This is a genomic window from Streptomyces sp. NPDC002835 (genome assembly GCF_053591995.1).
The window spans coordinates 57,672-113,728 of sequence record NZ_JBSFUW010000022.1 but is presented as its reverse complement, the minus strand read 5'-3'; the positions used below and the strand labels follow the sequence as shown (position 1 = coordinate 113,728).

Annotated in this window: 53 protein-coding genes and 1 pseudogene (2 of these 54 cut by a window edge); 27 read left to right on the top strand and 27 right to left on the bottom strand. The window is 72.2% G+C overall.

Features of this window, described 5'->3' with window-relative positions:
• The 4 genes from ACWD01_RS23225 to ACWD01_RS23210 all read left to right on the top strand — a co-directional run.
• Positions 1-941, top strand: the 3' portion of a protein-coding gene (locus ACWD01_RS23225; RefSeq protein WP_451164696.1) for an ABC transporter substrate-binding protein. 364 nt of this gene lie to the left of the window's left edge; 941 of the gene's 1,305 nt are visible here — the last part of the coding sequence; the start codon falls outside the window, past its left edge; it ends in the stop codon at positions 939-941.
• A gap of 281 nt (positions 942-1,222) precedes the next feature.
• Positions 1,223-2,194 (top strand): carbohydrate ABC transporter permease, encoded by a 972-nt coding sequence (locus ACWD01_RS23220; RefSeq protein ID WP_451164695.1) that lies wholly within the window; start codon positions 1,223-1,225, stop codon positions 2,192-2,194.
• Entirely contained in the window at positions 2,191-3,099 is a 909-nt protein-coding gene (locus tag ACWD01_RS23215; protein ID WP_451164694.1) for a carbohydrate ABC transporter permease, read from the top strand. The genes ACWD01_RS23220 and ACWD01_RS23215 overlap by 4 nt, the downstream gene beginning before the upstream one ends.
• 130 nt (positions 3,100-3,229) lie before the next feature.
• Positions 3,230-4,627 carry a GH1 family beta-glucosidase gene (locus tag ACWD01_RS23210; protein WP_451164693.1) on the top strand — a complete coding sequence of 466 codons (1,398 nt, stop codon included), beginning with the start codon at positions 3,230-3,232 and terminating at the stop codon, positions 4,625-4,627.
• Here ACWD01_RS23210 and ACWD01_RS23205 read toward each other — a convergent pair.
• On the bottom strand, positions 4,602-5,477 hold the full coding sequence (locus tag ACWD01_RS23205; protein ID WP_451164692.1) for an oxygenase MpaB family protein: 876 nt from the start codon (positions 5,475-5,477) through the stop codon (positions 4,602-4,604). The genes ACWD01_RS23210 and ACWD01_RS23205 overlap by 26 nt on opposite strands.
• A gap of 166 nt (positions 5,478-5,643) precedes the next feature.
• On the opposite strand from ACWD01_RS23205, the gene ACWD01_RS23200 reads away from it, so the two are divergent.
• The 3 genes from ACWD01_RS23200 (at position 5,644) to ACWD01_RS23190 (ending at position 8,448) form a co-directional block, all read left to right on the top strand.
• Positions 5,644-6,102: an N-acetyltransferase family protein gene (locus ACWD01_RS23200; protein ID WP_451164691.1), complete on the top strand. Its 459-nt coding sequence runs from the start codon at positions 5,644-5,646 to the stop codon at positions 6,100-6,102.
• A gap of 121 nt (positions 6,103-6,223) precedes the next feature.
• The gene (sph, locus tag ACWD01_RS23195; RefSeq protein WP_451164690.1) at positions 6,224-7,225 is read left to right on the top strand and encodes a sphingomyelin phosphodiesterase; all 1,002 of its coding nucleotides are present in this window, start codon (positions 6,224-6,226) and stop codon (positions 7,223-7,225) included.
• A 131-nt stretch (positions 7,226-7,356) separates the two neighbouring features.
• Positions 7,357-8,448 (top strand): S1 family peptidase, encoded by a 1,092-nt coding sequence (locus tag ACWD01_RS23190; protein ID WP_451164689.1) that lies wholly within the window; start codon positions 7,357-7,359, stop codon positions 8,446-8,448.
• Between the two features lie 70 nt (positions 8,449-8,518).
• Here ACWD01_RS23190 and ACWD01_RS23185 read toward each other — a convergent pair whose 3' ends face one another.
• Complete coding sequence (locus tag ACWD01_RS23185; RefSeq protein WP_451164688.1) at positions 8,519-8,998, bottom strand: macro domain-containing protein; 480 nt, start codon at positions 8,996-8,998, stop codon at positions 8,519-8,521.
• A 113-nt stretch (positions 8,999-9,111) separates the two neighbouring features.
• Between ACWD01_RS23185 and ACWD01_RS23180 the strand changes: the two genes are divergently transcribed.
• The gene (locus tag ACWD01_RS23180) at positions 9,112-9,873 is read left to right on the top strand and encodes a MerR family transcriptional regulator (RefSeq protein WP_451164687.1); all 762 of its coding nucleotides are present in this window, start codon (positions 9,112-9,114) and stop codon (positions 9,871-9,873) included.
• A gap of 84 nt (positions 9,874-9,957) precedes the next feature.
• Positions 9,958-10,224: a DUF2087 domain-containing protein gene (locus ACWD01_RS23175; protein ID WP_451164686.1), complete on the top strand. Its 267-nt coding sequence runs from the start codon at positions 9,958-9,960 to the stop codon at positions 10,222-10,224.
• Between the two features lie 42 nt (positions 10,225-10,266).
• Here ACWD01_RS23175 and ACWD01_RS23170 read toward each other — a convergent pair whose 3' ends face one another.
• Genes ACWD01_RS23170 through ACWD01_RS23155 form a run of 4 tightly spaced genes read right to left on the bottom strand, consistent with a single transcriptional unit; the run spans position 10,267 to position 15,988 of the window.
• Positions 10,267-12,441 (bottom strand): 3-hydroxyacyl-CoA dehydrogenase NAD-binding domain-containing protein, encoded by a 2,175-nt coding sequence (locus tag ACWD01_RS23170; protein ID WP_451164685.1) that lies wholly within the window; start codon positions 12,439-12,441, stop codon positions 10,267-10,269.
• Positions 12,442-12,479: 38 nt separating this feature from the next.
• A complete protein-coding gene (locus tag ACWD01_RS23165; RefSeq protein WP_451164684.1) occupies positions 12,480-13,694 on the bottom strand; it encodes an acetyl-CoA C-acetyltransferase in 1,215 nt (404 codons plus the stop codon).
• Positions 13,695-13,715: 21 nt separating this feature from the next.
• The gene (locus ACWD01_RS23160) at positions 13,716-14,858 is read right to left on the bottom strand and encodes an acyl-CoA dehydrogenase family protein (RefSeq protein WP_451164683.1); all 1,143 of its coding nucleotides are present in this window, start codon (positions 14,856-14,858) and stop codon (positions 13,716-13,718) included.
• On the bottom strand, positions 14,855-15,988 hold the full coding sequence (locus tag ACWD01_RS23155) for a CaiB/BaiF CoA transferase family protein (RefSeq protein WP_451164682.1): 1,134 nt from the start codon (positions 15,986-15,988) through the stop codon (positions 14,855-14,857). The genes ACWD01_RS23160 and ACWD01_RS23155 overlap by 4 nt, the downstream gene beginning before the upstream one ends.
• Before the next feature lie 261 nt (positions 15,989-16,249).
• Between ACWD01_RS23155 and ACWD01_RS23150 the strand changes: the two genes are divergently transcribed.
• Positions 16,250-17,449, top strand: coding sequence for a saccharopine dehydrogenase family protein (locus tag ACWD01_RS23150; RefSeq protein ID WP_451164681.1), 1,200 nt, complete (start codon positions 16,250-16,252; stop codon positions 17,447-17,449).
• A gap of 250 nt (positions 17,450-17,699) precedes the next feature.
• Positions 17,700-18,185: a phospholipase gene (locus ACWD01_RS23145; RefSeq protein WP_451164680.1), complete on the top strand. Its 486-nt coding sequence runs from the start codon at positions 17,700-17,702 to the stop codon at positions 18,183-18,185.
• Between the two features lie 67 nt (positions 18,186-18,252).
• On the opposite strand, the gene ACWD01_RS23140 is transcribed toward ACWD01_RS23145, so the two are convergent.
• Positions 18,253-18,948: an endonuclease V gene (locus ACWD01_RS23140; protein ID WP_451164679.1), complete on the bottom strand. Its 696-nt coding sequence runs from the start codon at positions 18,946-18,948 to the stop codon at positions 18,253-18,255.
• Positions 18,949-19,029: 81 nt separating this feature from the next.
• Here ACWD01_RS23140 and ACWD01_RS23135 point away from each other — a divergent pair, with 81 nt between their 5' ends.
• A complete protein-coding gene (locus ACWD01_RS23135) occupies positions 19,030-19,326 on the top strand; it encodes a YciI family protein (protein WP_451164678.1) in 297 nt (98 codons plus the stop codon).
• Positions 19,327-19,366: 40 nt separating this feature from the next.
• Here the strand turns inward: ACWD01_RS23135 and ACWD01_RS23130 are convergent, their stop codons facing one another.
• A complete protein-coding gene (locus ACWD01_RS23130) occupies positions 19,367-20,452 on the bottom strand; it encodes a WD40/YVTN/BNR-like repeat-containing protein (RefSeq protein WP_451164677.1) in 1,086 nt (361 codons plus the stop codon).
• Positions 20,453-20,646: 194 nt separating this feature from the next.
• On the opposite strand from ACWD01_RS23130, the gene ACWD01_RS23125 reads away from it, so the two are divergent.
• The gene (locus tag ACWD01_RS23125) at positions 20,647-21,063 is read left to right on the top strand and encodes an SsgA family sporulation/cell division regulator (RefSeq protein WP_451164676.1); all 417 of its coding nucleotides are present in this window, start codon (positions 20,647-20,649) and stop codon (positions 21,061-21,063) included.
• 105 nt (positions 21,064-21,168) lie between these two features.
• Here ACWD01_RS23125 and ACWD01_RS23120 read toward each other — a convergent pair.
• Positions 21,169-21,723: pseudogene (locus ACWD01_RS23120) on the bottom strand (hypothetical protein); the annotation flags it as partial.
• Here ACWD01_RS23120 and ACWD01_RS23115 point away from each other — a divergent pair.
• The 3 genes from ACWD01_RS23115 (at position 21,608) to ACWD01_RS23105 (ending at position 25,439) form a co-directional block, all read left to right on the top strand.
• On the top strand, positions 21,608-23,251 hold the full coding sequence (locus ACWD01_RS23115; protein WP_451164675.1) for an ABC-F family ATP-binding cassette domain-containing protein: 1,644 nt from the start codon (positions 21,608-21,610) through the stop codon (positions 23,249-23,251). The pseudogene ACWD01_RS23120 and the gene ACWD01_RS23115 overlap by 116 nt on opposite strands.
• A 212-nt stretch (positions 23,252-23,463) precedes the next feature.
• Positions 23,464-24,441, top strand: a complete 978-nt coding sequence (locus ACWD01_RS23110) for an acyl-ACP desaturase (protein WP_451164674.1) — start codon at positions 23,464-23,466, stop codon at positions 24,439-24,441.
• Positions 24,442-24,527: 86 nt separating this feature from the next.
• Entirely contained in the window at positions 24,528-25,439 is a 912-nt protein-coding gene (locus ACWD01_RS23105; RefSeq protein ID WP_451164706.1) for a chitosanase, read from the top strand.
• 60 nt (positions 25,440-25,499) lie between these two features.
• Here ACWD01_RS23105 and ACWD01_RS23100 read toward each other — a convergent pair whose 3' ends face one another.
• The gene (locus tag ACWD01_RS23100) at positions 25,500-25,760 is read right to left on the bottom strand and encodes a WhiB family transcriptional regulator (protein ID WP_451164673.1); all 261 of its coding nucleotides are present in this window, start codon (positions 25,758-25,760) and stop codon (positions 25,500-25,502) included.
• 305 nt (positions 25,761-26,065) lie between these two features.
• Here ACWD01_RS23100 and ACWD01_RS23095 point away from each other — a divergent pair, with 305 nt between their 5' ends.
• Positions 26,066-26,956, top strand: coding sequence for a hypothetical protein (locus tag ACWD01_RS23095; RefSeq protein ID WP_451164672.1), 891 nt, complete (start codon positions 26,066-26,068; stop codon positions 26,954-26,956).
• 65 nt (positions 26,957-27,021) lie between these two features.
• Here the strand turns inward: ACWD01_RS23095 and ACWD01_RS23090 are convergent, their stop codons facing one another.
• The 3 genes from ACWD01_RS23090 to ACWD01_RS23080 form a co-directional block, all read right to left on the bottom strand.
• A complete protein-coding gene (locus tag ACWD01_RS23090; protein ID WP_451164671.1) occupies positions 27,022-27,207 on the bottom strand; it encodes a DUF397 domain-containing protein in 186 nt (61 codons plus the stop codon).
• Positions 27,204-28,058 (bottom strand): helix-turn-helix domain-containing protein, encoded by an 855-nt coding sequence (locus ACWD01_RS23085; protein WP_451164670.1) that lies wholly within the window; start codon positions 28,056-28,058, stop codon positions 27,204-27,206. The genes ACWD01_RS23090 and ACWD01_RS23085 overlap by 4 nt, the downstream gene beginning before the upstream one ends.
• A 141-nt stretch (positions 28,059-28,199) precedes the next feature.
• Complete coding sequence (locus tag ACWD01_RS23080; protein ID WP_451164669.1) at positions 28,200-29,198, bottom strand: multicopper oxidase domain-containing protein; 999 nt, start codon at positions 29,196-29,198, stop codon at positions 28,200-28,202.
• Positions 29,199-29,398: 200 nt separating this feature from the next.
• Between ACWD01_RS23080 and ACWD01_RS23075 the strand changes: the two genes are divergently transcribed.
• The 9 genes from ACWD01_RS23075 (at position 29,399) to ACWD01_RS23035 (ending at position 41,987) form a co-directional block, all read left to right on the top strand.
• Positions 29,399-31,891, top strand: coding sequence for a ThuA domain-containing protein (locus ACWD01_RS23075; RefSeq protein WP_451164668.1), 2,493 nt, complete (start codon positions 29,399-29,401; stop codon positions 31,889-31,891).
• A 23-nt stretch (positions 31,892-31,914) separates the two neighbouring features.
• Positions 31,915-34,098: an OmpL47-type beta-barrel domain-containing protein gene (locus tag ACWD01_RS23070; protein ID WP_451164705.1), complete on the top strand. Its 2,184-nt coding sequence runs from the start codon at positions 31,915-31,917 to the stop codon at positions 34,096-34,098.
• Between the two features lie 171 nt (positions 34,099-34,269).
• Positions 34,270-34,923: a hypothetical protein gene (locus ACWD01_RS23065; RefSeq protein ID WP_451164667.1), complete on the top strand. Its 654-nt coding sequence runs from the start codon at positions 34,270-34,272 to the stop codon at positions 34,921-34,923.
• 110 nt (positions 34,924-35,033) lie between these two features.
• Positions 35,034-36,056 carry a 3-oxoacyl-ACP synthase III family protein gene (locus ACWD01_RS23060; protein ID WP_451164666.1) on the top strand — a complete coding sequence of 341 codons (1,023 nt, stop codon included), beginning with the start codon at positions 35,034-35,036 and terminating at the stop codon, positions 36,054-36,056.
• Entirely contained in the window at positions 36,053-36,799 is a 747-nt protein-coding gene (locus ACWD01_RS23055) for a glycosyltransferase family A protein (protein ID WP_451164665.1), read from the top strand. Before ACWD01_RS23060 ends, ACWD01_RS23055 begins: the two co-directional genes overlap by 4 nt.
• A gap of 56 nt (positions 36,800-36,855) precedes the next feature.
• Entirely contained in the window at positions 36,856-38,340 is a 1,485-nt protein-coding gene (locus ACWD01_RS23050) for a class I adenylate-forming enzyme family protein (RefSeq protein WP_451164664.1), read from the top strand.
• The gene (locus ACWD01_RS23045) at positions 38,337-39,512 is read left to right on the top strand and encodes a cytochrome P450 (RefSeq protein WP_451164663.1); all 1,176 of its coding nucleotides are present in this window, start codon (positions 38,337-38,339) and stop codon (positions 39,510-39,512) included. Before ACWD01_RS23050 ends, ACWD01_RS23045 begins: the two co-directional genes overlap by 4 nt.
• Positions 39,509-40,468, top strand: a complete 960-nt coding sequence (locus ACWD01_RS23040; RefSeq protein WP_451164662.1) for an NAD-dependent epimerase/dehydratase family protein — start codon at positions 39,509-39,511, stop codon at positions 40,466-40,468. Before ACWD01_RS23045 ends, ACWD01_RS23040 begins: the two co-directional genes overlap by 4 nt.
• A 421-nt stretch (positions 40,469-40,889) precedes the next feature.
• Entirely contained in the window at positions 40,890-41,987 is a 1,098-nt protein-coding gene (locus ACWD01_RS23035) for a MerR family transcriptional regulator (protein WP_451164704.1), read from the top strand.
• Positions 41,988-42,059: 72 nt separating this feature from the next.
• Here the strand turns inward: ACWD01_RS23035 and ligD are convergent, their stop codons facing one another.
• Positions 42,060-43,073: a non-homologous end-joining DNA ligase gene (ligD, locus tag ACWD01_RS23030; protein WP_451164661.1), complete on the bottom strand. Its 1,014-nt coding sequence runs from the start codon at positions 43,071-43,073 to the stop codon at positions 42,060-42,062.
• A 54-nt stretch (positions 43,074-43,127) separates the two neighbouring features.
• Here ligD and ACWD01_RS23025 point away from each other — a divergent pair, with 54 nt between their 5' ends.
• On the top strand, positions 43,128-44,198 hold the full coding sequence (locus ACWD01_RS23025) for an ATP-dependent DNA ligase (RefSeq protein ID WP_451164660.1): 1,071 nt from the start codon (positions 43,128-43,130) through the stop codon (positions 44,196-44,198).
• Here the strand turns inward: ACWD01_RS23025 and ACWD01_RS23020 are convergent.
• The 13 genes from ACWD01_RS23020 to ACWD01_RS22960 all read right to left on the bottom strand — a co-directional run.
• Complete coding sequence (locus ACWD01_RS23020) at positions 44,187-45,428, bottom strand: lytic transglycosylase domain-containing protein (protein ID WP_451164659.1); 1,242 nt, start codon at positions 45,426-45,428, stop codon at positions 44,187-44,189. The genes ACWD01_RS23025 and ACWD01_RS23020 overlap by 12 nt on opposite strands.
• On the bottom strand, positions 45,425-46,270 hold the full coding sequence (locus ACWD01_RS23015; protein WP_451164658.1) for a hypothetical protein: 846 nt from the start codon (positions 46,268-46,270) through the stop codon (positions 45,425-45,427). The genes ACWD01_RS23020 and ACWD01_RS23015 overlap by 4 nt, the downstream gene beginning before the upstream one ends.
• Positions 46,271-46,290: 20 nt before the next feature.
• Positions 46,291-46,824: a hypothetical protein gene (locus ACWD01_RS23010; RefSeq protein WP_451164657.1), complete on the bottom strand. Its 534-nt coding sequence runs from the start codon at positions 46,822-46,824 to the stop codon at positions 46,291-46,293.
• 23 nt (positions 46,825-46,847) lie between these two features.
• The gene (locus tag ACWD01_RS23005) at positions 46,848-47,426 is read right to left on the bottom strand and encodes a hypothetical protein (protein WP_451164656.1); all 579 of its coding nucleotides are present in this window, start codon (positions 47,424-47,426) and stop codon (positions 46,848-46,850) included.
• Position 47,427: 1 nt separating this feature from the next.
• The gene (locus tag ACWD01_RS23000; RefSeq protein ID WP_451164655.1) at positions 47,428-47,925 is read right to left on the bottom strand and encodes a hypothetical protein; all 498 of its coding nucleotides are present in this window, start codon (positions 47,923-47,925) and stop codon (positions 47,428-47,430) included.
• A complete protein-coding gene (locus ACWD01_RS22995; protein WP_451164654.1) occupies positions 47,922-49,193 on the bottom strand; it encodes an MCE family protein in 1,272 nt (423 codons plus the stop codon). Before ACWD01_RS22995 ends, ACWD01_RS23000 begins: the two co-directional genes overlap by 4 nt.
• On the bottom strand, positions 49,193-50,248 hold the full coding sequence (locus ACWD01_RS22990) for an MCE family protein (RefSeq protein ID WP_451164703.1): 1,056 nt from the start codon (positions 50,246-50,248) through the stop codon (positions 49,193-49,195). Before ACWD01_RS22990 ends, ACWD01_RS22995 begins: the two co-directional genes overlap by 1 nt.
• A 62-nt stretch (positions 50,249-50,310) precedes the next feature.
• Positions 50,311-51,420: an MCE family protein gene (locus ACWD01_RS22985; RefSeq protein ID WP_451164653.1), complete on the bottom strand. Its 1,110-nt coding sequence runs from the start codon at positions 51,418-51,420 to the stop codon at positions 50,311-50,313.
• Entirely contained in the window at positions 51,417-52,460 is a 1,044-nt protein-coding gene (locus ACWD01_RS22980; protein WP_451164652.1) for an MCE family protein, read from the bottom strand. Before ACWD01_RS22980 ends, ACWD01_RS22985 begins: the two co-directional genes overlap by 4 nt.
• Positions 52,457-53,488, bottom strand: a complete 1,032-nt coding sequence (locus ACWD01_RS22975; RefSeq protein ID WP_451164651.1) for an MCE family protein — start codon at positions 53,486-53,488, stop codon at positions 52,457-52,459. The genes ACWD01_RS22980 and ACWD01_RS22975 overlap by 4 nt, the downstream gene beginning before the upstream one ends.
• Positions 53,485-54,723, bottom strand: a complete 1,239-nt coding sequence (locus ACWD01_RS22970; RefSeq protein ID WP_451164650.1) for an MCE family protein — start codon at positions 54,721-54,723, stop codon at positions 53,485-53,487. The genes ACWD01_RS22975 and ACWD01_RS22970 overlap by 4 nt, the downstream gene beginning before the upstream one ends.
• The gene (locus ACWD01_RS22965; protein ID WP_451164649.1) at positions 54,720-55,523 is read right to left on the bottom strand and encodes an MlaE family ABC transporter permease; all 804 of its coding nucleotides are present in this window, start codon (positions 55,521-55,523) and stop codon (positions 54,720-54,722) included. The genes ACWD01_RS22970 and ACWD01_RS22965 overlap by 4 nt, the downstream gene beginning before the upstream one ends.
• 3 nt (positions 55,524-55,526) lie before the next feature.
• Positions 55,527-56,057 carry the 3' portion of an MlaE family ABC transporter permease gene (locus ACWD01_RS22960; RefSeq protein ID WP_451164648.1) on the bottom strand. It continues 303 nt past the right edge of the window, so 531 of the gene's 834 nt are visible here — the last part of the coding sequence; its start codon lies off the right edge, out of view — the gene reads right to left on this strand; the stop codon is at positions 55,527-55,529.

Below are 56,057 nucleotides of genomic sequence, written 5' to 3'. Positions count from 1 at the left end.
ACCTGACCAAGTACGGCGCGGACAAGCTGAAGAGCCAGTTCGCCGAGGCCAAGTGGGCCGCGGCCACCACCGAGGACGGCAAGGTCCTGGGCCTCGGCACCGACGTCGGCCCCGAGGCCATGTGCTACCGCACCGACCTGTTCAAGCAGGCCGGCCTGCCGACCGACCGCGAGGAACTCGCGAAGAAGTGGTCCACGTGGGAGGGCTACCTCGACCTCGGCAAGCAGTACAAGGCCAAGGCCCCCGCCAAGAGCGCCTGGCTGGACAGCGTCGGCAGCCTCTTCTCCATCATGATCGGCCAGGAGGAGGAGCGTTACTACGACGCGTCCGGCAAGCTGATCTGGGACACCAACCCGGCGCTGAAGACGGCCTGGGACACCTCCGTCAGGGCCGCGGAGAGCGACCTGAGCGCCAAGCTCGACCAGTGGTCGCCGCAGTGGAACCAGGCGTTCGCCGCCGGCTCCTTCGCCACCATCCCGTGCCCCGCCTGGATGCTCGGCTACATCAAGGGCCAGGCCGGTGACAGCGGCGAGGGCAAGTGGGACATCGCCAAGCTGCCCGGCGGCGCCGGCAACTGGGGCGGCTCCTACCTCTCCGTGCCGCGCGCGGCGAAGCACAAGAAGGAGGCGTACGAGCTGATCCAGTGGCTCACCGCGCCCGAGCAGCAGGCCAAGCTCTTCCAGAAGCAGGGCAACTTCCCCTCCTCCACCGGCGCCATCGAGAAGGTCGCGAACGCCACGGACCCGTACTTCTCCGGCGCGCCGATCGGCCAGATCTTCGGTGACGCGGCCAAGGAGGCCCCGGTCCAGGTCCTCGGCGTGCACGACCAGAACGTCAACCAGCAGATCACCAACGCGCTGAACGAGGTCGAGCGCAAGGGCATCTCGTCCGAGAAGGCGTGGGGGAACGCCAAGAAGGGCGTCCAGAACACGATCGGCTGACGCCCACCGCCTCTCGTCCGGACCGGGCCGGTCCGCCAGACCGGCCCGGTCCGGACGAGAAACCCCTTCGGGCCGGTCCGCCGTCACCCGACCCCCGCACCGGACCGGCCCGAAGGCCGCGCTCCCGGATCAGGCGCCCGCACGATCCGGAGGGCGCGGCCGCAGCCCCGTACCGATCCGCCCCCGCAGCCCAGCCCCGTACCGACTCGCCCCGCAGCCCGCCCCGCACCCACTCGCCCCGCAGCCCAGCCCCGTACCGACTCGCCCCGAAGGGCCGCCCCGTGACCCTCACCGCTACCGCGAAGCCGGAGCCGAAACCGGAGCAGGATCCGGTCTCGCCGCCCCGGCCGCCTGCCGTGCGACGTGCCTGGCGCAAGCTCTCGCCGTACGCCTACATCGCCCCGTTCTTCACCCTGTTCGCCGCCTTCGGGCTCTTCCCGCTGATCTACACGGCGTTCGTCTCCCTCTACCGCGTGGAGCTGCAGACCCCGGGCGACATGGAGTGGCGCGGACTGGGCAACTACACCGCGCTGCTGAGCGACGAGTTCTTCTGGACGGCGCTGCGCAACACGTTCACCATCGGAGTGCTCTCCACGGTGCCGCAGCTCGTGATGGCGCTCGGCCTCGCGCACCTGCTCAACTACCGCCTGCGCGGCCGCACTTTCCTGCGCACCGCGATGCTGCTGCCGTACGCGACGTCCGTGGCCGCCGCCACGCTCGTCTTCGCCCAGCTCTTCGGGCGCGACTTCGGGCTGATCAACTACGTCCTGGGCGTGGTCGGCATCGGCCCCGTCGACTGGCAGACCGGCACCGTCGCCTCGCAGATCGCCGTGTCGACCATCGTCATCTGGCGCTGGACCGGCTACAACGCGCTGATCTACCTGGCGGGCATGCAGTCCATCCCCTCCGAGCTGTACGAGGCGGCGGAGGTGGACGGCGCCTCGCGATGGCGGCAGTTCTTCCACGTCACGCTGCCGGGGCTGCGCCCCACGATCCTGTTCACCGTGGTCGTCTCCACGATCGGCGCGACCCAGCTCTTCGGTGAGCCGCTGCTGTTCGAGGGCTCCATCTCCGGCGGCATCTCGCACCAGTACCAGACGCTCGGTCTGTACATGTACGAGCAGGGCTGGGGCTTCTTCCACCTGGGGCGCGCCGCCGCCATCGCCTGGGTGATGTTCGTGCTGATCGTGGTGCTCGTCGGGGTCAACGCCCTGATCGCGCGCCGCCGTTCCCGCAAGGAGGCCGGCCGATGACCGCGCTCGCCGACCCGCCGACGAAGCAGCCGGCCGACCGGAACCGGAAGGAGGCGCGGCCCCGCCGCCGCAAGTCCGGCGCGGGCCGTGTGACGAAGGGCGGCAAGCTCGCCTACGCGTTCCTGATCGCCGCCTTCCTCGTCTCCGCGTTCCCGTTCTACTGGACGATCGTCGCCGCCAGCCGCTCCAACGCGGACCTGGCGAAGGTGCCGCCGACGCTGCTGCCGGGGCCCAACCTGCTCCGCAACTTCGAGGCGGTGCTGGAGGAGGCCGACATCGGCAAGGCCCTCCTCAACTCCCTCATCGTCTCCGGCTCGATCACCGTCGGCACCGTCCTGTGCTGCACGCTCGCCGGTTTCGCCTTCGCCAAACTGCGCTTCCGCGGCCGGGGCGCGCTGCTCGCGATCACGGTCGGCACGATGATGATCCCGCCGCAGCTCGGTGTCATCCCGCTGTTCATGCTGATCGCCGAACTGCAGTGGGTGAACCAGCTCCAGGCGGTGATCCTGCCCGGTCTGGTCTCCGCCTTCGGTGTGTTCTTCATGCGCCAGTACCTGGTGCAGTCGCTGCCGGACGAGCTGATCGAGGCCGCCCGCGTCGACGGCGCCTCCACCGCCCGTATCTTCTGGTCGATCGTGGTGCCCGTCGCCCGGCCCGGCATGGCCGTGCTCGGCATGCTGACGTTCATGGCCGCCTGGAACGACTTCTTCTGGCCGATCGTCGCGCTCTCCTCGCAGAACCCGACCGTCCAAGTGGCGCTGCGCCAGCTCGGCGGCGGCTATGTGCACGACCAGTCCGTGATCATGGCGGGCACCCTGCTGGGCACGCTGCCGGTGCTGCTGGTCTTCGGCCTGCTCGGCCGGCAGATCGTCGGCGGCATCATGCAGGGCGCGGTCAAGGGCTAGGGCCTCTCGTCCGGATCCCGCCGGGCTGTCCGGACGAAAGCCCCCGGGCGGTGTCCGGCCCCGATCAGCCGGACACGGCCCCGCCTTCACTCTCCTCGCTCGACGTCTCACTCTTTGGGAGTTCCACCTCATGACCGCGCTCGACGCACGCCCCGACACCACCACGACGCTCCGGTTCCCCACCGGATTCCGCTGGGGCACCGCCACCGCCGCCTATCAGATCGAGGGCGCGGCGGCCGAGGACGGCCGCACCCCTTCCATCTGGGACACCTTCAGCCGGGTCCCGGGCAAGGTCCGCAACGGCGACACCGGTGACATCGCGGCCGACCACTACCACCGGATGCGCGAGGACGTCGCCCTGATGCGCCGGCTCGGCGTCACCGACTACCGGTTCTCCGTCGCCTGGCCGCGGGTCCAGCCGACCGGCCGCGGCCCCGCCGTCCAGAAGGGCCTCGACTTCTACCGCCGGCTCGTCGACGAGCTGCGGGACGCCGGCATCCGGCCGGTGGCCACGCTCTACCACTGGGACCTGCCGCAGGAGCTTGAGGACGCGGGCGGCTGGCCGCAGCGGGAGACCGCCCAGCGGTTCGGCGAGTACGCGGGGATCATGGCGGAGGCGCTCGGCGACCGGGTGGCCACCTGGACGACGCTCAACGAGCCGTGGTGCGCCGCCTTCCTCGGCTACGGCAACGGGGTCCACGCCCCCGGCCGCACCAGCCCGCTCGCCTCGCTGCGCGCCGCCCACCACTTCAACCTGGCCCACGGCTGGGCCGCGCAGACCCTGCGCGCCGGGCTGCCGGCGGGCTCGGAGATCTCACTGACCCTCAACCTCCACGCCGTCCGGGCCCACACGGACGCGCCCGAGGACCTGGACGCGGCCCGCCGTATCGACGCGGTCGGCAACCGCGTCTTCCTCGACCCGGTCTTCCGCGGCCGGCTCCCCGAGGACCTGGTGCGGGACACCGCGGCGGTCACGGACTGGTCGTTCGTGCTGGACGGCGACCTGGCGGCGGCGGCCACGCCGATCGACTCGCTGGGCATCAACTACTACTCCCCCACCGTCGTCGCCGCGGGCTCCTCCGAGTCGCCCTCGCCGTGGGCCGGCGCCGAGGAGCACGTACGGTTCCTGCCCGCGCCCGGTCCGCGTACCGCGATGGACTGGCCGGTCGACGCCGACGGGCTGCACGAGCTGCTGATCCGGCTGCGCGACGACCTGCCGGGTGTGCCGCTGGTGATCACCGAGAACGGCGCGGCGTACGACGACTACGCCGACCCGTCCGGTCAGGTCCACGACCCGGAGCGGGTGGCCTATCTGCACGCCCACCTCTCCGCCGTGCACCGGGCGATCGGCGAAGGCGCGGACGTACGGGGCTACTTCCTGTGGTCCCTGCTGGACAACTTCGAGTGGGCGTACGGCTACAGCAAGCGGTTCGGCATCGTGCACGTCGACTTCGCGACGCAGCGCCGCACCTTCAAGGACAGCGCGCACTGGTACACGGACGTCATCGCGCGCGGCGGCCTGACCTGAGCCGCTCGGCCCGGCGCGCCTCGCGGGCCAGGGGCAGATAGCGCAGCCGCTCGGGAAGTACGGGCACCACCGCCCGTACGACCCGGGCGAAGCGCCGCAGCCGGCGCTCCTGCGCGCCGGTCCAGGGCAGCCCGATGGCCTCGCGCGCGTCCGGCGGCATCAGCCCGATGGTCATGAACCGGCGGAAGCGGGCGAGCGGAGGGGCCAGCACCGGCCACAGCGCGCGCAGCACCAGCCGGACGGGCAGCGGCCCCCGGTCGGGCGGGGGCACCGGCTGGTCGACGGCGACCAGTTCCCGTACGACGACGGTCGCCTCGAGCTCGTCGGCCAGCACCTTGCGGTAGTACGGCCAGAACTCCTCGATCGTCTGCGGCATGTCCCGGTCGTGGATGCCGAGTATCCGGCCGACCTGGAGCCACTCCGCGTACAGCTGCCGCTCCTCGGCGCCGGTCAGTTCGCGCACCAGGTAGCGGGCGGCGTGCCGGTAGACGGGGAAGCCGGTGGCATGGACCCAGGAGTAGTAGGCCGGGCTCAGCGCGTGGTAGCGGCGGCCGTGCGCGTCCGTGCCCTGGATGGTGCGGTGCAGTTCGCGGAGCCTGCGGCCCTCCGCGGCGGCCGCCTCGCCGCCGTAGATCCAGAGCTGGAGCGAGCGCAGCGACCGCTCGCCGCGGCCCCAGGGGTCGGTGCGGAAGACGGAGTGCTCGTCGACGCCGGCGCCGACGGCGGGGTGGGCGACCTGCATGGTGAGCGCCGCGGGCAGCATCAGCAGGGCCCGGACGTCACCGGCGAGCCCCCAGAGGACGCCTCCGGGCGGCGGCGGCAGGGGTTCGTCGTCGACTGCCCTGCTCATCGGTGTTCTCCCTGGGTGCGGCCGGTCGGTCACCTCCAGTATGCGACCTGGGTGTATCGCCCTGTGCGGCCGCGGCCGCCCGGGGGCGCGGGCGGTGGCGAGGGGCGCGAGCGCCGGCCCGGGGGCGCACCCGGCGGCGAGGAGCCGTCCGGATAGCCTGCGCCTCATGACGGACATCGTGATCAGGTCCGCCGTCGCGGACGACGTCCCGGCCATCGTGGCCATGCTCGCCGACGACTCGATGGGGGTGGGCCGGGAGTCCCCCGACGACCTGGAACCCTATCTGGCGGCGTACGAGCGGCTGCGGGACGACCCTCACCAGTACGTGATGGTGGCCGAGCGCGCCGGAACGGTCGTCGGCACGCTCCAACTGACCATCGTGCACGGCCTGTCGCGTCGCGGCAGCACCCGCTCGATCATCGAGGCGGTGCGCGTCCACAAGTCGGAGCGGGGCAAGGGACTCGGGCAGCGGTTCATCGAGTGGGCGATCGAGGAGTCCCGCAACCAGGGCTGCCGGCTGGTGCAGCTGACCTCCGACGCCTCGCGCACCGACGCGCACCGGTTCTACGAGCGGCTGGGCTTCACCGGCTCCCACGTCGGGTTCAAGCTCCCGCTCGCTCCCTGATCTTGGTGTCGCGTACAGAAACCCGGCACCTGACCATTACCAGAAGGTAACTACGGCTGATGTGATGTGCGCGCCGGTCCCCCGGACCGGAGGAAACCCCCCACTCACAACGGGAGATCCAATGCCGCGTCCCCAGCCCCGCCGTGCCGTTGGCGCCACCGTGTCCGCCGCCCTGTCCGCCGTGCTCGCCGCCACCGCCCTGGCGGGCGCGGCGCCGGCGGCGGCCGCGGCGCCGGCCGCCGGAACGCCGGACCTGCGGGTCCTCACCTACAACGCGTTCCTCTTCAGCAAGTCCATGTACCCCAACTGGGGCCAGGACCACCGGGCCGCGGCCATACCCGCGGCGCCGTTCTTCGAGGGCAACGACGTCGTGGTCCTCCAGGAGGCGTTCGACAACTCCTCCTCGGAGGCGCTGCTGCAGAACGCCGCCGGCCAGTACCCGTACCGGACGCCGGTGATGGGCCGGAGCAAGGACGGCTGGGACGCGACCGGCGGCTCGTACTCGTCCACGACACCGGAGGACGGCGGGGTGGCCGTCCTCAGCAAGTGGCCGATCGTCCGCAAGGAGCAGTACGTCTACAAGGACGCGTGCGGCGCGGACTGGTGGTCGAACAAGGGCTTCGTGTACGCGGTCCTCGACGTGAACGGCGTCCTGGTGCACGTCGTGGGCACCCACGCGCAGTCCACGGACCCCGGCTGCGACGCGGGCGAGGCGGCCCGGATGCGCAGCCGTCAGTTCCGCGCCATGGACGCCTTCCTGGACGCAAAGAACATCCCGGCCTCCGAGCAGGTCGTGGTGGCGGGCGACTTCAATGTGGACTCGCGCGCCCCCGAGTACGCCTCGATGCTGGCCGACGGCGGTCTGGTGGGGGCCGACGCGCGCACCGGCCACCCGTACTCGTTCGACACCCGGGACAACTCGATCGCCGCCGAGCGCTACCCGGACGACCCGCGCGAGGACCTGGACCACGTCCTGCACCGGGCGGGTCATGCGAAGCCGTCCGGCTGGACCAATGAGGTGATCAAGGAGCGGAGTGCGCCCTGGTCGGTCTCCAGTTGGGGCACCACCTACACGTACACCAATCTGTCCGACCACTATCCGGTGATTGCCTCCGGCCAGTAGGCGCAAGCCGCCGACGGTGGCCTTAACCCACTGTCAGGGCCATGCCAGATTGAGTCCGCACTCCGGACTGGTCCAGTCCACATTGCCGTCAGGCGATCCCCCACACGGACTCGTACGAAGGAGAAGCCCCCATGAGACGCACGCTCCGCGCGCGCATCTGCCTTCCCGCTCTGCTGGCCCTGACCACCGTCGCACTCGGCTCCCCCACGGCCGGCGCGGCCGACACCGCCGGCGCGGACGCCGGTGGCGGCGGCAACCCGAGCCCGGGCGTCGCCGCGTCGCCCGCCCAGTACTCCCTGCACACCACGCTCGAACGCGAACTCGGTGACCGCAGCGCCGGTTCGTACCTCGACGCCCAGAGCGGCGAACTCGTCGTCACCGTCACCGACGCCGAGGCCGCCGAGGAGGTACGGGCCACCGGCGCCCGCGCCGAGCTCGTGAGCCACAGCATGGCCCAGCTGCGGGCCGCCATGGACACCCTGGAGTCCAAGGCGAGGATCACCGGCACGTCGTGGGGCATCGACCCGTCGGCCAACAAGGTCGCCGTCGAGGCCGACAGCACCGTCTCCGCGGCCTCGATGGCCAAGCTGCGGAGCGTCGCCGCGCGGCTCGGCGACGCCGTCGTCATCAAGCGCGTCCCCGGCGCGTTCAAGAAGGAGGTGACGGGCGGCGACGCAATCTACGGCGGCGGCTACCGCTGCTCGGCCGCCTTCAACGTCTCCGACGGCGCCGCCCGCTACTTCCTGACGGCCGGTCACTGCACCAACGCCGCGAGCAGCTGGTCCGCCACCTCCGGCGGCCCGGCGATCGGCACCCGCACGGGCACCAGCTTCCCCACCAACGACTACGGCATCGTCCGCTACACCGACGGCTCCCAGCCGGCGGGCAACGTCAACCTCTACAACGGCACCCACCAGGACATCACCGCGGCGGCCGACGCGATCGTCGGCCAGTCCCTCCGCAAGAGCGGCTCCACGACCCGGCTCACCAGCGGCACGGTGACCGCGGTGGACGTCACCGTCAACTACGGGGACGGCCCGGTCCACGGCCTGGTCCGCACCACGGCCTGCTCCGCGGGCGGCGACAGCGGCGGCGCCCACTTCGCCGGCTCCACGGCGCTCGGCATCCACTCCGGCAGCGCCAGCTGCGAGGGCGCCAACGGCTCCGCCCTCCACCAGCCGGTCAAGGAGGCCCTCGCCGCCTACGGCGTCGCCGTCTACTGACCCCGGCTCCGCACACCAGGGCGTGCCCACTCCCCCGGGCACGCCCTCGGCGTGTCCGGCGCGGGCCGGGTCAGTCCCCGTGGTCGTAGACCGTGACCGGTATTGAGCGGGCCGTCAGCCGGGCGGTTATCAGCGGTTCGATCCGCGACCAGGTGCCGCCTGCGAGACCGCAGCCGATCCGCGGCATATGGACGGAGGCGCCCAGCTCGACGGCCTTGTCCCCCACCGCCGCCAGGGCCCTGTCGATCGCCTCGTACCGCACCGGCACCCCCTTGCTGCCGGTCCGTATGCCGCGCTGGCCCACCAGGTTGGCCACCCACAGATACGGGCCGACCTGGACGAACTGCGCCGCGCCCAGCCCGAAGTCGTTGCCCGCGCGGCCGCGGTGCCAGCGGCGATAGGCCGCCTCGGGCTCCGGCCAGCGGCGGGACAGGGCGAGGACGAAGCCCTTGCCCCAGCCGCCGAGGTCGTTGCACACATGGACGATCAGCTTGACGCCTTTGGCCTGCGGCGCGGTGGCGTCCCCCCGGACATACCTGATCTCGGACATGGCACCACCGTACGATCCGCCACTGACATCGGACCTCGATCGCCCCATGCCTTTCACAACACTGGTGAGACAGCAATACTGTTGCACTGGAGTGGACCAGCAGAAGGAGGGTCATGGCGACCGAGACCGAGGAGCCGACGCTCACCGTCGACGAACTGGCCGCACGCGCCGGGGTCACCGTGCGCACCATCCGGTTCTACAGCACCCGCGGTCTGCTGCCGCCGCCCGTCATCGGGCCCCGCCGGGTCGGGCACTACGGGAGCGAGCACGTCTCGCGGCTGGCACTGATCGAGGAGTTGCAGCGCCAGGGGATGACGCTCGCCGCGATCGAGCGCTATCTCGGGCAGCTGCCGGCGGACCTGAGCGCGCAGGATCTGGCGATCCACCGGGCGCTGGTGGCCTCGTGGGCCCCGGAGTCGGCGGAGGAGGTCGGCCGGGAGGAGCTGGAGCGGCGGGCGGGCCGGGCGCTGTCGGAGCAGGATGTCGGCCGGCTGGCCGCGATGGGCGTCCTGGACCGGGCCGGCGCGGACGCGTACCGGCTGGACTGCGGGCTGCTGCGGCTCGGCGTGGAGCTGCTGGACGTGCCGATCGCGCACGAGACGATCCTCGCGTCCCGCACGGTGCTGCTGGAGCACGCGCGGGCCGCGGCCGAGGATCTGAGCCGGCTCTTCCGTGACGAGGTCTGGGGCCCCTACCGGGAACGCGAGTCGGACCCCGACCATGTCAAGGCCATGAAGTCGCTCTCCGCCCATATGCAGCCGATGGTGATCCAGGCCCTGGTGACGGCGTTCCAGCGGTCGCTGCGGGAGGAGCTGCGGGCCGCGTTCACGAAGGAGCAGGACGGGAGTCCGCCGGAGAGCGGCCGGGAGGCGTAGGAGTCGTAGCGGACGTGGGGGCGTGGGGGCGTGGGGGATGTAAATGCGTTGCCCGGGCCATGGTGGTGCGCGAGGGTACCGGTCATGTCCGATCAGGCAACCAGCTCCGCGCGCGGCGTCCACGCCCAGGGGCGGCTGACCGCGATCCCCCGCAGGCCGGCCCGTCGCGAGCAGCTGCTCGTGCACCTGGCCGAGACGCTGTTCGACCAGGGCCGCGACTACACCGAGCGGGAGGTCAACGACGCGCTGCGCTCCGTGCACGACGACTGCGCGGCGCTGCGCCGCCATCTGGTGGTGGCCGGGCTGCTGAGCCGGACGAGGGACGGCGGCAGCTACCGGCGTGGCCGGTGACTGCCGCCGTCGTGGCGGTCCTGCGTCAGGCGTCGCGGCGCGTCACGCGTCGGTGAAGACCTCGCCCCGCTCCGCCTTCTCGACCAGCAGCGCGGGCGGCTGGAAGCGCTCGCCGTAGCGCTCGGCCAGTTCGCGGGCGCGAGCCAGGAAGCCGGCCGGGCCGCCCTCGTAGCCGTTGATGTACTGCAGGGCGCCGCCGGTCCAGGCCGGGAAGCCGATGCCCATGATGGAGCCGATGTTGGCGTCGGCGACCGAGGTGAGGACGTCCTCCTCGAGGCAGCGGACGGTGTCCAGGGCCTCGGAGAAGAGCATCCGCTCCTTCATGTCCTCGAACGGGACGTCGGCCCCCTCGCGGGTGAAGTGCTCCCGCAGTCCCGGCCACAGGCCGAGGCGCTTGCCGTCCTCGTCGTAGTCGTAGAAGCCCGCGCCGCCGCTGCGGCCGGGGCGGCCGAACTCGTCGACCATCCGGTCGATCACCGAGTCCGAGGGATGGCCGGCCCAGGTGCCGCCGGCCTCCTCGACCGCGCGCTTCGTCTCGTTGCGGATCTTCCGCGGCAGGGTGAGGGTCAGCTCGTCCATCAGGGACAGCACCTTCGCCGGGTATCCGGCCTGCGCGGCCGCCTGTTCGACGGAGACGGGGTCGACGCCCTCACCGACCATCGCGACGCCCTCGTTGATGAACTGGCCGATGACACGGGAGGTGAAGAAGCCGCGGGAGTCGTTGACGACGATCGGCGTCTTGTTGATCTGCCGGACCAGGTCGAAGGCGCGGGCCAGCGCCTCGTCGCCGGTGCGCTCGCCCTTGATGATCTCCACCAGCGGCATCTTGTCGACCGGGGAGAAGAAGTGCAGTCCGACGAAGTCGTCCGGCCGCGAGACGCCCTCGGCGAGGACGGTGATGGGGAGGGTGGAGGTGTTGGAGCACAGGAGCGCGTCGGGCTCCACGACGTCCTGGATCTCCTGGAACACCTTGTGCTTGAGCGCGGTGTCCTCGAAGACGGCCTCGATCACGGCGTCGCAGCCCGCGAGGTCGGCGGCGTCGGCGGTCGGCGTGATCCGGGCGAGCAGGGCGTCGGCCTTCTCCTGGGTGGTGCGGCCCCGGGACACGGCCTTGGCGCACAGCTTCTCCGAGTAGCCCTTGCCCTTGGCGGCGGACTCGGCGGTGACGTCCTTGAGGACGACGTCCATCCCGGCGCGGGCGCAGGAGTACGCGATGCCGGCGCCCATCATGCCGGCGCCGAGGACGGCGACCTTGCGCACGGGCCGCGGCTCGACGCCCTGGGGGCGGCTGCGGCCGGCGTTGACGGCCTGGAGGTCGAAGAAGAACGCCTGCATCATGTTCTTCGCGATCGCGCCGGTGACCAGCTCGGTGAAGTAGCGCGCCTCGATGACCTGCGCGGTCTCGAAGTCGACCTGGGAGCCCTCGACGGCGGCCGCGAGGATGTTGCGCGGCGCCGGGTAGGGGGCGCCGGCGGTCTGCTTGCGCAGGTTCGCGGGGAACGCGGGCAGGTTGGCGGCGAACTTGGGGTTCGACGGGGTGCCCCCGGGGATCTTGTAGCCCTTGACGTCCCAGGGCTGCCGGGACTCCGGGTTGGCGTCGATGAAGGCGCGGGCCTTCGCGATCATCTCCTCCTCGGTGGCGGCCACTTCGTGGATGAGGCCGTTCTCCAGCGCCCGCGCCGGGCTGTACTGGGTGCCCTGGAGCAGCAGCTTGAGCAGCGCGTCCGCGATGCCCATGAGCCGTACGGAGCGGGTGACGCCGCCGCCGGCCGGGAGGAGGCCGAGGGTGACCTCGGGGAGGCCGATCTTGGAGCCGGGCGCGTCGAGGGCGACGCGGTGGTGGCAGGCGAGGGCGATCTCGTAACCGCCGCCGAGGGCCGCGCCGTTGATGGCGGCGACGACGGGCTTGCCGGTGGTCTCGATCCGGCGCAGGGCGCGCTTGATGCCCATGCCCGCCTCGAAGACGAACTGCGCGTCGTCGGGTCCGGCCTTGATCATGTCCTTGAGGTCGCCGCCCGCGAAGAAGGTCTTCTTGGCGGAGGTGAAGATGATGCCGCGGATGGAGTCCTGCTCGGCCTCCACGCGGTCGGCGACGGCCGCGATCGAGGCCTTGAAGGCCTGGTTCATGGTGTTGGCGGACTGGTTCGGGTCGTCGAGGACGAGGGTGACGACGCCGGTCTCGTCCTGTTCCCAGCGGATGGTGGTGGGCTCGCTCATGGTGGTGGCTACTCCGTAAGGCAGGAAGAGGACGGGGGTCAGAGGCGCTCTACGACGGTGGCGACGCCCATGCCGCCGCCCACGCACAGGGTGGCGAGGCCGTACCGCTTGTCCCGGCGTTCGAGTTCGTCCATGAGGGTGCCGAGGATCATCGCCCCGGTCGCGCCCAGCGGGTGGCCCATGGCGATCGCGCCGCCGTTGACGTTGACCTTGTCCAGCGACAGCCCCATGTCCTGGACGAAGCGCAGGACGACGCCGGCGAAGGCCTCGTTGATCTCGACCAGGTCGATGTCGTCGATGGTCAGCCCGGCCTTGGCCAGTGCCTTGCGGGTGGCGGGCGCGGGGCCGGTGAGCATGATGGTCGGCTCGGAGCCGGAGACGGCGGCGGAGACGATCCGGGCGCGCGGGGTCAGGCCGTTCCGCTCACCGGCCTCCTTGGAGCCGATGGCGACGAGGGCCGCGCCGTCCACGATGCCGGAGGAGTTGCCCGCGTGGTGGACGTGGTCGATCTTCTCGACCCAGTGGTACTTCTGCAGGGCGACGGCGTCGAAGCCGCCGAGGTCGCCGATGCCGGCGAACGAGGGCTTGAGGGCGGCGAGGGAGTCGGCGGTGGTGCCGGGCCGCATGTGCTCGTCGTGGTCGAGGACGACCAGGCCGTTGCGGTCGCGGACGGGGACGACGGAGCGCTCGAAGCGCCCGTCCTTCCACGCCTCTGCCGCCCGCTCCTGGGACAGCGCCGCGTACTCGTCCACGTCGCGCCGGGACCAGCCGCCGAGGGTGGCGATCAGGTCGGCGCCGATGCCCTGGGGGACGAAGTTGGTCTCGTAGTTGGTCATCGGATCCGCGAACCAGGCGCCGCCGTCGGAGGCCATCGGCACGCGGGACATCGACTCGACGCCACCGGCGAGGACGAGTTCCTCCCAGCCCGAACGGATCTTCATGGCGGCCAGGTTGACCGCTTCGAGGCCCGAGGCGCAGAAGCGGTTCTCCTGCACTCCGGCGACGGTGTCGGGCAGACCGGCGGCGATGGCCGCGATCCGGGCGATGTCGGAGCCCTGGTCGCCGACCGGGCCGACGACGCCGAGGACGATGTCGTCGATCTCGGCCGGGTCCAGGCCGGGGAAGCGGGCCTGGATCTCGTGGATCAGTCCGACGACGAGGTCGATCGGCTTGGTGCCGTGCAGGGCTCCGTTCGCCTTGCCGCGTCCGCGGGGGGTGCGGATCGCGTCGTACACGTACGCTTCGGTGGTCACCTTGTCAGCCTTTCGGGAGGTTTAGCCGAGCAGGGAGCGGCCGATGATCTCTTTCATGATCTCGGTCGTGCCGCCGTAGATGGTCTGGACGCGTCCGTCGGTGAAGGCACGGGCGACGCGGTACTCGTTCATGTAGCCGTACCCGCCGTGGAGCTGGAGGCAGCGGTCGGCGGCGCGCTTCTGGAGTTCGGTGGCCCACCACTTGGCCATCGAGGCGTGGACGGCGTCCAGTTCGCCCTTGGCGTGGTCCTCGATGCAGCGGTCGAGGAAGGCGCGGGTGACGGCGCACTCGGTCGCGAGCTCGGCGATCTCGAAGCGGACGTGCTGGAGCTTCGCGAGCGGCCTGCCGAACGCCTCCCGCTCCTTCACGTACTCGGTGGTGATCTCCAGCAGGTGTTCGGCGGCGGCGATGCCGGCCACGGCTATGGCCATCCGCTCCTGCGCCAGATTGGTCATCAGGTGGACGAAGGCGCCGTTCAGTTCGCCGAGCAGGTTCTCCTTGGGGACGCGGACGTCGTGGAAGAACAGCTCGGCGGTGTCCTGGGACTTCTGGCCGATCTTGTCGAGGTTGCGCCCGCGCTCGAAGCCTTCCGCGCCGCGCTCGACGACGAGCAGCGACAGGCCGTGCGCGCCGCCCTCCGGGGTCGTCTTCGCGACGACCACGACCAGGTCGGCGAGGATGCCGTTGGAGATGAAGGTCTTGGAGCCGTTCAGCAGCCAGTGGTCGCCGCGGTCCTCCGCCGTGGTGCGGATGCCCTGGAGGTCGGAGCCCGCGCCCGGCTCGGTCATGGCGATGGCCGTGATGGTCTCGCCGCTGCAGAAGCCGGGCAGCCAGCGCCGCTTCTGCTCGTCGGTGGCGAGCGAGGTCAGGTAGGGCCCGATGATGTCGTTGTGCAGGCCGATGGCGAGGCCCGGCGCGCCGGCCCGGGTGAACTCCTCGTGCAGCACGGCCGCGTACCGGAAGTCGTCGTTCCCGCCGCCCCCGTACTCCTCCGGCACGGCGAGGCCGAGCAGGCCCTGGCGGCCCGCCGCCAGCCAGACCTCGCGGCTGACGATGCCGTCCTTCTCCCACTGCTCGTAGTGGGGCTGCACCTCCTTGGCGAGGAAGGTGCGGACGGTCTCACGGAACGCCTCGTGCTCGGCGGCGAAGATCTGGCGCTTCAACGGTCCTCCTGGGGCTGGATGCCGGGTACGTCCCAGTCGCGGGCGACCTCCGCGGTGTCCGCTCCGGGCAGTGCGGGCCCACGGGTCACGGCCCCGGGGGTGACGGAGAAGCGGGGCGCCGGCGCGGGCTGCGTGATGCCGCTGTGGTCGGTGAAGGTGCCGCGGGCGGCGAGGTGCGGATGGGCGGGGGCCTCGCGCAGCGAGAGCACGGGCGCCACGCAGGCGTCGGAGCCTTCGAAGACGGCCGTCCACTCGGCGCGCGTCCGGGTCCTGAACCGGTCGGCGACCGCCTGGCGCAGCTCGTCCCAGCGGGCGAAGTCCTTGCGGGCGGGGATGTCGTCCTTGATGCCGAGCCGCTCGACGAACTCGTCGTAGAACTGCTGCTCCAGCGCGCCGACGGCCATGGCGTGGCCGTCGGACGTCTCGTAGGTGCCGTAGAAGGGGCAGCCGCCGTCGAGGAGGTTGGCGCCGCGGCGGTCCTGCCAGCCGCCGGCGGCCATCATGCCGTGGATCATCGTGGCGAGGTGGGCGGCGCCGTCGACGATGGCGGCGTCGACGACCTGGCCGGCGCCGCCTTCCGTGCGGGCGTGCTGGAGCGCCGCGAGCACGCCGATGACCAGGTAGAGCGATCCGCCCGCGTAGTCGCCGACGAGGTTGGCGGGGACGACGGGCGGCTCGTCGGCCTTGCCGATCATGGAGAGGGTGCCGGTGAGGGCGATGTACGCGATGTCGTGGCCGGCCCGCTCCGCCAGCGGCCCCTCCTGCCCCCAGCCGGTCATCCGGCCGTAGACCAGGCGCGGGTTGCGGGCGAGGCAGGCGTCGGGGCCCACACCGAGGCGCTCCGCGACGCCGGGCCGGTATCCCTCGATGAGCACGTCCGCGCGCTCGGCCAGGTCGAGGACCTGACCTGGCCCGTCCGCGGACTTGAGATCGATCAGCACCGAGCGCTTGTTGCGGTTGGTGAGGTCGTACGCCGGGTCGATGGCGAGCCCGGCGCCGCCGGGACGGTCGACGCGCACGACATCGGCCCCGAGGTCGCCGAGGAGCATCGCGGCGAACGGCCCGGGCCCGATGCCGGCCAGCTCCACCACGCGCACCCCTGCCAGCGGGCCGTTCCCTGTCGCCGTCATCCAGCACCCCAGCATCTATGTGACACAACTGATGTAACACCAGTGATGATAAGAATGCTTCCCGAGCCGCACAAGGGTTTCGGCAGAGCAAGCGCTTAGCCGCGAGCGACACGCGGTGATTCGCCGTACGGCCCCGGCGGGTCACCGATGGGAAACGGATCTTCTGCCGGGCCGGATGGCGCGCTAGCCTCAGCCACCGACATCGGCGTGGGGCAGGGCCGCCGGCCCTCATCCGCCGACGGCCAGACGGCGGAGGAGCCAGTGGACAGCCAGAACGCGACGGACCGCGCAGAGCGCCCGTACGACATCGTGCTCTTCGGGGCGACCGGATTCGTCGGCGTGCTCACCGCCGAATATCTTGCGCACCACGCGCCCGGGGACCTCCGGTGGGCCCTCGCCGGGCGCAGCCGCGACAAGCTCGAGCGCCTGCGGGAGCAGCTCGCGGTCATCGACCCCGCGTACGCCGCCCTGCCGCTGATCGAGGCCGACGCCTCGGACCACGGATCGCTCCGGGAGCTCGCCGGGTCCGCGCGGGTCGTGGCCACGACGGTCGGCCCGTACGTCTGGTACGGCGAGGGCCTGGTCGCCGCGTGCGCGGAGGCGGGCACGGACTACGTCGACCTGACCGGCGAGCCCGAGTTCGTGGACGAGATGTACGTGCGGCACGACGCACGCGCCCGGGAGACGGGAGCGCGGCTCGTGCACGCGTGCGGGTTCGACTCGGTGCCGCACGACCTGGGCGTGTACTTCACGGTCGGGCAGCTGCCCGAGGGCGTGCCGCTCGCGGTCGACGGCTTCGTCCGCTCCAACGCGATGTTCTCCGGCGGGACGATGGCCTCCGCGCTCACCGCGATGGGCCGCGGGCGGCAGACGCTGCGCGCCGCGCGGGAACGCCGGCTGCACGAGCCGCGCCTGGTCGGCCGCCGCGCCCGGGCGCCGTTCGCCGGGCCCCGCTTCAGCCCCGAGACCGGGGCGTGGGCGCTGCCACTGCCGACGATCGACCCGCAGGTCGTGGCCCGTTCGGCCCGCGCGCTCGAACGCTACGGCCCCGACTTCCGCTACCGGCACTACGCGGCGGTCCGGACCCTGCCGATGGCCCTCGGCGGCCCGGCCGCACTCGGCGTGGGCTTCGCGCTCGCCCAATTCCCGGCCGCCAGGCGGTGGCTGATGGACCGTTACGCGCCGGGCGACGGCCCCAGCGCGAAGCGCCGCGCGGAGAGCTGGTTCTCCGTCCGCTTCGTCGGCGAGGGCGGCGGCCGCCGGGTCTTCACCGAGGTGACGGGCGGCGACCCCGGCTACGACGAGACGGCGAAGATCCTCGCGGAGTCGGCGATGTGCCTCGCCGGCGACACGCTGCCGCGGACCTCCGGACAGGTGACGCCGGCCGTCGCGATGGGCGACGCGCTGCTGACGCGGCTTCAGCGGGCGGGCCTGCGCTTCCGGGTGGCGCACACCCGCTGACGACCGACCGTGCCCCGCCCGTACGTGCGTACGGGCGGGGCACACCCATGCGCGGACGTCCCGCCCTGTGTCCTGTGTGCTCCGTCTTGTCCGGCGAGCGGTGGGTTCACGGCTCGGTGACACCAAGATTTCATCCGTTGCATGTGACGCAAAGACTGTGCAGGACGCGCGTATAGCGGGACTCTGGAGCTGCCCGTGGACAGGCCACGTGGCGCGCACCAACCCCCGTTCCTCACATGGAGGTTTCTGCATGCGTCGCCGTTTCGCCCTGCCGCTCGTCTCCGCCGCACTCGCACTGCCCGCCGCGCTGCTCCCCGCCGGCTCCGCCTCCGCCGCCCCCGCCGACAAGCTCCAGGTGCTCAGCTCCTGGACCCAGACCAGCGCATCCAGCTACAACGCCTGGGCCGCCGCCCGGGCCAACCAGGGCGCGTGGAGCGCCTACGGCTTCAACTGGTCCACGGACTACTGCTCCACGTCGCCGGACAACCCGTTCGGCTTCCCTTTTAGGATGTCATGCGCACGCCATGACTTCGGATACCGCAACTACAAGGCCGTCGGCCGCTTCGACGCCAACAAGTCCAGACTCGACTCGGCGTTCTACGAGGACCTGAAGCGGGTGTGCAACCGCTACTCCGGCTGGACCCGCTCCTCGTGCAACTCCACGGCGTGGACGTACTACCAGGCCGTCAAGGCCTTCGGGTACTCCGCGGCGGTCGACAGCGGCAAGGCCGCCTGAGCGAAAGCCTGCGGAAGGAAGTGAGGCCCCGTCACTGCGACGGGGCCTCACCCCAGGGCCGGACCCCTCACCCGCCCGTCGCCTCCCGAAGCGCCCTGCGGCACAGGGCGTCGGCCCGCCGCGTCGTCTCCGGGACCCGGAACTCGGGGGCGAGCCGCAGCGTGTGCGCGCACGCCGCGTCGAGCGTGACCCTGTGCCCGGCCGAGACGAACACCGGCTTCACACCCCGCTGGGTACGCAGCGCCCGGCCGACCTCTTCCCCGTCGTCGGCGACCAGCGCGGCGAAGTCACCCCGCTCCGGGCCCAGTTCGCCGTAGGTGAAGACGAACGGGTTCTTGGCGACGCCGATCGCCGGCAGCCCGGTCAGCACCCCCAGATGGCTGGCCAGCCCGAAACGCCGGGGATGCGCCCGGCCGTAGCCGTCGCAGACGACCAGGCCGGGGTCCGACGTGAGCGACCCGAGCGCGGCCAGCACCGTCGGGATCTCGCGGAACGCGAGCAGCCCGGGCACGTACGGGAAGGTGATCCGGCCGATCGCCGTGGCCTCTTCGACCACGGCCAGCGTCGCCGCGTCCAGCACGACCGCCGCCGCCGCGACGACGTCGCGCTCGTCGTCGTACGCCACGTCGACACCGGTCACCCGGCCGGCGCCGACGGGCGGGCCCGGCTCGTCCAGGACGACGCGGGCGCGCAGTTCGTCCTGGACGGCCAGGGCCTCTTCTTCGTTCACGGGCCAGCCGGCGGGCGCTTCGACGATCTTCATGATGCCGCCCACCCTATGACCCGCCGGCGGCGGCCGGCCCAGGAGCGGGTGTGCGGCGGGACACCCGGTAGCGTGGCGATCATGTTCGTGATGGAGCTGACCTACACCGCGCCGCTCGAGCGCGTCGAACCGCTGCTGGAAGCCCATGTGGCCTGGCTGGACGGGCTGTACGAGGAGGGCGTCGTCATCGCGTCCGGCCGCAAGAAGCCGCGCGACGGCGGGATCGTGCTGGCCGTCGGGGACGATCGCGCGCGGATCGAGAAGCTCGCGGCGACCGACCCCTTCGTCGTCGGCGGGGTGTGCGCGTACCGGATCACGGAGTTCGTCGCGACCAAGACCGCCCCGGAGCTGGCTCCGTACCGGCAGCAGCCCTCCTGAGGCCCTGACGGCCCGGCTGCCGGGCTGCCGGGCTGCCGGGTCAGAACTCCAGGCGTGCGACCCGGCCCTTCTCCCCCGACGCCCAGCAGCCGAAGTCCGCGGTGCAGTCGACGGTGTCGAACGAGCCCGTGTCGACCGTGCGCCAGGTGCGGCCGCCGTCGGTCGTCAGGTCCGTCCCGGTGGGCCCGACGGCGAGCGCGGCGGACCGGCTGTGCGGCAGCCAGGCCACACCCGAGCGGTACGCGCCCGGCGGGTTCTTCGCCTGGCCCCAGGTGCGGCCGCCGTCCCGTGTGACGGCGGCGGCCTGCGGCGAGGGCTGGTCGCGGCGGTAGTCGCCGCCGACCGCGAGTCCGTGCCGCCGGTCGCGGAACGCCAGCGCGAAGACGCCGCGGGCCGGGTCGCCGGCCGGGATCGTGGACTCGGTGACGGTCCAGTTCAGCCCCCGGTCGGCGGAGTGCAGGACCCGGGCCGTCGCGCCACCGCCGGTGGCCAGCCACACGTCCTTGGGCCCGGCGCTGACGAGGCACTGGCCGCTCGCCGCGAAGCCCGCCTCACCGGGCAGCGCGGGCGGCATCCCGGCGTCGGGCAGCACCCGCCACGAACGGCCGCCGTCGTCGGTCGACAGGATGCGGTACTTGCCGTCCACCGGATCGCTCATGGCCAGCCCGTGACGGCTGTCGAAGAACGTCACGCAGTCGTAGAACGCGCGCGGATCGGTGTTGCGGAACGACTCCGTCCAGGTCGCCCCGCCGTCCTCGGTGCGCAGCACCCGGGACGCCTCCCCCTCGCCGATGGCCAGGACCACGGCCCGCCGGGCGTCGAACGCCTCGATGTCACGGAACTCCAGCCCCTCGGCGCCGGGCGGCGAGACGTCGAGCCAGTCACGGCCGCCGTCGTCCGTGCGCAGCACGGTCCCCTTGGAGCCCGCGACCCACGCGGTGCTCCGGCTGACCGGCGCCAGCCCGCGCAGCCGCACGTCCGTCCCGGTGTCCTTCAGGCTCCAGTGGGTGCCCGCCGGCCGGTCCGCGGCCGGCGCCGCGTGCGCCGGCCCGGCCAGCACGGCCGCCACGGCAGCCGCGCACAGCCCCACGGACACCGCTCTTCTCGTCTTCCCCTTGGACGTCATGGCGCTGGAAGCTAGCCCAGCGGCCGACGGACCGTCCAGGGTGCGTGGAGGGTCCGATACGGGCCACCGGCGCGGGCGGTGACACATGTCACGCTTCACGGAGGTGCACGGAACCACTCGTTCCGACGTCTTCTTTGGTGTCAGCAGAATCCGCGCCACAGGTCCCGGCGAGCCGCAATCGAAGGAGCGGGCCCTTGTCCACCGTCATCGAGCAGGCCGTTCAGGCCCGACTCGTCGCCTCCGCACCCCAGATGGAGTCCGTACCGGCGACCCTGCACTACGACCCGCTGGACCCGTTCGCCGTGCGGATCGACTTTCCCGGCCCGGCGACCCTGGAGGGCACGGACGTGTCCTGGGCGTTCTCGCGGGAGCTGCTGGCGGAGGGCGTCCACGAGCCGGCCGGTCTCGGTGACGTCCGGGTGCGGCCGTACGGCTACGACCGGACGGTGCTGGAGTTCCACGCGCCGGAGGGCATGGCCATGGTGCACATCCGCACCGATGAGCTGCGGCGTTTCCTCGACCGGGTGCAGGAGTTGGTCCCTACCGGCTGCGAGCACCTGTACCTGGGCCTGGAGGAGGACCTGACGGAGCTGCTGCGCGACGCCTCCTGACCGCGGTTCCCGTGGCGCCGCCCGGGGCGGGCGCACCCGGGCGGGCGCACCGGGGCCATGACGTCGAGCGGGGGCGCCGACGCCCTGCGCGCACGGGTCGGTCACGCCGGGTACGAAGACGCCATCGGCGCCGGCCGCGACACAGGCGGCGGCCCGCTTCAGCATCTCCTCCAGCCGGTCGCGCACGGCAACGGTTCCGGCCGGATACGCGTCGATGCCCGCGTTGACGAAGAGTGCGACGCCGGCGCTCGGGGTGGTGACCCCGGGGCGGACGGGGGCGTCGGCGGAAATTAATCCGTTGACGGCGATCCGGCCCGCTCCTAGCGTGTTCCACGGTTCTGTCGTCGTCGATCGGAGTAGGACGTTGCTCGTCTGAGGTCTTGAGACACCGTGCGGCACGGCTTCCTGCCCTTGCGCCGCGTGTGCGACCTCGGCGACTCGTGCCGTCCACCCCGCGACCGGGACCTCTCCTCCCGGCGTCCGTCGCCCCGCCCCGGTGTCTCCACCCGTTGCCCGTTCCGCACCAAGCAACCGGGAGGCCCTTGTGTCTACTTCCCCCACCTTCGTCACCTGCTCCGCCCTCGATTTCGCCTGGCCCGACGGCACCGTCGTGTTCGAGGACTTCCATCTCGCGATCGGGCCCGGCCGCACCGGTCTCATCGGTCTCAACGGGTCGGGGAAATCGACCCTGTTGAAGCTGATCGCCGGCGCCGCCACGCCCTCTGGCGGAACGGTCCGCACCATGGGCGAGGTCGGCCATCTGCCGCAGAACGTCGTCCTGGACACCGGCCTGCGCGTGGACGAGGTGCTCGGCATCGCGGGCACCCGGGCGGCGCTGCACGCCATCGAGGCGGGCGACCCGGCGGAGGAGCACTTCGCCGCGGTCGGCGACGACTGGGACGTCGAGGAGCGCGCGCACGCCACGCTGGACCAGCTCGGCCTCGGGCACATCGGCCTCGATCGCACCATCGGCGAGGTCTCCGGCGGCGAGGGCGTCCTGCTGCGGCTGGCCGCGCTGCTGCTGGCCCGGCCGGACGTGCTGCTGCTAGACGAGCCGACGAACAACCTCGACCTGTTCGCCCGCCGGCGCCTCTACGACGCGGTGGAGCGCTGGTCCGGGGTGCTGGTCGTGGTCAGCCACGACCGCCGGCTCCTGGAGCGGGTCGACCAGATCGCCGACCTGCGGGACGGCGAGGTCAGCTGGTACGGCGGCAACTACTCGGCCTACGAGCAGGCCCTTGCCGTCGAACAGGAGGCCGCGGAGCGAATGGTGCGCGCCGCGGAGGCCGACGTACAGCGGCAGAAGCGCGAGCTCTCCGAGGCGCACGTCAAGTTGGCCCGCCGCAAGCGGTACGGCCAGAAGATGTACGACACCAAGCGCGAGCCGAAGATCGTGATGAACGCGCGCAAGCGCTCGGCCCAGGAGTCGGCCGGCAAGCACCGCATCATGCACACGGAGAAGCTCGCGGAGGCGAAGGAGCGCCTCGACGAGGCGGTGGAGGCCGTACGCGACGACGACGAGATCCGGATCGAGCTGCCCAGCACCCTGGTGCACCCCGGGCGCGGGGTGCTGCGTCTGCGGGAGCTGCGGCTGCGGTACGGGGCCGAGGTGCGGGGCGAGTTGGAGGTGCGCGGCCCGGAGCGGATCGCGCTCGTGGGACGCAACGGCGCGGGCAAGACGACGCTGCTGCGCACGATCGCGGGCGAGCTGGAGCCGGTGGCGGGCGAGGCGGTGGCCGAGGTGCCGCTGCGATTCCTGCCGCAGCGCCTGGACCTGCTGGACGACGAACTGAGCGTGGTGGAGAACGTGGCCCGCTTCGCGCCCGACGCCACGAACAACCGGATCAGGGCACGGCTCGCGCGCTTCCTGTTCCGTGGCGCGCTCGCCGACCAGCCGGCCGGGACGCTGTCGGGCGGCGAGCGGTTCCGCGCGGCGCTAGCGGCGCTGCTGCTCGCCGAGCCGGCTCCGCAGCTCCTCATGCTGGACGAGCCGACGAACAATCTCGACATGGCGAGCGTGCGCAGTCTGACGGCGGCGCTGGAGTCGTACGAGGGGGCACTGATCGTCGCCAGCCACGACCCGGTGTTCCTGGACTCGATCGGCATCACCCGCCGGCTGCTGCTCGACGGCGGGCTGCGGGACGTGTCGGCGGAGGAGCTGCGGGAGGGGGCTTTCCGGGTGGAATGAGGACGGAAGCGGCGGCGGGGGCGACCGGGCCCCGCCGCCGCCGGCGTCCGGTCCGTGAGATGGCTCTCCCCGTACCCGCCCGAGCAGCCCCCATAGCGGTGCGTAACGGGACATCGCAGATCCGGGCTTGGCCGGGGCCTTATGGCGTGTTTAACCTACGGTTTCGTAACCTACGAGTACGTAGGTAACTCTCCCGTCCCCCAGGAGCCCCCGTGACGATCACCTCTCCCCACCTCGGCAGTTCGGAAGCGTGGACAGACGCCCGGCTGCTGTTCGCGCTGGAAGAGGTGGTGGAGAAGGAACTCAACCGCCATCTGAAGGTCGCCAAGGACTGGATGCCGCACGAGTACGTTCCCTTCTCCGACGGCCGCAACTTCCCCGGAATCTTCGACGACGGCGAGGCCTGGGAGCCCAGCCAGTCCAAGGTCACCGACATCGGCAAGATCGCGCTGGTGGTGAACCTGCTCACGGAGGACAACCTCCCGAGCTACCACCACGAGATCGCCTCCCTCTTCGGCCGCGACGGCGCCTGGGGCACCTGGGTGCACCGCTGGACCGCGGAGGAGGGCCGGCACGGCATCGTGATGCGCGACTACCTGCTCACCTCGCGCGCCGTCGACCCGGACAAGCTGGAGCAGTTCCGGATGGCCCACATGGCGGAGGGCTTCGAGTCGGACAACCGCCACTCGATGCTGCACTCCGTCGCGTACGTCGCCTTCCAGGAGCTCGCGACGCGCGTGTCGCACCGCAACACCGGCCACCAGTCGGGTGACCCCGTCTGCGACCGGATGCTGGCGCGCATCGCGACCGACGAGAACCTCCACATGGTCTTCTACCGCAATCTGCTGGGCGCGGCCTTCGAGCTCGCCCCCGACCTGACGATGCAGGCCGTGCGCGACGTCGTCGTCAACTTCCGGATGCCGGGACACGGGATGCCGGGCTTCGAGCGGGCCGCCGCGCAGATGGCGATCGGCGAGATCTACAACATGCGCATCCACCACGACGACGTGCTGCAGCCGGTGCTGCGCTACCTGAAGGTCATGGAGATCGACGGTCTCGGGCCCGAGGGCCAGCAGGCGCAGGACGAGCTCGGCCTCTACATGGGCGGGCTGGACGCCGAGGCGCTCAAGTTCGACGAGAAGCTCGCCGCGCGCAAGGCCCGGATGGCGGCCCGCGCAGCGGCGCAGTAACACCGGCCGGGGGCGCCGGCCCGACGGCAGGGCAGGGGGCTTCTGGGGCGTGACGGCGGCACCGTACGCTGTCCCGCGTGAAGCCCCTGACCCGTATCGTCCTGATCGGCGCCCCGATAGCCGTGGCCGTATCCGTCCTGTTCGGCGCGGACGGCGAGGCGCAACGTCCCAAGGACGACCCGAGTCTGCGCATCAGCACCACGCCGACGGCGCCCGACCCGCTCAAGTCCGGCACGCCGGAGCAGCAGCGGGAACTGGAGAAGCGCATCGACGCGATGCCGCCCGGCCTCGCGGACCCGGCCAAGAACGAGATCGCCGCCCGGCTGGTGGCGAGCGCCGAGAACTCGACGCTCGACTGGCGCGGCCAGTACGGCGCCATCGAGGACATCGGCGACGGCAACGGCTACACGGCCGGGATCGTCGGCTTCTGCTCGGGTACGAACGACATGCTCCAGCTCGTCGAGTACTTCACGAAGAAGCACCCGGACAACCCGCTCGCCCGCTACCTCCCCGCCCTGCGCGCGGTCGACGGCACCGACTCGCACGAGGGGCTCGGCGAGCCGTTCGAGGCGGCCTGGGCGAAGACCGCGAAGGACCCCGCGTTCCGCGCGGCGCAGGACGAGATCCGGGACCGCATCTACTTCGACCCGGCGGTGCGGCTCGCCAAGATGGACGGCCTGTCCACCCTCGGCCAGTTCATCTACTACGACGCGATGGTGCTCCACGGCCCGGGCATCGGCCCGCAGGGCTTCTACGGCATCCGCGAGGCGGCGATGAAGGTGGCCGACACGGCCGCGGAGGGCGGCGACGAGAAGGCGTATCTGAACGCCTTCCTCGACGCCGGCCGGGCCGTGATCAAGCAGCAGAAGACCGAGCAGACCAGGGACTCGTCCCGGATCGACACCGCCCAGCGGGTGTTCCTGCGCGGCGGCAACATGGATCTGACCACCCCGCTCGTGTGGCGCGTGTACGGGGAGACGTTCCGCATCGGCTCCTGAGCTTCCGCAGCGGCTCCTGAGCGGGTTGGCTCGTGAGCGGCGGGCTCCGGCCCGCTCCGGTCAGTTCGAGGCGCGCTTGAGGCGGAGGCGTTCCTTCTCGGAGAGGCCGCCCCAGACGCCGAACCGCTCGTCGTTCGCCAGGGCGTACTCGAGGCACGCCACCCGTCCTTCGCACGCCCCGCAGAGCTGCTTGGCCTCGCGGGTGGAGGAGCCGGGGGCCGGGAAGAAGAACTCGGGGCCCGCCTGGGCGCACAACGCGCTCTCCTGCCAGGAGAGTTCGTCCTCGGTGGTGGGGGCGGTGATGGTGGTGTTGATCGGCATGGGGACCACCTTGCCCATGGCCGATAAACATCGGCTCAATGAAGCGTCAACGACTGACGGCCCCTCCCCGCTGCCGCCGATTCTGCCCCCGCGTCCCGCCCGTCCGCACGGCGGCGCGCCCGGCTGTTTTCCGGCCCGCGCAATCGCGTTGCGCCACGGCAGCGGCATCCGGCAGGATCATCGGCCATGACGACCAGAAAGGCCCATGCCGCGTAGGCGCCCTACGCCGCCCTTGGCCAACGCGCCGCCGGACCGGCCCGCACCACCGCCGAGCCCGTACGCCACTTGCCGAGGAGCCCCGCCGCATGGACACCACCCCGCTGACCCCCTACGCCCGGCTGCCGCGACGCGCCCACGCCGGGCAGCGCATCCTGTACAGCACCGTGGACGCCTTCGGGCGCGCGCACTGGCTGCTCACCGGGGCCACCGGCGCCGGCCCGGGCGACGGTCCGTACGACGCGTCGGTCGTCACCGTGGACGACGGCCGGGTGGAGGAGACCCGGCTCAGCGCGGTGACCGCGCGGTATCCGCTCCTGGACGCCCTGCCCGACGGCGGTTTCGTCGTGGCCGACGCGCGCCGCCGGGGCGGCGCGGACCACGTCCAGGTCTTCGACCCGCTGGGCAGGACGAGCTGGGCCTTCGCCGTCGGCGACGGGATCGAGCACCTGCTCGCCGACGAGAGCGGCGATCTGTGGGTGGGGTACTTCGACGAGGGCGTGTTCGGCGACGACCCGCTCAGCCACGCCGGGCTGCGCCGCTGGTCGTCGACGGGCGAGGCCCGGTGGGAGCTGCCGCAGGCCACCGCGGACGGGTGCATGGCGGACTGCTACGCCCTGAACGCGCACCGGGGCGAGGCATGGGCCTGCTACTACACCGACTTCCCGCTGGTCCGGGTCCGCGCCGACGGCTCGGTGCGCGTGTGGGACTCACCGGTCGCCGGTGCGAAGGCGACCGCCGTCCACAGCGGTGGTGCGGCCTTCTTCGGCGGCTACGGCCCGGAGGAGGACCGGCTCGTCCTGTGCACGCTGACCGAGCGCGCCGCCGCGCCGTATCTGCACAGCACGCTCGTCCGGCCCGACGGATCGCCCGTCGGGAAGCGCCGCGTCCTCGCCCGCGGTTCGCGCCTGTACGTCCAGGCCGACCCGTTCACCGCGTGGGAGACGTGGGACCTGGCCGCTGACGTGACCCGCGGCTGAGCGGCCCGCGACGACGAGCGCCCCGGAGCCGGACTTGAACCGGCACGGGGCGCTCGCCTGCGGAGTCAGACCTCGGTGGCGTACGAGACGAAGCTCGTCCATGAGGTGGGCGAGACGGCGAGTTGGGGGCTCCGGTCGACCTTGGAGTCCCGGACGTGGACCGTCCCCGGCGTCGTCGCCACCTCGAGGCAACTGTCCCCGGAACTGCCGCTGTAGCTGCTCTTGAACCAGGCCAGTTCTGTGGTACTCATGCTGCTCCTCGCATCCGACGCAACAGGCCCCCGGATTCCTCCAACGAGAGGGCCTGTGACCGCATCCTGGCATACCGCATCTGGAGCATGCTGACCACCTTGGCGTCGGAGATGAACTGGCCGCTCTCCTGCCCCTCGCAGTACGCGAACCACTTGTTGTCCGGTGTCTCCGCGAGTTGCATCGGCCCGTCGATCCCGGCGTGCGTGAGCCGCGTCTGCGGCATGACCTGGACCTCGATGTTGCGGAGTTCGGACAGCTCGATGATGTGAGGCAGCAGCTCCGCACACGCCTCCGCGCCGCGCCGGAGCACATGTTCCTCGATGATGAAGCTGAACGCCGTGTTCGGGCGCTCCCGCAGCAGCCGCTGACGCTCCGTCCGCGCCGTCAGCCGTTCCTCGATCTCCTCGTCGCCGAGCGGCGGAAGGCGCTCCGAGAACAGCGCACGCGCGTACGCCTCCGTCTGCAACAGGCCGGGAATCAACCGGCATTCGTAGGTGTAGAGGTTGATCGCCTCCGCCTCGAGCTGTGCCCACTGCCGGAACCAGCTCGCCAGCCCCGGCTTGCGCGACAGGTGTTTCGCCGCGCCCCGCAGCACCCCGAACGCGTCGAGCACCTCTTCCGCCCGCTCCACGAAGTCCACCGGTGGGAAGCGGCGGCCCTGCTCGATCGACGCGACCGTCGGCAGCGAGTACCGGACCCGGGGCGCGAACTGCTCCTGCGTCAGCCGTGCCCGCCGGCGCAGCGCCTTGACGACCTCCCCGAACGATTTGAGGCTGGCGCAGCTCTCCGGCTCCGTCCCGCCCACCGGCCCGTTGTCCCCCACAGCGTTGCCGCCGTCACCTGCCGCCATGCCGCCCACCTCCACGTACCGTGTCGCAACTCCCCCATCGTCACGGTTTGTCACGGGCGGTGTCCACCGAACGTACCCGTACGCTGACTCAGCGTACGGGTACGTGGGCTGGCGCGGGGTCGGGCCGTATGCGGGAGCCGGTCAGTGCGCGTGGCCCCCGCCGGCCCCGTCGCCCGCCGGGTGATGAGGTTCGTAACCCGGGATGGTGCCGTCCGGTTTGGCGACGAGGATGAGACCGGCCATGCCCATGTCCGAGTGGCTCTGGACGTGGCAGTGGTACATCCACGCGCCGGCGCCCACGTGTTCGCCGGCGATCACCTGGAAACCGAAGGAGTCGGCGGGGCCGGTGATCTTGTTGTCGATCACCCGGCTGACGTCCTCGGGGCCGGCCAGCAGGCCGGTCCTGTTGTCGGCCCAGCGGTGACCGTGCAGATGGAAGGTGTGGTAGAACTCGCCGTGCGTGATCATGATGATCTCGACGCGGTCGCCCACCGTGGCAAGGAAGTTGGGCGGGGCGGCGGCCGGGCGGTTGTTGATCGTCATGTCGTTGAAGACGATCGTGAACTGCTTGTCGGGCAGGATGTCGTCCTTCCTGCGCACCACCAGCGGACCGTAGAGGCCCTTGCGGATGCCGCCGGTGCCGTGGTCGGTGCCGACCACATGGTCGTGGTAGTGCCAGTAACCCGCGCTGCCCGCCCGCCAGGTGCCGTCCGGGCGCCGGCCCGGGGCGTGGGTGCGCCAGGTGTAGGTGCGGGTGGCGCCCGGTTCGACATGGCTGCGGCTCATTCGCGTGCCGTCGTTGGCGATGTCGTAGTCGACGCCGTGGGGGTGCAGGCTGACGGGGACGTCCATCAGGTTCTCGAACTCGATGTGCAGTGTGTCGCCCTCGACGAGTTCGATCAGCGGGCCGGGGATCGTGGGCCGGCCCTTCTCCAGGCCGTATCCCATCGAGCCGTTCGCCAATTTCTCGGCGTACAGCTTGAGATGGCGTACCTGACCGCCCGCCTGGGCAGTCTTGGGTGCGCCCTTCGCCGGGGCGGGAGCGGCACTGGAGGCGGAAGCGGCCGACAACGATGTCACACCGGCGGCCGCCACGGCGCCACTCGCGAGGAGGCGCCGGTTGAAGCTCCGTCTGTCCATGTCGAACTCTCCATCCGTGGGCAGAGATTGACGGGGCATACCACCCCGGGGACGGCCACACGGTAGCCGGGCCACCTCCGTTTATCCACATCCAGGACAAAGTTCGTCGGAATGCCGTCATGCCTATTGGCGAACCGCGAAAAGAGGTCTAGCTTCAGCGGCTGTTGTTGTGACCACAGAGGGATGGGTGAGGTGACCACATGCAGCACGCACCGCATCACAGGTCCAAGCGAACAAGATCCCCGTTACGTCCACTGGCGGCGGCACTCGGCGTCGGAGCCCTGACCGCCTCCCTGCTCGCGGGAGGCGGTGTCGCCGGCGCCGCGCCCTATCCGGTGCCGCCTGCGACAACGTTGTCCCTGCCGTCGCCGCCGGGCGGCGCGAATGTGCGGGTGCTGGTGTTCCACGCGTCCGCCGGGGCGGAGTCCCCGACCGTCGACGCCGGTATCGCGGCGATCGAGCGGATCGGCCAGAGCGGGCCCGTGGCGGGCCGGTTCAGGACGGAGGCCACCGACGACCCGGCGGTGTTCACCGACGGCAAGCGCCTCGGCCGGTTCAACGCGGTCGTGTTCCTGACCGGCGGCGGCGATGTGCTCGACCCTGCGCAGGAGGCCGGTCTCGAGTCGTATCTGGAGGCGGGCGGCGGCTTCGTCGGCATCCACGACGCGGCGCGCACCGAGCCGTACTCGGACTGGTTCACCGGCCTGATCGGCGCCCGGCCGACGGGGGCGCCCAGCAGCACGCAGCGGGCCGTCGTCGAGGTCGGGGACCGGGTGCATCCGGCCACCAAGTCGCTCCCGCTGCAGTGGAAGCGGCCCGACAAGTGGTTCAACTGGGCGCAGAACCCGTCCGGTTCGGTGCACACCATGGCCCGCGTCAAGGAGAGTTCGTACACCCCGGCGGCGAAGCCCAACGGCTGGGACCACCCGGTCTCCTGGTGCCGTGACTACGACGGCGGCCGGTCCTTCTACACCGGCATGGGCGGCACGGTCGACAGCTTCGCCGAGACCGACTTCCGCGACCATCTGCGCGGCGCGCTCGCCTGGACGACGCGGCTCTCGCAGGCCGACTGCAAGGCCACCATCGACGCCAACTACACGGCGGAACGGGTCACGAAGCCCAACCAGCCCGGCCAGAACGACCAGATCGGCGAACCCCACGGCCTGGTCACCGCACCCGACGGTCGGGTGCTCTACATCGGGCGCGGCGGAGCCGACTCGAGCGTGCCGGTCGTCCGGGACTGGAACGACCCGAACATCGGCAAGGGCCAGGGCGAGATCCACGTCTACGACCCGGCGACGAGGCAGGTCGCCAGGGCCGGTGCGCTGACCGTCTTCGGAAACAAGGGCGGCGGCGACGAGCTGGTCAAGAACGAGGAGGGGTTGCTCGGCATCGAGCTGGACCCCGGCTTCCTGACCAACGGCTGGGTGTATCTGCACTACACGCCCCACTCCGGGATCGACCGGGAGACGCACATGGCCGAGCGCCGGGTCTCCCGCTTCACGCTCGACCTCGCCACCAACCGGCTGGACCTGGCCAGCGAGAAGGTACTGCTGGACTGGCCGGTGCAGATCCACAGCTGCTGCCACGCGGGCGGCGGCATGGCCTGGGACTCGAAGGGCAACCTCTACATCGCGACCGGCGACAACAACTCGTCCGGCTTCAGCGGCGGTTACTCGGGCAACAACCCGGAGCCGGACTTCAAGGGCGTCTCCTTCGCCGACGCGCGCCGCACCGCGGGCAACACGAACAACCTCAACGGCAAGATCCTCCGCATCCACCCCGAGGACGACGGGACCTACACCCTTCCCGAGGGCAATCTGTTCACGGGCGAGGAGACCGCGGAGGGCGGCGGCAAGACCCGCGGCGAGATCTATGTGATGGGCGTCCGCAACCCGGCACGCATCTTCGTCGACCAGAGCACCGACATCCTCTACGCGGGATGGGTCGGTCCGGACGCAGGCGCCCCCTCGACGACCTGGGGTCCGGCCAAGTACGACACCTTCGCCGCCATCACGCGGGCCGGCAATCACGGCTGGCCGTACTGCATGGGCAACAACCAGCCCTACCGCGACCGCAATCTGCCGGACCCGTCCCAGCCGCTCGGCTGGTACGACTGCGACGCCCCGAAGAACGAGTCGCCCCACAACGACGGCCTGGTGAACCTGCCGCCCGTCACGCCCAACACCATCTGGTACTCGCCGCAGGGCGGCGGCGTCGACTACCCGCGGGACGCGAACGGCATCCCCAGCTACAAGCAGGAGGAGCAGAAGCTGCTGCTGCCGTGGCTCAAGGGCGGCGGCCAGGCGACGATGAACGGCCCGGTCTACCGCTACGACGCGTCGAGCGACTCGGCGGTCAAGTGGCCCGCGTACTGGGACGGCAAGTGGTTCGTCGGCGACTTCTACGACGGGGACCAGCCGCGCCACGCGGTGCTGACCGACCCGAGGACCGTGGGCAGGGGCGGCCTGCCGGTGCACGCCGAGTCGCTCAAGAAGATCGTCCCGACCGGCTCCGGCGGCATCCGCAACCTCATGGACTGGAAGTTCGCGCCCGACGGGTCGCTGTACGTCCTGGACTACGGGCGCGGATTCTTCACCTCCGACTCCAACTCCGCGCTGTGGCGCGTCACCTACAAGGGCGGCGGAGCGACCCCGGCCGCCGATCAGCTGGCGAGAAAGGCGGCGCGGTGAGCTTCAAACAACGGACCACGAGCATGTGGACGGCCCTGCTGGCCGCCGTGGTGATGGTCGTCGGACTGACGTCCGCGGCCGCGTACGGCAAGACGGCCGACGACCGGCAGGCCGCCGCCGAACAGGTGCTCACCTGGACGGCCGGTGACCCGATCGACAAGTACCTCTCCTTCCCGACGACGGCCGTGGCCGGACCGGCGACGATCGTCTTCGAGAACAGCGCGGCCACCGGCAACACCACCGGTATGCCGCACACCCTGACGTTCTCCGTCTCCGACGTCGAGTTCAACAACGACGTCCAGCTCAACCTGCTGGCCAACCCCAACGACGACACGGGCGGCAGGCACACCGCCCAGGTGAACCTGACGGAGGGCCGCTACTTCTACCACTGCACCATCCCCGGCCACGGCACCATGCAGGGCATCCTGACCGTCACCGCGGGCAGTGGCGAGGACACCACCGCTCCCGTCACCACGGCGACGGTGGACGGCGACCGGAACGCCGACGGCGCGTACATCGGCCAGGCCGCCGTCACCCTCGCGGCCACCGACGAGGGCACGGGTCTCGACAGGATCGAGTACGCGGTCGGGGCGGACGGCCCGTGGCAGCCGTACACGGTGCCGGTCGTCGTCGACCGGGTCGGCCCGCACACCATCCGCTACCGCGCCCACGACAAGGCGGGCAACGTCGAGGCGGAGAAGTCGGTCGACTTCGCCGTCGCCGCCCCGCCGACCGACGACACCACCGCGCCGGAGACCTCGGCCACGGTGACCGGCGAGAAGGACGACCAGGGCCGGTACCTCGGGACGGCCACGGTCACCGTGACCGCCTCCGACACGGGCTCCGGCGTCAACACCGTCGAGTACGCGATCGGGGACGGCGCCTGGCAGCCGTACACCGCGCCGGTGGCGGTACGGGAGGCCGGCGCGCACACCGTCCGCTACCGGGCGACCGACAAGGCGGGCAACTCGGCCGCCGAGAAGTCGGTGGCGTTCACGGTCGTCGCACCGCCGGCCGAGGACACCCAGCCGCCCGAGACCACCGCCGGCGTCGCGGGCGAGCAGAACTCCGACGGCGCGTACATCACCAGCGCGACGGTCACCGTCGTCGCGGTCGACGCCGGCGGCTCGGGCGTCGACAGGATCGAGTACTCGCTCGACGGCGGCCCGTACCTCGCCTACACCGAGCCGGTGATCGTCGACCGGGTCGGCTACCACACGGTGCTGTACCGGGCGACGGACCGGTCGGGCAACACCTCGGAGGCCAAGAGCGTCTCCTTCAGCATCGTGAACGGCGGCGGCGTCCCCGCGCCCAACTGCCCCGAGTACGACGAGCGTCCGACGGTCGTCGTCGGCGACGTCGACACCGGCGTCCCCAACCGGGTGACACGGGACCGCTGCACCATCAACGAGCTGATCGAGGACGAGAAGGACTGGTCCTCCCACGCGCTGTTCCTCAAGCACGTGGACGAGGTGCTCGACCGGCTCCTGGCCGAGGGCGTCATCGACAGCCGTGAGCACCGGACGATCACCCGCGCGGCCAAGCAGTCCGGCATCGGCAAGCCCGGCCGGACCAACGGCTACCGCGAGATCTTCGACGGCACGCAGGAGACGTTCGCCCAGTGGCAGCACGTCGGCGGCGGCGGCTTCTCGCTGACCGGGGACGGGGCGATGACGAGCAGCACCACCACGCCGGGCCTGGGCATGCTGTGGTTCCCGCGGCGGCAGTACGGCGACTTCTCGCTCAAGCTCCAGTGGCGCGACGACGCCCCCGGCCAGGGGAACGCCAACAGCGGTGTCTTCGTGCGCTTCCCGTACGTCCACGACAACCCGGAGGAGCCCCGTCCGGAGTGGGTCGCCATCAAGTACGGGCACGAGGTGCAGATCCTGGACCGCCCGGACGGCGACATGTACAAGACCGGCTCGGTCTACGGCTTCGACCGCGTCGGCCTCGCGGGCGCCGGGGTGACGCCCAAGGGCACCTGGAACGACTACGAGATCCGCGTGGAGGGCCAGCACTACTCGGTCTTCCGCAACGGCAGGCTGATCAACGAGTTCGACAACACCGGCGGCCAGGTCTTCACCCCACCGCGTTCCGACGACCCGGGCACGGACGGCCGCCGGTACGCCACGGGCTACGTCGGCCTCCAGGTCCACGGCACGACGGACGTGATCTCCTACCGCAACATCAGGATCAAGGAGTTCTGAGCAGGCGGTCCGGCACGTCGGACCCCGCTGCCCCGCCGTCGTCGACGGCGGGGCAGCGGGCCGTTCCACCCGCGCCGCTACTGTGTGGCCAGACGTGTGGCCAGACGTGTGGCCAACAGATCACGAAGGAGCAGCAGGGTGACAGCGGTTGTGACCATGAGGATCCCTCCGGTGAGAGGCAGGGACAGGCGACAGGGCGGTGCGTCCGCCGGCGTCAGGGACGTGGTCGACTTCACCGACGGGTCCGGGCCGCCCCGGCCGGCCGCGTACGCGGAGCGTGAGCTTCCGCCCGGCGGCATACCGGCCTACCTCGCGGCGCGCGACAGCGGCGCCCGCTCCTTCGTCCTGTGGACCGACGAACACCGCGGGGGCCGGGTGGCCACCGTGGTGACCGAGTCCGCGCGGCGCGGGGTCACCACGTTCCAGGTGCTCGGCGCGCAGGGCGAGGTCATCGGCACGGTCGTCCACAAGAAGGCGTTCAGGGGCTGGGGCGTCCGGACCCGCTGGACGGTGCGGCAGCCCGGTCTGGAAGCGGTGGGCTACAAGGGCCGGCTCTTCTGGTGGCTCGTGTGGTGGCTGCTGTCCCCGCTGCTGCCGGTGCTCCTGGTGGCAGCCCTGTCCGAGGGCAGCGGGGACCTCCCCCGCAGCCCGCGGCGCATCATCTGGCGTGCGAGCGGCCAAGTGCCACTGGAATTCAAGTCGTTCGGGGACAAGCTGCTGCTGACCGCGCCCGGCCTCGACTGGCGGCTGGGGGCCGCGCTGCTGGCCCTGGTGCTCTCCTTCGACGGCTGGATCGGCAATCCGTGGGACGGCCGCAAGCACTGAGCCCCCGCAGGCCCGGCCGGGACGCCGGGTCGCGCGTACTCAGCCGCGCCGCACGGGAAATGAGCAGGCGTACTCAGGCCCGCCCGTCCGCCGGCTGCGACGATCCCCACATGCTCAAACAAACGAGCGATCCGCGTCCGCGGGTCGGTATCACCGGCGTCGGCAGCGCACTGCCCGACGCGGTGCTGACATCGCACAGCCTGCAGCGCGAGGCGACCCGCCACCTCGCCAAGTCCCTGCCCGCCACACTGCTCGCGCAGGCCACCGGCATCGAGACCCGGCGCGTCGCGGCGGACGACGAGTACGCCTCGACGCTCGCCGTACGCGCCGGCCGCCGGGCGCTGGAGCGGGCGTCGCTCGACCCGCACGACATCGACCTGCTCCTCTTCGCCTCCGCGTCACGCGACATGGTCGAGCCCGCCACCGCGCACATCGTGCAGGCCGGACTCGGCTCGAAGGCGCACGCCCTGGACGTCACCAACGCCTGCAACAGCTTCATCAACGGGATCGACGTCGCCCGCAGCACCATCCTGGCGGGCCGGGCCCGGCGGGCGCTGGTCGTCACCGGCGAGACGCCGACCCGTGCGATCCGCCGCGATCCGGCCGGTCTCGCCGAGTTCCGCGCCGGCTTCGCGGGCTACACGTTCGGGGACGCGGGCGCCGCCGTCGTCCTGGAGGCGGTCGACCGCGGCGGCATCCTCGACGTCGACACCGAGACGCACTCCGAGCACTGGGAGGTCGGCGGCATACCCGGCGGCGGCTCGCGCCACCCGCGCGGCGACGAGCACACCTACTTCCGCGGCGACGGCCGCGAACTGCGCGGCGTGTTCGAGAAGGTGGGCGCCTCCGTCGTCGAACGGACCCTGCACCGGGCCGGACTCGACTGGGACGGCTTCGCCAAGGTGCTGGTCCATCAGGTGACCGTGCCCTATCTCGAACGGTTCGCCGAGCTGACCGGTGCGCCGATGGACAAGCTGGTGGTCACCGTCCCCGAGCTGGGCAACATCGCCAGCGCCAGCATCGGGGTCCAACTGGAGCGGGTGCACGGCGAGTTGGCTGCGGGCGAGCGGGTGCTGTTCGTGGGCCTCGGCGGCGGGATCAGCATCATGACCATGGTCTGGGAGAAGTCGTGACCGCCCTGTGGGTCGTGGTGCCCGCGCACCAGGAGGAGGAGCGGCTGGCCGGCACGCTGCGGGCGCTGGCCGCGCAGCGGGACCGGGACTTCACCCTGCTCGTGGTCGACAACGCCTCCTCGGACCGCACCGGCGTGGTCGCCAAGGACTTCGCGGCCGGCGCGCCGTTCCCGGTGGAGGTGCTCCACGAGCCGGACAAGGGCGTGGGCTGCGCCGTGGACACCGGTTTCCGGTACGCCATCGAACGGGGCGCCACGCTGCTGGCCCGCACGGACGCCGACTGCCTGCCACGGCCCGGCTGGACCGCTGCCGCCCGCGCGGCGATGACCGCCCGGCCCGGTCCGGTCATGGTGTGCGGGCGGATCGTCGCCCGGCGCGACGAGCACGGCCCCCTCGGCCGGGCAGGATTCTCCGTACTGGTGGCGCTGGCCGCCCTGTTCGGCCGGCTCCGGCCCGCGCACGCCCGCCGCAACGGCTTCCGCGCGCCGTACCGGATGCACGCCGGCAACAACATGGCGATCACCGCCGACCTCTATCCGGCCTGCGGCGGAATGCCGCGCCGCCCGTCGCCGACCGACCGGCTGTTCCTGAACCGGGTGCGGCGGCAGACGGACCGGATCGTGCGCTGCCCGGCGATGGTCGTGGAGAACTCCACCCGCCGGCTCCGGGCGTACGGCATCCGGGGCACCGCCCGCTGGTACCTCGACCAGGGCAGCGGCGGACGCGGGGACGACCCGCGCTGACGCGTTCCTTGCCCCTCTTCGCCCGTGACCGCATTCCTACCCGTGGACGGCTGACCATGCTGGACCTTCTCGACCACTCACTGCGCTCCTCGCCCGAGCGGCCCGCCGTGCTCGGCGCGACCCGCACCGGGCGGACCCGGGTCCGGGCCACCCGCGGCGAACTCGCGGAGCTGGCCGACGCGTACGCCTCGTCGCTGTACGCACGCGGTCTGCGCCCCGGCGACACCGTCGGCGTCGCGGTGCGTCCCGGTCCCCGGGCGCTCGCCGTGCTGCTCGCCCTGTGGCGGCTCGGGCTGCGCGCCGCCGTCCTCGACCCCGGCGCCGGGCCCGATGTGCTGCGCGCCAGGCTGGCGTCGGTCCGGCCCTCGCTCGTACTGGCCGACGCCGCCGCGCAGGCCGTCGCCGGATGGGCCCGGCCGCTGGCGGCGCGGGCCCGAATCGCCCTGCCGCCGCTGCACGAGCTCGGCCCCGTCGCCACGGTCGGCCGCCGGCTGCCCGGTTGCGCCCCGGCACTCGGCACGGCCGGTGCGCGACCGCCGGCCTTCGACCACGGCGACGGCGACGCCGTCATCGTGTTCACGTCCGGCACGACGTCCCGGCCGAGGGCCGTGGTGCACACCCGCTCCGGGCTCGCCGCCGGGATGAGCACGGTCGCCGAGCTGTTCCCCGCCCTGTCGGGCGAACCCGTCGTCGGCGGCACGTTCTTCGTCCTCGTCCCTTCCCTCGCCCAAGGCGCGCCGGTCGCCCTCCCCGCGCGCTCGCCCAAGATCCTGGCGCGCCAACTGCAACGGCTGCGCCCGCAGGGCACGTACCTCACCCCGCCGCAGCTGCGGGGCGCCCTGAACGCCGGCGCCCGCTTCACCGGCCGGGTGTGGACCGGTTCCGCCCCGGCCGGCGCCGAACTGCTGGGCCGGACACGGGCGGCGGGCGCGACGGAGGCCTGGGGCGTGTACGCGCTGACCGAGCTGTTCCCCGCCGCGGCCGTCGAGTCCCGCGACAAGGCGGCGTACGAGGGGGCCGGCGATCTCGTCGGTGCTCCGCTGCCGGGTGTCGAGGCGCGGACGGAGGCCGGACAACTGCTGCTGTCCGGCCCGGCAGCCCGGGACCGCTACCTCGGGGAAGACCCCGACCCGTGGGTGCGCACCGGCGACCGCGCGCACCTGGACGCCTCGGGCCGGATCGTGCTCGAGGGCCGCTGCAAGGACATGGTGCTGCGGCGTGCCGAGAACATCTATCCGGGGCTGTACGAGCCCTCGCTGCATGTGCCGGGCGTCGAACTCGCCGTGCTCGTCGGCGTCCCGGCGGGCGACGGCGACGAGCGGCTGGTCGCCGTCGTCCAGCCCCGGCCGGGCCACGACGAGGCCCGGCTGCGGGCCGCGCTCGCCGGGCCGCTGCGGCGGATGGGCTCCGCCCGGCCGGACGCGCTGATCTTCGCGAACGTGCCGCTGTCCGGCCGGTCGCGCAAGCCGGACCGGGCGGCGACGGCGCGCCTCGCGGCGGAACGCTGCGCGGGGCCGGCCGGGGCGGGGGCGGCGGCATGACGGCGACCACCGTGACACGGCGGCGCGGGCGCACCGCCGACGGGTCGGCCCGCGCGCGGGCGCGGCGGCGTGACCGCCGGGTGTATCTGCGGGCCCACCCGTTCCTCTTCGCCCTGCTCGCGGCGGGCCGCGGCCGCCCGGTCCGCCGGATCGGCCGTACCGTGCTCGTCCACGGTGCGGACGCGTACCGCGAGGTGCTGACCCGGCTGCCGCTCGACCGTACGGCCCCGGGGACCACGGGCGGCGCGGCGCGGTCGGCGCTGGGCGCGGAGGACGCCGGGGGCGTCGGTGTTCTGTTCGACCAGGACGGCGGCGCGCACCGTGCGCTGCGGCGCGGCCTCGCGCGGGATCTCGGCACGGCGGGCGTTGAGGAACTGCGGGCCGTGTGGCGGCCGTTGATCGAGCGCCGCCTCGAACCGCTGGCGGCGGGCGGCACGGTGGACGTCGTCGCGCTCACCCGGGAGCTGTCGGGCACGATCGTCTGCGCGCTGCTGCGCTCCCCCGCGTCGCCGGAGGCGGTCGCCGCGGCCGCCGCGGAGGTCGCCGCGGTCTCTGTCCGCGGCGAGCTGCCCGGGCCGCCCCGGCCGGGCGCGCGGGCCGCCGTGGCGCGGACGACGGCGCGGCTGCGGGAACTGCTGGGCGACTCCACGGGCTCCGGGACTGACGGGGCGCTGTCCGCAATGGTGGCGGTCGCGGCCGTGAACACCACCGTCGCCGCGCTCCCCCGGGCCGCCGCCTGGTGCGCCGACGCCGGCCTGTGGGACCAGGCCGCGGACGACACCCTGCGCCGGAGCCTGGCCGGCGAACTGCTGCGCGTCACGGCCGCCTCGCCGCTGCTGCCCCGGGTCGCGGCGGCGGACGGCACGGCCGGCGGGTGCCCGGTGCGCTCCGGGGACCGGCTGCTGCTGGTCGCCCGGCACGCCGTCGGCGCGCACACCCGCGACCCCGACGCCCGCTGCCCCGCGCCGCCCGCCGTGGCCCGGCTGGTCTTCGGCGCCGGGCCGCACACCTGCCCCGGAGCCGGTCTCGCCGGGGCGCTCCTGGAGGACCTGCTCGCGGCGCTGGCCCCGTACCGCCCGGCCGTGGTGCGGGCCCGCGTCGACCGCGGCGCGGCCCTCCCCGGCTGGCGCACGCTGACCCTGCGTGCCACCGCGTCGCGGGACGCACGGTGAACGCCGCCGGTCTCCGTATCGCCGTGACCGGCGCGTCCGGCTTCTGCGGCGGGCATGTCGCACGGGCCGCGGCGGCGGCCGGCGCAGACGTGGTGTGCGTGGGCCGCCGACCGGGCCCGACGGGCGAGTTCCGCCTCTGGGACGCCGCGTCCGGCGCCCCGGACCTGTCCGGCGTCGACCTGGTCGTGCACTGCGCGGCAGCGGTCGGCGACCCGCCGCCCGGTTCCCCGGCGGAGGCGCGGATGCACGCCGTCAACGTGGACGGCACCGTACGGCTGCTCGACGCGGCCGGGGGCCGCCCGGTCGTCTGGGTCAGCAGCGCCAGCGTCTACGACCCGCGCCCCGACCGCGCCCTCATCCGCGAGGACCACCCCCGGGCCGGCCACCTCAACGCCTATGGCCGCACCAAGGCGGCCGGCGACGCGCTCGCCCTCGCCGCCGGCGCGGTCGTACTCCGCCCACGCGCCGTGTACGGCCCCGGCGACACCCAGCTCCTGCCGCGCCTGCTCTCCCGTACCAGGGCGGGCACGCTGCTCCTGCCGGGCCCGGACGTACGCCTCAGCCTGACGGCGGTCGAGAACCTGGCCGACGCGTGCCTCGCCGCGACCGGCTGGCCGCCCGGCGCGTACAACATCGCCGACCCGCAGCCGTACGCACGGGACGCGGCGGTCCGAGCAGTGCTGCACGCCCACGGCGTCCCGGCCCGGATCGTCCACCTCCCGCTGCGCGCGGCCCACTTGGCGGCCGCGGCGGCGGAGTCGATCGCCCGTCGCCGTCAGCGGGAGCCGGCGCTCAGCCGCTACGCCGTGGACCAACTCGCCCGCACGGTCGTCCTCGACGTGACGCGCGCGCAGGCACGGGGGTGGCGGGCGCGGCGGACGCTGGGGGATTACGCGGCGGCAACGCGGCTTGGTGCGGACCGGGGTACCTGTCCCCCACCCCGCCCCTTCCTGTAACCGGGGGGCGTGCCCCCGGACCCCCGGCGGGCGTGCGGTACCGGACGCCCGCCGCCGACAGCAGGAGCCCGTGCCCGGGTGCGGGCCCCCTTCCCGTAACCGGGGCAAGCCCCCCGGCCCCCCCGGCAGTGCGGAGCCCGTTGCCCCGCACTGCGACACGGGCCCGGCCGGCGGACGCAGGCTGCGCCCCTCCCGGCGTCCGCAGACGGCATCGGCCGGGACGGCCGACCGCCGTGGGCAGGGGCGGCGCGCGGAAGCGCAGCGCTCGCGCCCGTGCGCAGCCGGTCACGTACTGAGGTGTCGCGCCCTTCGGCGACGTGCGGCCATGGCCTCCGCTTCGGCTCTGGCTGCCGTGAGGGCGGCTCTTGACCCTCACGTGGCGTCAGGCTGCATAGTCGGAGCCGTGGAAGATCACTGGACCGTGGGACGCGTGGCCGAACTGGCCGGCGTGAGCGTCCGCACGCTGCATCACTATGACGCGATCGGGCTCGTGCGCCCGTCGGCGCGGACCGCCGCCGGGTACCGGGCGTACTCGGCGGGCGATGTGGAGCGGCTCAGGGAGGTGCTGGCCTACCGGCGGCTGGGCTTCGGGCTGCGGGAGGTTGCGGAACTGGTCGGCGACTCGTCCACCGACGCGGTCGCACACCTGCGCCGACTGCGCGGCCTGCTGCTGGAGCGGCGTGATCGCGCTGACGCCATGGTGGCGGCCATCGACAGAGAACTTGAGGCACGAGCGAAGGGAATGAAGGTGACACCGGAGGAGCAACTGGAGATGCTCGGTGCACGGCTGTACGACGCGATCGGCGGTGCTTACACCGCGACACGGCGTACCGAGCCTCGGATCGCCGCGCAGATCTCGGACGCGCTCGGGGACGCGCGGACGGTGCTGAACGTCGGGGCCGGCACCGGCTCCTACGAGCCTGCCGATCGCGACGTGACCGCGGTGGAGCCGTCGGCGGTCATGCGGGGGCAGCGGCCCGCCGGCTCGGCGCCCTGCGTGGCCGCCGCCGCGGAGAGCCTGCCGTTCGAGGACCACTCCTTCGACGTCGCGATGGCCGTCTCCACCGTTCACCACTGGGAGGACCCGATAGCGGGGCTGCGCGAGATGCGGCGCGTGGCCCGCCGCGTGGTGGTGCTCACGTTCGACACCGACGAGCCCGGATGGCAGGACCGCTTCTGGCTCACCCGCGACTACCTGCCCGAGTTCGCCGACATCCTCGCGGAATTTCCCTCGCTTGCCGGGATGGCCGACGCGATCGGCGCCCGCGCTGAACCGGTACCCATCCCCTGGGACTGCGCTGACGGCCTGTTCGAGGCGTACTGGCGCCGACCGGGGGCATATCTGGAGGACCACGTGCGCCGTGCGATGTCGGTGTGGACCAGGGTCGGTCCGGATGCCGAGCAGCGGGCGGTGCGAAGCCTCAGCGACGACCTCGACTCCGGCCGGTGGGCCGAGCGCAACAGCGACCTCGCAGACCTCGACGCGGCAGATCTCGGCCTCCGCCTGCTCATCGCTTGAACGGACGCCGGTCGCCATCCGCCGTGCAGGGACCGGGGGCAGCCGCCGGCACCGGCGGCGCTCCCCCAGGGCTCAGGACGTGGGCTTCTTGGCGCGGCTGGGTTGGACGCGCATCGGCTCGCCCGGCATTTTGGGGTAGTCCGGGGGGTACGGCAGGTCGCCCATGCCGTGGTCGCGTTCGTCCTTGCGCGAGAGCTCCAGCAGGGTCTCCAGCGAGAAGGCGTGGTCGTCCATGTCCGCGTGGACGTCGCCGAGTTCGGCGAAGCGGCCCGGCATCGTGGTGATGTCGAAGTCGAACGGCGATACGTCGTCGAGCTCTTCCCAGCGCAGTGGCGCGGAGACCGGGGCGTGGGGGCGGGGGCGGACCGAGTACGCGGAGGCGATCGTGCGGTCGCGGGCGGTCTGGTTGTAGTCGACGAAGATCCGCTCGCCGCGCTCCTCCTTCCACCAGGCCGTGGTCACCCGCCCCGGCATCCGCCGCTCCAGCTCCCGGCCGACGGCGATCGCGGCGCGCCGCACGCCGGTGAACTCCCAGCGGGGCTCGATCGGTACGTACACGTGCACGCCCCGCCCGCCGGAGGTCTTGGGCCAGCCGCGCAGGCCGTACTCGTCGAGGAGGGCGCGCAGTTCGTGGGCCGCCTGGACGGCGTCCTTGAAGTCGGTGCCGGGCTGCGGGTCGAGGTCGATGCGCAGTTCGTCGGGGTGGTCGACGGCGTCCCTGCGGACCGGCCACGGGTGGAACGGCAGGGTGCCGAGGTTCGCGGCCCAGATCACGGCGGCGACCTCGGTGGGGCACATCTCGTCGGCGGTCCGCCCGCTCGGGAAGGAGATGTGCGCGGTGGGGATCCAGTCGGGGAGGTACTTGGGGACGCGCTTCTGGAAGAACGACTCGCCCTCCACGCCATCGGGGTAGCGTTCGAGCGTCGTGGGCCGCTCGCGCAGGGCGCGGAGGATGCCGGGGCCGACAGCCAGGTAGTACTGCACCACGTCCAGCTTGGTGAAGCCCCGCTCCGGGAAGTAGACCTTGTCCGGATTGGACACCCGCACGGTCCGACCGCCTGCTTCCAGTTCCACCGCTGCACCCATGTGCGCCACCGTAGGCCGAGCGCGACAAGGCCGCATATCGGGCAGAATCGACCCATGGATCTGCCCGTGATGCCGCCCGTGAAGCCGATGCTGGCCAAGTCCGTGAAGAAGATCCCGCCGGGGATGCACTATGAGGCCAAGTGGGACGGCTTCCGGGCGATCGTCCACCGCGACGGCGACGAGCTGGTGATCGGATCCCGTACCGGCAAGCCGCTGACCAGGTACTTCCCCGAGCTCGCCGCGGAGCTGGCCGCCAATCTGCCGGAGCGCTGCGTCGTCGACGGAGAGATCGTCATCGCGCACGACGGACGGCTGGACTTCGACAGGCTCACCGAGCGCATCCACCCCGCCGACTCCCGCGTACGGATGCTCGCCGAGCGGACACCGGCCAGCTTCGTCGCCTTCGACCTGCTCGCGCTCGGCGACGAGTCGCTGCTCGACGCGCCGCTCAGCGCCCGGCTGGAGTTGCTCACCGAGGCGCTCGCGGGCGCCCGGCCGCCCGTGCACCTCGCGCCGTCGACCACGGACATCGAGGTCGCGCGGCAGTGGTTCGAGCGTTACGAGGGCGCCGGGCTGGACGGGGTCATCGCCAAGCCGCTGGACCTGCTGTACCGGCCGGACACCCGGCTGATGTACAAGATCAAGCACGAGCGGACCGCCGACGTCGTCGTCGCCGGCTACCGCTTCCACAAGAGCGGCCCGGTCGTCGGTTCGCTGCTGCTCGGGCTGTACGACGACTCCGGGGCGCTCCAGCACGTGGGGGTCTGCGCGGCGTTCTCGATGCAGCGGCGGGAGGAGCTCGTGGCGGAGTTGGAGCCGCTGCGGATGGACCCGGTCGAGGGGCATCCGTGGGCGGCCTGGGCGCAGGAGAGCGCCCATGAGAGCGCCCGGCTGCCGGGGGCGCCGAGCCGCTGGTCGGGCAAGAAGGACCTGTCGTGGGTGGCGCTGGCCCCGGAGCGGGTGGTGGAGGTGGCCTACGACCACATGGAGGGCGACCGTTTCCGGCACACCGCGCAGTTCCGCAGGTGGCGCCCCGACCGGGAGCCCGCCGGCTGTACGTATGCGCAGCTGGAGGAGCCGGTGAGCTACGACCTGAACGAGGTGCTGACCCCGTCAGGAGGGTGAGCAGGTCCCGTCCGCGGCGGCGTCGCTCGGGCTGGGCGGTGGAGCTGAGGGCTCGGGGGCCGGTGCGGAGGACGACGGCGCGGGACAGTCCGAGGCCGAGGGGCCGGGGTCGGAGGGTGAGGGGTCGGGGCTGGGGGCGGGACTGTCGCTCGGGTCCGGGCCGGGGTCCGGCGAGGGATCGGGGGACGGGCTCGGGTCCGGAGACGGGCTCGGGCTCGGGCTCGGGGTGGGGCCGCCGCTCGGGTCCGGTGACGGATCGGGGGACGGGACAGGGACGCGGGTCGGTGAGGGGGCCGGGGCCGGCGAGCCGGGCGGCGGGCCGATGATGATCTCGCCGCCGCCGTCCCCGCCCGCGCCGCCGACCGGCTTCTTCGCCGGGCTCTTCCCGCCGGCCCCCGGGCTGACCGGGACCACGCCCTTGCCGTCGGGCACCGGGTGGACGCCCTTGCGGTAGAAGTCGAACCAGGCGAGCACGGTGCGCAGATAGGTCTGCGAGTGGTTGTAGCTGAGGATCGCCCGGTCCAGATGGGCCTTGACCGCGAGGCTCCGGTCGCCGGCGCAGAGGTAGCGGGCCGCGGCGAGGGCGGCGTCGTGGATGTTGTTGGGGTCTCTGCGGCCGTCGCCGTTCGCGTCCTGCCCCCAGTTCGCCCAGGTGGAGGGGATGAACTGCATCGGCCCGACCGCGCGGTCATAACGCCCGTCGCCGTCCCAGGCGCCGTTGTCGGTGTCGGCGATGTGCGCGAAGCCGTTCCCGTCGAGGACCGGGCCCAGGATGGGCGTCAGGGTCGTACCGGTCGCGCCGACGCGGCCGCCGCGCGCGTGGCCGGACTCCACCTTGCCGATGGCGGCGAGCAGTTGCCACGGCAGCCGGCAGCCCGGATCGCTGCGTCCGGTCCGCGCCCGCGCGCTCCGGTACGCCGCCAGGACGGTGGCCGGGATGCCCGACTCGGCCCGGACCAGCGCCGACGGGTCGACCGGGGCCGGGGCGGGACCGGACGGTGGAGCGGCGGGCGGGGCCGGGGTACGCAGCGGCGGCAGTTCGGTGTGGTACGAGTCGTCGTTGGGTGCGACCGGCCAACTGGCGTTCCCGATCGCCCTGTTGTCGTGCCCGGCCACGGGTGGCGGCGTCGGCGTCCCGGGGGCCTGCGAGGCGGCGAGCGCCGCCATGGCGGCGACGGCCGCCGCCGTGCCGGCCAGTCCCCGGCGCGTCCGTTTCCTCAGCGGCCTCATGAGCCGGCTCCTAAGGTGTCGATGCCGGCGATGCGCCAGGCGCCGTCCTCGTGCACGGCGTCGACGGCGAGCATCGCGGCGGCGTACGTCGTCTCCTCCTTCGTGGCGGTGCGGGTGTTGCTCTGGTCGGCGTAGAGAAGGACGCGGGCCCGGTCCCCGTCGAGGAGTTCCACGCCGCCGGCGGTGACGGTGGTGGTGAGCACCAGCTTCTGCTTCGGCCCTTCCTTGCGGACGGCGGCGAGCATCCCGTCGTGCTGCTCGACCGCCCGGCCCGTCAGATGCTTCTCGACGGCCAGGTCGAGCGCCGGGGCGTCGGCGAAGTTGTACGAGAAGACGGCCTCCACGGCCTGGGTGACCTGGCCCTTGACCTCGCTGGTGCGGGCGATGTCGGTGAGGGCGGTGTTGCGTGCGGCGGGGGTGTCGCGCAGGTCGCCGGCGCGGGTGGCGGCGAAGGCGGCGAAGCCGCCGAGCAGGACGGTCAGCACGGCGAGGGCGGCGAGGGGCCGCGCGTGGCGGCCACCGGGCCGCAGGGCGGGGGCGTCAGCCCCGGCGTCGCCGTCCGTGTCGGCATCGGCGTCGGCGGTCTCGGCGGCGGCCTCTTCAGCCGATGCGCGGGCCGCGGGACGCCTGCCGAACGGCCGCCGGGGCCCGGTCCGCCCACCGGCGGGCGCCGTGGCGGTCTTCGGGCCGCCGCCCTGCGGGGACGCCTCCCCGGACCCGGTCTCGGCGGACGCCGGCGCCGCGGACGCCGCGCTCCCGCCGCCGCGTTCGGCGGCCGTGGCGGCCGCCGCGGTCGTCGCCAGCCGGCGTTGTCTGTTGATGAGGTGACGGGTCGTCGACATGTCCGGAGTCCTCTCGGTGGTTACTCGGCCGCGGTGTTGCCGACGGGCGCCTGGCCGAGGGCGCTGAGCTTCCAGCCCTCCGGCGTACGGGTCAGTTCGCCGAGCATCCGGCTCTCCTTGCGGGCCGGTTCGCCCTTGGGCGCGGCCACCGTGATCCGCAGGGCGACCATCACGCTCGCCCGGCCGGCCCGGTCGTCCAGTTCGGTGACGGCCGCGGACAGCACCTTGGCGCTGGTGACCGTCCTGGACTCCTGGATCCGCTTCTCGAACTGGCGGCGTCCATCCACGAGTTGCCGGTGCAGGTCACCGGTGGCGGAGTCCTCCCAGGTGTCGAGTCCTCCCTTGAGGTCGCGGTGGTCGAGGGTGTTCATGTTCTGCACCGCCTGTCGGCCGGCGGCCAGCACCTCGTCGCGCTTCTGGGCGAAGGCCAGGGAGTCGTCGTTCGAGGCCCCGTACCAGGACCAGCCTCCCCACGCCGCGAGGCCGACCGCCAGGACCGTCAGCGCGAGAGCTGCGGCGACCAGCGGGTTTCTGATCGTACGAGTGCGTGGCATGTGCCCTCTTCCTCCCTGTCGGTTCAGCGGGATGCGATGTCGACGATCCGCCAGCGCCCGTCGGCGAGTTCGGCCGTGACGGAGAGCTGCGCGGGGGCGGTGGCGGGCGCGGCGCCCTGCCGCTGCGAGACCTGGTCGAGAAAGACCAGGAGCCGTGCGCTGTTGCCGGTCAGCCGGGTCACGCCGGCCCGTACGACGTGGGTGGTGAGCGTCAGCTTCTGTTCGGCCGCGCGCTTCTCGACCTGGCCGAACAGCTCCGCGTACTGCCGGGCCGCCCTGCCCGCGAGCAGTTCGCGCGCCGACTCGCGGGTGGCTGCGGTGTCGCCGGGCCGGTACGAGAAGACCTCGGTAAGCGCGTTGCTGACGTCGCCGGTGACCCGGGCGGTGGCCTCCGTGTCGGTGAGCGCCCGGTTGTCGGCCGCGGGGGCGCCCGTCAACTGGCTTGCCCGCACCAGGAGCAGCACCCCGCCGAGGACCAGCGCCAGGACGACCGCGACGACCGCGGGGGTGTGCCGTCGCCGCCGCGCACGCGGGGCGGGGCCGTCGTCGGGGGGTGGCTCGCCCTCCACCAGTTCCGGTTCGGCTTCCTCCTCGACGCGCACGTCACACCCCTCCGACCGGGACGGCCGCCAGTGACTGGACCTTCCAGCCGTCGGCGGTGCGGGCAAGCGTGGCCTCCAGCCGCTTTCGCTGCTTGTCCGACGCGGCGCCGCCGGTCTGTTGCGCGGAGGCGGTGGTGACCTCGACGGTGGCGATCAGCTCTGCGGTGCCCGTCCGGTCGTCGAGCGCGGTCAGTGCCGCGTCGGTGACCTCCGCCCGCGCTGTCGGGCCGCCCTTCGTCTTCGTTCTCTTCAGCTCCTCGCGCAGCGGCCCGGTGGCGGCGTCCAGCCAGTTCTGCAGGCCCGCCTCCGGCTGCTCCGCGTCGAAACTGGTGAGGGTCTCGACGCGCTCCTTGCCCTCGGCGAGCGCCGTGTCGCGCGAGGCGGCGTAGGCCAGGGACTCGTCGCCCTCGGCCTGTGCGTACGTCCAGCCGCCGAACGCGCAGAACACCACGGCCACGGCGACGGCGGCCCGGGCCGCGGCCGCCCTGCCGCGGGTCATGGCGCGACCTCCAGTCCCAGCAGCCCGCCCATGCCGGGCGCGGGGCCGGTCACGGCCGGCAGCCCGAGCGCCCCCGGCAGCAGGGCGGCCGCGTCACCCGTGCCACCTGAACCCGCACCCGTTCCGGGCAGGGAGCCCGGCCGTACGGGGTCGGGCACCGGGCCGCCGGTGGGGGCGTGGGCGCTGCCGCGGACATTCGTGCCGCTGCTCGACGGTGAGGTGCAGCGGGCCCTGGTGTTGGTGGTGGCGGCTGAGGTGTCGAGGCCGTTGCGGTAGACGGTGTCCCCGTATCCGTCAGTGCAGGGCAGCGGCTTGAAGAAGGTGACCGACAGGCCGAACCTCGCCCCCTTGTCGGTGACGGCGGTCGAGCCGGCGGCGGCGACGGCGGGGAGTCTGACGAGGAGTTCCTCGATGCCGTGCTGCCGGGTGACGGCGACCTGCGAGGTGGTGAGCAGGTTGGCGACGACGACGCCGAAGGCCGGGTCGAGGTCGCGCAGCAGGCCGCTGAGCTGGCCGGCGGCGTCCGGGGCGGCCGCGATGAGGGCGCGCAGGTCGGTGTCGGAGCTCTTGAGCTGGGCGGCGAGTTCCCGCGCGCCGCCGGCGAAGTCCTTGAGCGCCTGGCCGTGTTCGACCTGGGTGCGCAGTACGGCCTCCCCCTCGATCAGCAGCCGGGTGTTGACGGGCAGTGCCTCTTCGGCGGCGCGGACGAAGTCGCCGCCGTTGTCGAGGAGCACTTGGAGGTCGTCGCCGCGGCCGTTCAGCGCCGTGCCGAATTCGTCGACGACCGTGCGCAGGGACTCCAGGTCGACGGAGGACGCGAGAGAGTCGACGCTGGTGAGCATGTCGGTCACGGGGGCGGGGACACGGGTGTCGGCCCGGGCGATGACCGCGCCGTCCTCGAGGTAGGGGCCGTCGCCGCTCGCGGGGCGCAGGTCGATGTACTGCTCGCCGACGGCGGAGAGACTGGCGACGACGGCTTCGAGGTCGGCCGGGATGCGGGGCGCGTCCTCGTCGATGCGCAGCTCCGCCTCGACGCCGTCGTCCGTGAGCTCGATGTCACCGACCCGGCCGACGGACACGCCCCGGTAGGTGACGTTGGAGTGGGTGAACAGACCGCCCGTCTGGGCGAGTTGCACCCGTACGCGGTAGTGGTCGCGCATGCCGACCAGGTGGCCGAGGTCGGCGTAGCGGACGCCGACGAAGCCGAGGACGAGGACGGCGATGACGAGGAACGCGATGTTCTTGAGGCGGATGGCGAGCGTGAGCATCAGGGGGTCCCTCCGCCCGTGCCGGTGACCGACGGCAGCGGCAGGGGCGCGCCGCCGCCCGCCCGCGCGGCGGGCTCGTCGTCGGGGACGAATTCGGGGATGATCGTGGTGCCGGGTACGGCCGTGACGTCGAGGTACACGTTGAGGTAGTCGCCCTTCACGCCGCGCAGCACCTCGTCGGTGAACGGGTAGGTGAGCAGCACCTGGAGGGAGTCCGGCAGGTCCTGGCCGGAGTCGGCGAGTGCCTTGAGGGTGGGGGCCAGTGCCTTCAGGCTCGCGATCGTGTCGGCCTTCGCCCTGTCGATGGTGTCGACGGCGACGGTGGACAGGGTGCCCAGTGCGCGGAGCATGGTGAGCAGCGAACCGCGTTGTTCCTCCAGCACTTTGAGGCCGGGGCTGAGGCCGGTGAGGACGGCGCCGACCTGCTGTTTGCGGGTGGCGAGGGTGGCGGCGAGCCGGTTGACGCCGTCGAGGGCGGCGGTGATGTTCTCCTTGTTGGCGTCGAGGCTCGTGACGAGCTTGTCGATCTGCTTGAGCATGGAGCGGATCTTCGGTTCGCGGCCGCTCATCGCCTTGTTGAGTTCGCCTGCGATGGTCCTGATCTGCTGGACGCCGCCGCCGTTGAGGAGGAGCGAGAGCGCGCCGAAGACCTCTTCGACCTCGGGGTTGCGATTGGTGCGGCTCATCGGGATGGCCGCGCCGTCGGCGAGGGTGCCTTTCGCGGCGGCGGCTTTCGGCGGTGGGGCGAGCTGGATGTACTTCTCGCCGAGGAGGCTGGACTGTTCGAGGTGGGCGTACGCGTTGGCGGGCAGTTTCACATCTCCGTTGACGCGCATGGTGACCTTCGCCGTCCAGTCGTCCCGGTCGAGCGCGATCTCGGTGACGCGGCCGACGGCGACGTCGTTGACCTTGACCGACGACTGCGGGACGAGGCTGAGCACGTCGGCGAAGTCGGCGGTGATCTCGTACGGGTGGTCGCCGAGGTCCGCGCCGCCGGGCAGCGGCAGTTGTTCGAGACCGGAGAAGGCGGGCGTCGAGCAGCCGCCGGCGGTCATGCCGAGGGCGAGGGCCAGGGCCAGGGCGGCCGGGGTTCGGCGCCGGCCGGTTCGGGTGCCTCTCAACGGGAGCCCCCCTTCCGCTTCTCGGGGGTTCCGTAGACCGTGCCGACCGGTGGCAGCGGCAGGGCGGGCAGGGCCTGTCGCCGGAGGCCGTCGACCGGGACGAGCCCGGCGAGGGACGCGGCGTCGGGCGGGACGGTGATCTCGGGGCCGTAGCTGAGTTCGTTGATGTCGGCGCGGCCGTTGAGGGTGCGGTTCACCGGGTCGTAGGCGTTCAGCGCGTTGCCGGCGGCCAGCGGCGCGGTGTCCATGGCCTCGGCGAGCGAGGCCCGCTGGTCGACCAGGGTGCGGGTGAGCGGGACGAGTGCGTCGACGTTCTTCTTGAGGCTGCCGCGGTTGTCCTGGATGAAGCCCTTGACCTGCTTCAGCGCGGTGCCGAGTTCCTTGAGGGCGGTGCCCAGGTTCTCCTTGTCCTCGGCCAGGAAGCCGGTGACGGAGGCGAGTTGCCGCTCCGCCTTGGCGACGTTGCCGTCGTTCTTCTTCAGCATGGCGGTGAAGGACTGGAGGTGGGAGAGCGTGGCGAACAGGTCGCCGCTGCTGCCGTCGAGGGTCCTGGCGGCCTTGCCGAACTGCTCGATCGAGTCGCCGATGGCCTTGCCGTTGCCCTTGAGGTTGGCGGCGCCGGTGTCGAGGAGGCCGGCGAGCGCGCCGTCGGCGTTGGCGCCGTCGGGGCCGAGTGCGGTGCCGAGTTCGGTGATCGACGCGTAGAGCTGGTCGACCTCCAGCGGCATGGCGTTCTTCGCGGCGGGCAGGACCGCGCCGTCGCGGATGCGTTCGCCGCCGGTGTAGGCGGGGGCGAGCTGGATGTAGCGGTCGGCGACGACGCTGGGGGCGACGACGACGGCGTGCGCGTCGGCGGGGACCTCGATGTCCTCGTCGAGCAGCAGGGTGACCTTCACCTGGTCGCCCTGGGGCCGTACGGTCTCCACCGTGCCGGCCTTCACTCCGAGGACGCGCAGGTCGGAGCCTTCGTAGACGCCGGTGGCGCGGTCGAAGTACGCGGTGATCCGGGTCGATGAGGACTCCTGGAGGGCCATCGCGCCCGAGGTTCCGACGGCCGCGACGACGGCGAGGCCGGCGCCGATCCCGGTGATGCGTCTGAGGTTCACGATCCACCGCCCTTCGCGGTCGGCTTCGGTGGCATGCAGCCGGTGGCCGGCGGGGCGTCGGCGGGAAGGTAGTGCTTGGGGACGAGTCCGCAGACGTAGGTGTCGAACCAGCGTCCGTTGCCGAGGGTGTTGCCGACGAGGCGGTAGTACGGCCCGGCGAGGGCGAGGGTCCGGTCCAGCTTCGTGCGGTTCTTCAGCAGGACGGCGGTGACCTTGCCGAGCGCGTCGAGGGTGGGTTTCAGCTGCCGTTGGTTGTCCTCGACCAGGCCGGAGAGCTGGGTGCCGAGGCTGGTGGTGCCGGTGAGCAGGGCGTGGATGGCGTCCCGCCGGGCCTGGATCTCGCCGAGCAGCAGATTGCCGTCCTCCAGCAGCGTCTCGAAGCTGCTCTTCTTGCCGTCGAGGGTCCGGGCGAGCTGTCTGCTGCCCTTCAGGAGTTCGGCGAGCTGCGCGTCGCGTTTCGACACGGACTTCGACAGGGCGGCGAGTCCGGTCGCGGCGCTTCGGACGTTCGGCGGCGAGTCCTTGAAGGTGTCGTTGATCGCGTCGAAGCTGTCGGCGAGCTTGGCGGTGTCGATCTTCCCGATGGTCTCGCCGAGCCCGTTGAGGGCCTGGGTGACGTCGAACGGAGAGGTGGTGCGGCTGGTGGGGATCGGCTCGGCGGGGTCCTGGGCACGGGTGCCGAGCGGGTCGACGGCGAGGAACTTCTCCCCGAGGAGCGTCTTGATCGCGATGGCCGCGGTGCTGGAGTCGCCGATCCAGGCGTCCTCGACCCTGAAGGAGACTCTGACCTTGGCCCCGGCGAGCGCGACGGCGGTGACTTCGCCGACCTTGACGCCGGCGATGCGTACCTCGTCGCCCTCGTCGAGTCCCGCGGCCTCGGTGAAGTCGGCGGTGTAGCCGGTGCCGCCGCCGACGAACGGCAGGGCGTCGGCCCGATAGGCGGCGATGCCGAGCAGCACCAGGACGATCAGGCCCACGAGGGCGACGGCGACGGGGTTGCGTTCCTGGACGGGCCTGATGCGGAAGCGGGCGGTCCTCATCCGCGGCACCTCGATTCCGTGATGCCGATGCCGGTGGGCGGCGGGCTGCCGTCGGAGGTGGTGACGCCGGCGACCCGCGCCTCGCAGAGGTAGAGGTTGAGCCACGATCCGTAGGAGGCGAGACGGGTGACGGCCTGCATCTTGGCGGGCGTCTTCGCCAGGAAGTTCTCGATCTGCGGTGCCCCCTTGTCCAGTTGCCGGGACAGCCGGCCGAGTTCGGCGATGTCCTTCTTCAGCGGCGCCCGGCCGTCCTTGAGCAGACCGGCGGTGACGGTGGTCAGGTCTCCCATGGCGGCGACGGCCTCCCCGAGCGGTTGGCGGTCGCCGGAGAATCCGCTGACGAGTTTCTGGAGGGTGACCACCAGCTCGTCGAAGCCCGCCTCGCGGTCGTTGACGGTCTTGAGGACGGTGTTGAGGTTCTTGACGACCTCGCCGATCACCTGGTCCTTGGCGGCGACGGTGCCGGTCAGGGATCCGACATGCCGGAGGAGGCTGTCGACGGTGCCGCCCTCGCCCTGGAGGACCTGGACGATGGAGCCGGCGAGGTCGTTGATCTCGCCCGGCGACAGGCCCTCGAACAGCGGCTGGAAGCCGTTGAACAGCTGCGTGAGGTCGAGTGCGGGGGTGGTGCGCTCCAGCGGGATGGTGGCGCCGGGCGGGAAGCTGCGGCCGACCGGTCCCGCCCCCTGGTCGAGGTCGATGTAGCGCTGGCCGACCATGTTGAGGTACTTGACGGAGGCGGTCACCGACGCGGGCAGCGCCCGGCCCTCGCGGACGCTGAAGCCGACCTCCGCGACACGCCGGTCCACGACCTTCACCGACTCGACCTGGCCGACCTTCACCCCGGCGATCCGGACGCTGTCACCGGCGACGAGCCCGGTCACGTCCGTGAAGCGCGCCTTGTACGGGGCGGTGTCGCCGACCGAGGTGTTGGCGATGGAGAACGCGAGGACGGTGGTGGCGAGAACCGTCACCACGATGAACGCGAGGGACTTGATCACAGGTCCCACGAGGCTGCGGCGCTTCACTTGAGCGTCACCTCCGCACCGCGGTAGACGGGGCCGGTCAGCACGCTGCTCCAGTCGGGCAGTTGCGTGGGGGGCTTCTTCAGCTCGGGGGCCAGCAGTTCGTTGACGAGCCGGTTCTCCTGCGGCGAGTTGGGCAGGCCGAGGTTCTCGGCGGCGGCGGACGCCGCGGCGGGGGCGGGCCGGCCGGTGTAGGGGACGGCGTAGCAGTGCGGTCCGCCGCCGCTGCCGTAGGCCGGGGTGTCCCTGCCGGACACGTACGCGCCGAGGGAGGGCACGCTGGTCACGTCCACATGGAGGCCCGGCTCGTCGGTGCCCTTGCCGAGGGCCTTGTCCATGGCGGGCACGAATCCGGCGAGGGTGCGCAGGGTGCAGGGGAACGAGGACGAGTACCGGGCGAGGAGTTCCAGGGTGGGCCGGCCGTCGGCGGCCAGCCGGATCAGGTTGTTCCGGTTCTTGCGGAGGAAGGACGTCAGGTCCTGCGCGGACTTGGTCGTGGCTCCGTAGAGGCCGGCGAGTTCGGCCTGCTGGTCGGCGATGGTGCCGCTGGTGGTGGTGAAGTCGGTGAGCGCCTTCAGCACGTCGGGCGCGGCGTCCGCGTAGAGGTGGCTGACCTCGACGAGGTGGGCGATGTCCCGGTTCAGCACCGGCAGTTGGGGGTTGATCTTCTTCAGATGCGCGTCGAGGGTGACGAGGGTGTCGCCGAGCTGGTCGCCGCGGCCCTGCAGGGCCTGGGAGACGGCGGTGAGGGTCGCGGAGAGCTTCTCCGGCTTGACCGCGGTCAGCAGCGGCAGCACGTTGTCGAGGACCTGTGCCAGCTCGATGGCGTTCGAGGAGCGGTCCTGGGTGATGGTGTCCCCGGCCCGCAGGGTGCGCGCGGACGGGTTGCGGGCGGGCGGTACGAGGGCGACGAAGCGCTCCCCGAACAGGGTCGTCGGCAGCATCTGCGCCGTGACGTCGGCCGGTACGCGCCTCAGCTCGTCACGGCGCAGCGCGAGCGTGAGCCGGGCGCCGGCGCCGTCGGCGCTGATGCCGCGGACCTCGCCGATGACGACGCCGCGCAGCTTGACCTCCGCGCCCCGGTGCATCTCGTTGCCGGCTGCGCCGGTGAGGACGGTGACGGTGGCGTCGTCGGTGAACTTCTTGTCGTAGACGGCGACCGAGAGCCATACGAGCAGTACGGGCACGAGGAGGAAGGCCACGCCCGCGAGCCGTCTTCTTGCTGTCCGGGCGGTCATCCGGCCACCTTCACCGTCGTGGTCGCGCCCCAGATGGCGAGCGAGAGGAAGAAGTCGGTCAGGCTGATCAGCACGATGGCGTTGCGTACGGAGCGGCCGACGGCCACACCCACACCGGCGGGGCCGCCGCTCGCGCGGAAGCCGTAGTAGCAGTGCGCGAGGATCACCATCACGCTGAAGATCAGCACCTTGAGGATCGACAGCAGGACGTCGTCCGGAGAGAGGAAGAGATTGAAGTAGTGGTCGTAGGTGCCCGCGGACTGGCCGTTGAACAGGACGGTGATCCAGCGGGAGGCGAGGTAGGAGCTGAGCAGACCGATCGCGTACAGCGGGACGATCGCGACGACTCCGGCGATGATGCGGGTGGTGACCAGGTACGGCATGGAGCGCACGCCCATCGCCTCGAGGGCGTCGGCCTCCTCGTTGATGCGCATCGCGCCGAGCTGGGCGGTGAAGCCTGCGCCGACGGTGGCGGAGAGGGCGAGTCCGGCGACGAGGGGCGCGATCTCGCGGGTGTTGAAGTACGCGGAGACGAAGCCGGTGAAGGCGGAGGTGCCGATCTGGTTGAGTGCCGCGTATCCCTGGAGGCCGACGACGGTGCCGGTGAACAGGGTCATGGCGATCATCACGCCGATGGTGCCGCCGACGACGCCGAGGCCGCCGCTGCCGAATGCGACCTCGGCGAGCAGGCGTTGGACCTCGCGCAGATAGCGGCGCTGGGTCTTCGGGATCCACAGCAGGGCCCGCAGATAGAAGGTGAGCTGGTCGCCGGAGCGGTCGAGCCGGCTGAGCAGGGCCATCGCTCAGCCCCCCTTCGCGGGGACGATCTGCAGATAGACCGCCGTGAGGACCATGTTCACGAAGAACAGCAGCATGAAGGTGATGACGACGGACTGGTTGACCGCGTCGCCCACCCCCTTGGGGCCGCCGCGCGGGTTGAGGCCGCGGTGGGCGGCGACGATGCCCGCGATGAAGCCGAAGACCAGGGCCTTGAACTCGCTGATGTAGAGGTCGGGCAGCTGGGCGAGGGCGGAGAAACTGGCGAGGTACGCGCCGGGGGTGCCGCCCTGCATGATGACGTTGAAGAAGTAGCCGCCGAGGGTGCCGACGACGGAGACCATGCCGTTGAGCAGCACGGCGACCAGCATGGTCGCCAGCACCCGGGGCACGACGAGGCGCTGGATCGGTGAGACGCCCATGACCTCCATGGCGTCGAGCTCCTCGCGGATCTTGCGGGAGCCGAGGTCGGCGCAGATCGCGGAGCCGCCGGCCCCGGCGATCAGCAGGGCCACGATCAGGGGGCTGGCCTGCTGGATGACGGCGAGGACGCTGGC

Bases quoted from the DNA above. Each gene is read 5' to 3' on its own strand.
- ACWD01_RS23215 (WP_451164694.1), top strand. From the start codon at position 2,191: ATGACCGCGCTCGCCGACCCGCCGACGAAGCAGCCGGCCGACCGGAAC.
- ACWD01_RS23210 (WP_451164693.1), top strand. From the start codon at position 3,230: ATGACCGCGCTCGACGCACGCCCCGACACCACCACGACGCTCCGGTTC.
- ACWD01_RS23205 (WP_451164692.1), bottom strand. From the start codon at position 5,477: ATGAGCAGGGCAGTCGACGACGAACCCCTGCCGCCGCCGCCCGGAGGC.
- ACWD01_RS23200 (WP_451164691.1), top strand. From the start codon at position 5,644: ATGACGGACATCGTGATCAGGTCCGCCGTCGCGGACGACGTCCCGGCC.
- sph (WP_451164690.1), top strand. From the start codon at position 6,224: ATGCCGCGTCCCCAGCCCCGCCGTGCCGTTGGCGCCACCGTGTCCGCC.
- ACWD01_RS23190 (WP_451164689.1), top strand. From the start codon at position 7,357: ATGAGACGCACGCTCCGCGCGCGCATCTGCCTTCCCGCTCTGCTGGCC.
- ACWD01_RS23185 (WP_451164688.1), bottom strand. From the start codon at position 8,998: ATGTCCGAGATCAGGTATGTCCGGGGGGACGCCACCGCGCCGCAGGCC.
- ACWD01_RS23180 (WP_451164687.1), top strand. From the start codon at position 9,112: ATGGCGACCGAGACCGAGGAGCCGACGCTCACCGTCGACGAACTGGCC.
- ACWD01_RS23175 (WP_451164686.1), top strand. From the start codon at position 9,958: ATGTCCGATCAGGCAACCAGCTCCGCGCGCGGCGTCCACGCCCAGGGG.
- ACWD01_RS23170 (WP_451164685.1), bottom strand. From the start codon at position 12,441: ATGAGCGAGCCCACCACCATCCGCTGGGAACAGGACGAGACCGGCGTC.
- ACWD01_RS23155 (WP_451164682.1), bottom strand. From the start codon at position 15,988: ATGACGGCGACAGGGAACGGCCCGCTGGCAGGGGTGCGCGTGGTGGAG.
- ACWD01_RS23145 (WP_451164680.1), top strand. From the start codon at position 17,700: ATGCGTCGCCGTTTCGCCCTGCCGCTCGTCTCCGCCGCACTCGCACTG.
- ACWD01_RS23140 (WP_451164679.1), bottom strand. From the start codon at position 18,948: ATGAAGATCGTCGAAGCGCCCGCCGGCTGGCCCGTGAACGAAGAAGAG.
- ACWD01_RS23135 (WP_451164678.1), top strand. From the start codon at position 19,030: ATGTTCGTGATGGAGCTGACCTACACCGCGCCGCTCGAGCGCGTCGAA.
- ACWD01_RS23130 (WP_451164677.1), bottom strand. From the start codon at position 20,452: ATGACGTCCAAGGGGAAGACGAGAAGAGCGGTGTCCGTGGGGCTGTGC.
- ACWD01_RS23100 (WP_451164673.1), bottom strand. From the start codon at position 25,760: ATGCCGATCAACACCACCATCACCGCCCCCACCACCGAGGACGAACTC.
- ACWD01_RS23095 (WP_451164672.1), top strand. From the start codon at position 26,066: ATGGACACCACCCCGCTGACCCCCTACGCCCGGCTGCCGCGACGCGCC.
- ACWD01_RS23090 (WP_451164671.1), bottom strand. From the start codon at position 27,207: ATGAGTACCACAGAACTGGCCTGGTTCAAGAGCAGCTACAGCGGCAGT.
- ACWD01_RS23085 (WP_451164670.1), bottom strand. From the start codon at position 28,058: ATGGCGGCAGGTGACGGCGGCAACGCTGTGGGGGACAACGGGCCGGTG.
- ACWD01_RS23080 (WP_451164669.1), bottom strand. From the start codon at position 29,198: ATGGACAGACGGAGCTTCAACCGGCGCCTCCTCGCGAGTGGCGCCGTG.
- ACWD01_RS23075 (WP_451164668.1), top strand. From the start codon at position 29,399: ATGCAGCACGCACCGCATCACAGGTCCAAGCGAACAAGATCCCCGTTA.
- ACWD01_RS23070 (WP_451164705.1), top strand. From the start codon at position 31,915: ATGTGGACGGCCCTGCTGGCCGCCGTGGTGATGGTCGTCGGACTGACG.
- ACWD01_RS23060 (WP_451164666.1), top strand. From the start codon at position 35,034: ATGCTCAAACAAACGAGCGATCCGCGTCCGCGGGTCGGTATCACCGGC.
- ACWD01_RS23050 (WP_451164664.1), top strand. From the start codon at position 36,856: ATGCTGGACCTTCTCGACCACTCACTGCGCTCCTCGCCCGAGCGGCCC.
- ACWD01_RS23045 (WP_451164663.1), top strand. From the start codon at position 38,337: ATGACGGCGACCACCGTGACACGGCGGCGCGGGCGCACCGCCGACGGG.
- ligD (WP_451164661.1), bottom strand. From the start codon at position 43,073: ATGGGTGCAGCGGTGGAACTGGAAGCAGGCGGTCGGACCGTGCGGGTG.
- ACWD01_RS23025 (WP_451164660.1), top strand. From the start codon at position 43,128: ATGGATCTGCCCGTGATGCCGCCCGTGAAGCCGATGCTGGCCAAGTCC.
- ACWD01_RS23020 (WP_451164659.1), bottom strand. From the start codon at position 45,428: ATGAGGCCGCTGAGGAAACGGACGCGCCGGGGACTGGCCGGCACGGCG.
- ACWD01_RS23015 (WP_451164658.1), bottom strand. From the start codon at position 46,270: ATGTCGACGACCCGTCACCTCATCAACAGACAACGCCGGCTGGCGACG.
- ACWD01_RS23010 (WP_451164657.1), bottom strand. From the start codon at position 46,824: ATGCCACGCACTCGTACGATCAGAAACCCGCTGGTCGCCGCAGCTCTC.
- ACWD01_RS23000 (WP_451164655.1), bottom strand. From the start codon at position 47,925: ATGACCCGCGGCAGGGCGGCCGCGGCCCGGGCCGCCGTCGCCGTGGCC.
- ACWD01_RS22995 (WP_451164654.1), bottom strand. From the start codon at position 49,193: ATGCTCACGCTCGCCATCCGCCTCAAGAACATCGCGTTCCTCGTCATC.
- ACWD01_RS22990 (WP_451164703.1), bottom strand. From the start codon at position 50,248: ATGACCGCCGGCGGCTGCTCGACGCCCGCCTTCTCCGGTCTCGAACAA.
- ACWD01_RS22980 (WP_451164652.1), bottom strand. From the start codon at position 52,460: ATGAGGACCGCCCGCTTCCGCATCAGGCCCGTCCAGGAACGCAACCCC.
- ACWD01_RS22970 (WP_451164650.1), bottom strand. From the start codon at position 54,723: ATGACCGCCCGGACAGCAAGAAGACGGCTCGCGGGCGTGGCCTTCCTC.
- ACWD01_RS22965 (WP_451164649.1), bottom strand. From the start codon at position 55,523: ATGGCCCTGCTCAGCCGGCTCGACCGCTCCGGCGACCAGCTCACCTTC.